We start from the raw sequence: 56,182 nt of genomic DNA, 5'->3' as shown, positions 1-56,182 counted from the left end.
CACGCACAGGGCGATGAGGATCCACAGTGGTGAGACGATGAGGGCGAAGACCTCGCCGTAGGTGCGCACGACGCCGGTGATGCCCACGATGACGTTGATCGGGACGATGAGGAGCGCGAAGGCCCTGGCCCACTGGCGGCCCATGCCGAGGGCGAGCACCGCCCACACGTAAGGGACGGTGTAGACCACGAGGGCGGGGACCACGACGCCGAGCGGGTAGCTCGTGCCGACGTCGATGGCCGCCTCGATGTCGGAGAGGAGCGGCACGCCCTCGGTCTCGCCTTTGAACCAGTTGAAGAGGCGGGGGCCGATGCCGACGCTCACGCTGACGACCATGAAGAACTGGAAGACCATCATGACCTGGGCGAGGTCGACCGAGTGCGGCTTGTCGTAGAGGGCTTCCGGGTCGGTGGGTGTGCTCATCACGGGCTCCAAGGGGTGCCGGGGCCTCGGCCCGCTTCGAGGTGGCGCCGAAGTGCCAACTGTCCGTTGCCCTTCCAATGATAGGGGTTCTGCGGCCCGGGCGATACGGGTGAAAACCGGCCGCTCGGCGGAGCCCGGGGCGGGGGTCCGTTAGGGTCGGTGACCAGTGGACACCTTGCGACCTTCCGATCTCGCCCGCGAGCACGGGCTCTCGACCCAGGCGGTGCGCAACTACGAGCGGGACGGGTTCATCCCGGAGGCGCGGCGGACCGGGAGCGGGTACCGGGTCTACACCGAGGAGCACGCGGCGGCGCTGCGGGCGTTCCTGGCGCTGGTCCGGGCGTACGGACATGCGGCGGCGGGCCGGATCATGAACGCGCTCAATGCGGGTGAGCGGGAGCGGGCGCTGGAGCTGATCGACCGCGGGCACCTGCGGCTGCTGCGCGACCGGGAGACCCTGGCAGCGGTGCGCGGCGCGATCGGGCACCTCACGGCCGAGCCCGCGCCGGCGCGGTTCACCGGTCCGCCGCTCACCGTGGGCGAGCTGGCGCGGCGGCTCGACGTGACGGCGGCGACCATCCGGAACTGGGAGCAGGCCGGGATCCTCACGCCCGAAAGGGAACCGGGCACCGGGTACCGGATGTTCCGGGACGAGGACGTGCGCGACGCCGAGCTCGCGCACCTGCTGCGGCGCGGTGACTACCCGTTGGAACGCATAGCGACGGTCGTGCGGCAGGTGAGGACGGCGGGCGGCACGGAGGAGTTGGCGCTCGCACTCGAGGGCTGGGGCCGCAGGCTCACCGAGCGCGGGATGGCGATGCTCGAGGCGGCGGGGCTGGTGGGCCGGTACCTGCAGGCGAAGGGCTGAGGGTCGCGCTTTCGGCGAGTCTTCGCAAATCGGGCATCGCGAGCCGCCCCCGAATCCATAGCGGCCGAGGGGTGCGACAGCCCTGCGCGAGCGGACGCGAGTCGGCCGCCGGCCGCGCGATGTCGCAGCGCAGCGAGTCGACCGCCGACCGCGCGATCCCGCAGCGCAGCGAGTCGGCCGCGGGCCAAGCGATGCCGCAGCGCCACCGTTGCAGGGCGACACCGGAGCACGACGGCAGGCGGGTCGAGGTCTCGCGGCCGGTCGGGGACCGCCGGCCGCGGCTTCGCGGACCGCCAGACCAGCCGATATGGATCTGGGAATTGACAAGCCTTGATATCGCACTTACCATTGCAGCGTCCATCTCCGAAAGTTTCATGAAAACTCCGAAACTTTCGGGCGATCGTTTCCCCTCCTCCGCAACGGAAGTCGCTGAACCATGGAACACCACCCCCGCGCGCGGCGCAGCCGCCTGCGCGCCATCGCCGCCGGAGCCGGAGCGCTGGTCCTTCCCGCCGCGCTCGCCTTCGGCCAGCCCGCCGCCGCCCAAGACGAGGGCACCGTCGTCTACAGCGCGAACTTCGACGACGGCAGCGTCGGCGACTGGACCCCGCGCGGCCCGGTCACCCTCGCCGTCCAGGACGGCGCGCTCCTGACCACCGGCCGCACCGCCGACTGGAACGGGCCCGCCCTCGACCTCACCGGGATCATCGCCCCCGGCGGCACCTACGAGATCTCGCTCGACGTGCGCCTCGCCGACGGCAGCGCCGGCAACCAGGTCAGCGCCACCGTCCAGCGCGAAGCCGGCGGCACCACCTCCTACGACAGCGTCGTCTACCAGGCCGCCGCGAGCACCGCGTGGACCACGCTCACCGGCCAGTACTCGATCGGCTCGGCCGCCGACGCCCTCACGTTCTACGTGGAGTCGCCGACCCCCGAGGCCTCGTACCTCATCGACGACGTGCAGATCACCGAGCTCACCCCGCCCGGCGTCGACCCGAACATCCCGTCCCTGAAGGACGTCGTCGCCGCCGACTTCCGCTTCGGCGCGGCCGTCGACCCCCGCGACCTCTCCGGCCCCAACGCCGAGCTGCTGAACAAGCACTTCAACCAGATCACCGCCGAGAACCACATGAAGGTCGAGGCGATCCAGCCGACCGAGGGCACCTTCACCTTCAACGCGGCCGACGAACTCCTGGCGTACGCCGAGGCCAACGGCATGGAGACCTACGGCCACACCATCCTCTGGCACAGCCAGACCCCCGACTGGTGGTTCACCTACCCGGCCGGGCACCCCCAGGCCGGCGAGCCGCTGGGCAGCACCGCTGAAGACCAGCAGATCATGCTCGACCGCCTCGAAGCGCACGCCGCCGCCCTCGCCGGGCACTTCGGCGACCGCATCTGGGCCTGGGACGTCGTCAACGAGGTCATCAGCGACAACGCCGCCGAGGTCTACCGCAACAGCCGCTGGTACCAGATCTTCCAAGGCCCCGAGTACATCTCGCACGCCTTCCGCATCGCCCGCGAGCAGTTCGACGCCGTCGGCGCGACCGAGGTGAAGCTCTTCATCAACGACTACGGCACCGACAACCCCGCCAAGCGCGACAACCTCTACAACCTCGTCTCCGGCATGCTCGCGAACGGCGTCCCGGTCGACGGCGTGGGCCACCAGACCCACATCAGCCTCAACACCCCGCTCACCAACATCGAGACGAGCATCGACAAGTTCGCCGGGCTCGGCGTGCTGCAGGCGGTCACCGAACTCGACGTCGCCATCGGCGCCCCCGTCGAAGGCGTGGAGTTCCCCGAACTCCAGGCCCGCATCGTCGAGCAGGGCCACTACTACCGCGACCTGTTCGCCATGCTCCGCACCAAGGATCTCGAGTCCGTCACCGTCTGGGGCCTGCACGACGGCCGCTCCTGGCTGCGCGGCTTCAACGGCACCCGCCCGCTCGAGTCCCCGCTGCCCTTCGACGACAACCTCCAGGCCAAGTGGGCGTACTGGGGCATCGTCGACCCGACCCGCCTCCCCGAGATCCCCGAAGAGCCCGAACCCGAGTACGCCCGCGTCCAGGTGCCGTACGTCAAGGACGCCCCCGTCATCGACGGCGTGAAGGACAAGGCCTGGAAGAAGGCCGCCACGGTCGCCACCGGGGTCACCGTCGCGGGCAGCGCCGAGGGCGCCAAGGCCGACGTCAGACTCGTGTGGGACGAAGACGCGATCTACGCCCTGTTCGAGGTCACCGACCCGACCCTGGACGAGACCAGCGCCAACCCCTGGGAGGAGGACTCCGTCGAGGTGTTCCTCAACCCCGGCAACACCAAGGAGGGCGGCTACGGCGAGGCCGACGGCCAGTACCGCGTCAGCTTCAACAACGTCGTCACCTTGGGCGGCAACGGACCCAGCGCGGGCGCGATCACCAGCGCCGCCAAGGTCACGAGCACCGGCTACACCGTCGAGATCGCGATCGCCCTGGCCGACGGCGAAGGCGCGGTCGGGGCCGAGCACGGCCTCGAACTCCAGGTCAACGACGCCACCGACGGTGTCCGCACCGCCGCGCACACCTGGTACGACCCGACCGGCCAGTCCTGGAGCACCAACAAGTACTGGGGCATCGCCGAGCTGGTCAAGAAGGTCAAGCCCGCCACCGAACCCATGCCCGAACCGGTCTGATCGCCCGGTGAGCGCATAGAGGGCGGGACCGCGTTCGCGGTCCCGCCCTTCTTGCGCATCCGGTGCGGTGTCGTACCGGCGTGCCACCATTGAGGCATGTGTCGCAGTGTGAAAACCCTGTTCAACTTCGATCCGCCCGCCACGAGCGAAGAGGTCCACGCCGCCGCGCTGCAGTACGTGCGCAAGATCAGCGGCTCGACCCATCCGTCCCAGGCCAACCAGGAGGCCTTCGACGCGGCCGTCGCCGCGGTCGCGGCCGCCACCCAGGAGCTCCTGGACAACCTCGTGACGACCGCGCCGCCCAAGGACCGCGAGGTCGAAGCCGCCAAGGCCAAGGCGCGCGCGGCCCAGCGCTTCGGCGCCGAGGCCTGAGACCGTCGGCTCGAAGGCGGCTCAGAGCCGGTCGAGCGCGGCGCGGAGGAAGGCGTCCCGGCGCTCGTTCAATTCCTTGGCGCTCAAGTCGGTTCGCCCCTGGTCGTGGACGGCCGGCACGAACTCCGCCATGTCTCCAGGCAGGTTGAGGGCGGCGACGGCGTCCCAGTAGGCGAGGTCATCGGCCTCGCCGCCGAAGCGCTCCTCCCAGCCCTCGAGCACCGGTCCGGCCGCGTCCGGTCCGAACGTCAGCGCCGCGTCCAGCCGGAGCGAGGACAGGTCGATCCCGTAGTGGCCCACTCCGGCCATGTCCCAGTCGAGCAGGCCCGTCAGGCGGTCGCCGTCCCACATCGTGTTGCCCTGCCAGAGGTCGCCGTGGACCAGGACGGGCGCGCCGTCCGGGGCCGGCAGGCCGGTGACCCGCTCGTCAGCGGCGTCCAGCAACGGCGTCGAGGGCTCCCTGCCCTCGCGGCGGTCGCGGGCGAAATCGCTGGCCGAGATCGGACGGGTCCGCTGCGGCAGCGCAGGTGAGGGCTCGGTCGTGACCGCGTGCAGGGCGGCCGCCGCGGCCCCGAGGCCGCGGAGTCGTTCCGGGGTGGCGACGAGCGGGATGCGGCTGCGGCCGCGCAGCGCGGTCTCCAGGACGGCCCGCGTCCCGGCGGCTTTCCCGTCGGCGTCGACCGCGAGGAGGCGCGGCGCGGGCACGCCTGCCCGGTTGGCCAGGAGCAATGCGGCGACCTCGGTCGCCATCCCCTCACCGCCGTCCGGGGCGGCGGTCTTCAGCACCGCTTCGGTGACCTGGCCGTCGTGCTCGATCCGCAGCAGCCAGGGGTTGCCGCCCTCCCGCAGTCCGGTGGCCGAGACCACCGTCGCGCCGCCGCCCAGCCGGCGTGCGGCCCAGCGAAGCGCATCGGCTTGGGGGCCTTCCTCAGTCGTCACTCCGGCAGCATACGTGCCTCGGCTGGTCCCGACCGGTGGTCCGCGGCGCCTCGGGGACCACGGTTCGGCGACCCGCGCCGGTCAGGCAGGTACTAGGACCGTCCGAGGATTCCCATGCGAAGACGTCGATGAGAAGCTGAGACTTGCACACAGGGGAGGTCGCTCATGCGGTTCAAGGGGTACCGGGTGGCCGTGACCGGCGCCGGTCGCGGTTTCGGGCGGAGCCTGGCCATCGAGCTGGGCCGCGACGGCGCGGAGTTGTTCCTTGCCGCCCGCGATTTCCAGGCGGCCGAAGCCGTCGCCGAGGAGGTGCGGCACCTGGGCGGGCGCGCCCACGCCTTCGAATGCGACCTCGCCGAACCGGAGTCGGTGCGGGAGTTCGCCGAGACCCTGGGCGAGGTCGCCGACCGGCTCGACGTGCTCGTCAACAACGGCGCCCCCTACCTGGACGCGGGCGGGTTCCTCGAGGCCGACGACGCGCAGGTCGCCGCGACCATCGCGGCCGGGGCCACCGGCACCGTGCTCGTCACCAAGGCGCTCCTGCCGCTGCTGCTGCGCAGCGACCGGCCCGACATCGTCACGATGGTCTCCGGCTGCGGCGAGTACGGCAACCACCGGTCCGAGGCGCACGAAGCGTTCTACGCGGCCAAGGCCGCCCAGTCCGGGTTCACCGAGGTGCTGTCGAAACGCTTGCGGCCCAAGGGCGTCCGCGTCATCTCCCTCTACCCGCCCGACTTCGACAACCCCGACCCGCTGGCCCCCGAATGGGACGCCGAACGCGGCCCCGGGGACGCCCTCTCCGCAAGGTCGGTCGTGGACTGCGTCCGCTTCGCGATCGGGCAGCCCCGCGACTGCTTCATCAAGTCGTTCTACTTCGAGCAGGCGTGAGACGGCGGCGGCTCAACCGCGGGGCAGGTGCAGCGCGACCGCGCGGCTGATGTCGCTGGAGGTCACGATGCCGACGAGACGGCCGGTGCTGAACACCAGCGCGCGGCGGTCGGCACTCGCGGCGAGGCGCGGAACCAGGTCGGCGACCGGATCCTCCGGATCGGCGACCGGGATGTCCGCGAGCGAGGCGGCGGCCTCCCGCAGCGTCGTGGTCGCGCGCCGAGCGTGGGGGACGGCGATCAACCGGTTGAAGGTGATGAGCCCTTCGACGCGCCCCTGGGCGTCGACCAGCGGAAACGCCGAATGGCGGCGCGACACGGCGTACTCGCCCAAGAACCCCTCGACGCTCAGGCCACCGGAGGCGGTGTCGGGGTCGGGCGTCATGACCTGCCGCACCCGCACGCCCGCCAAGGCGGCCCCGGTCTGCGCCTGCCGCTCCTCGGCACCGGCCATGACCAGGATGAACAAACCGAGCAGCAGCCACCACAGCCCGAAGCCGAAACCGAACAGGAACTCCAGGCCGCCGAGGAGGATCAGCGCCATGCCGAAGCCGCGTCCCATTCGCGCGGCCCAGACGGCGGCGCTCGCGCGGTCGCCCCGGATCGCCCAGAGCACCGCCCGGAGGACGCGCCCGCCGTCGAGCGGCGCCGCCGGCACGAGGTTGAAGGCCGCGAGCAGGACGTTGATGACCGCCAGGTAGGTGGCGACCGCGACCCAGAGCTGACCGACGCCCACTGCCGCCAGCGCCCAGGCGACGAGGGCGAACACGACGGCGGAGGCGAGGCTGGCCGCGGGCCCGACGATCGCGATGGCGAACTCCGCGCGCGGGCGGGCCGCCTCGCCGCGGATGGTGGAGACGCCGCCGAGCAGCCATAGCGTGATGCCCTCGACTTCGAGCCCCTGCCGTTTGGCGACCACCGAGTGGGCGATCTCGTGCGCGAACAGGGAGGCCAGGAACAGCAGTGCGGCCAGGAGCCCTGCGGCGACCCGGGCGCCGGTCGGCTGCTCGGGGAAGGTGTGGGCGAAGCCGGAAGTGACCACGGCGAACAGGAGCGCCAGGGTGCCGAGTGCGCTCCAGTGCGCACCGATCGCGACGCCGGCGACGGTCCCGAGTCTCAGGGTCGCCCTCATCTTCGGAACATACCTTGGATTCGGGCTGCGCGAACCGCTTCCGGGCGGCGTCTTCGACGGGCGAGCGGAGGAGGGCCGGGCCGGGGCCCGGCCCTCCCGGAGTTCAGCGGACGCGGTCGTAGACCAGGGCGACGGTGCCGTCCTCGTCCGCGTGCTGGCCCACCAGCTGCCACTGCCCTTCGAGCAGTTCGCCGTCGAACAGGCGCGGGCCCTCGCCCAGGAAGACCGGGAAGAGCGTGATCGCGAGGCGGTCGACCAGGTCGGCGGCCAGGAGCGACTTGATGACGCTCGCGCTGGCGAGCACCAGGATGTCGCCGCCGTCTTCGGCCTTGAGGTCCGCGACCGCTTCGGCGGTGGGCTTGTCCACGATCTCGGTCCGTTCCCAGGGGGCCTTCTCGAGCGTGGAGGAGAGGACGGTCTTGTCGGTGTCCACCAGCCATTGCGCGAACGCCTCGTCGCGCGGGTCGACGCCTTCGGCGCCGATCACGGTGGGCCAGAAGCCCAGGAAGCCTTCGGCGTTGACCCGGCCGAGCAGGGCCGTGGTCGCGGTCGAGTGCAGGGCGGCGAGGTGGTCGCGGGCGGTGTCGGAGATCGCGTACGGCATGACCCAGCCCATGTCGAGCGGGTTGGCCTTGGCGTAGCGGCCGTCCAGGGAGAGGGCGGTGTTGGTGACGACGCGGCGGTTTCCGGTGTTCATTGCGTGCTCCTTGGTGGTGTTCAGGGGTTGAGGATGTCGGTGAGTCGGTCGAGGGTCTGGCCGAAGCCGATCTCGATGCCGGCGATGAAGTCGGCGGCGTCCACGGTGCTGTCGGAGAGCCGCCAGCGGACGTCGAGGTCGGTGCCCGCGCCGGTGGGCCGGAGATCGAACTCGACGTGGGAGGTGAAGGCGGGTCCGCTGCCGTCGGGCAGCAGGGGGGAGAGCCGGTAGGCGAGGCGCTCACCGGGAACGGCCGCGGTGACCTCGCCTTCGGCGCGGCCCGCGACGAGGTCTGCGCCCTTGTCGTCGATGTCGCGGTACTCCAGGACGATCCGGCCGCCCGGCCGCGCGTCGAAGACGAGTTCGGAGACGCGGTAGTCGTCGGGGGCCCACCATTCGCCGAGCAGCGCGGGCTCGGTCAGGTGCGGCCAGACCGCGGCCGGGGCCGCCGGGAGCGTCCGCGCGAAGCGGAAGGAGCGGCCGTCGGCCCAGCCCTCGCCGGTCGCCGCGAGCCGTTCGGCTGCGGCGCTGACGCCGTAGCGGTCGAAGCCCTCGTGGCCGTCAGCGGCTTCGGCGAGGCCGTGCAGCGCGGTCGCCAAGTCCCGCAGGGGACCCGAGCGGAGCGCGTAGATGCGGCGCTGGCCGTTGCGCTGGGAGACGACGAGCCCGGCGCGTTCAAGGGCCTGGAGGTGCTTGGTGGTCTGCGGCTGGCGCGCCCCGGCCAGCTCGGCGAGGACGCCGACGGGCCGGGGCCGCTCGGCCAGCAGGTTGACGAGCCGCCACCGGCCCGGGTCCGCGAGAGCGGCAAGGATCGCTTCCATGAGGATAAGTATTCCTCATGGAGAATATTCTTGTCAAGGAATAAATTGGGTCCTGTTTCAGGCGGCCTCGGGGATCACGTCCTTGATGAGGTCGGCGCACCACTGGAGCAGCGCCAGGCCCTCGAGCGGCTTGCCGCCGATCTTCGAGGTCGTGGGGCGCGGGACGCTGATGAGGCCGGCCGGCTGCTTGTAGTGCGCGTCCGGGTAGTGGCGGCTCAGGCGCAGCTGCTTCGAGTCCGGCAGCTCGATCGTGGAGAACCGGAGGTTCTTGCCCTGCAAGGCCACGTCCGTGAGGCCGTGGTTGCGGGCGAGGAGGCGGAAGCGCGCCAGGTGGAACAGGGTCTGCACCTGGTCGGGAGCGGGACCGTACCGGTCCTCCATCTCCTCGCGCACCTCGTCCAGTTCGGCCTCGCTGTGGACCTCGGAGATCTTGCGGTACATCTCCAGGCGCAGCCGCTCGACCTCCACGTAGTCGAACGGGATGTTCGCGTCCAGCGGCAGTTCGACCTTGACCGGCGCGGGCGGCTCCTCGGCGCCGCCCTTGAACGACGCCACCGCCTCGCCGACCATGCGCAGGTACAGGTCGAAGCCCACGTCGGCGATGTGCCCGGACTGCTCGGCGCCGAGCAGGTTGCCCGCGCCGCGGATCTCGAGGTCCTTCATGGCGACGTACATGCCCGCGCCGAGCTCGGAGTGCTGCGCGATCGTCGCGAGCCGCTCGTGCGCGGTCTCCGAGAGCGGCTGCTCCGGCGGGTACAGGAAGTACGCGTAGGCGCGTTCGCGGCTGCGCCCGACCCGGCCGCGGATCTGGTGCAGCTGCGAGAGGCCGAGGAGGTCGGCGCGTTCGACGATGAGGGTGTTCGCGTTCGGGATGTCGATGCCCGACTCGATGATCGTGGTCGAGACGAGCACGTCGTACTCGCCCTCCCAGAAGCCCTGCATGATCTGCTCGAGCTGCGTCTCCGTCATCTTGCCGTGGGCGACGGCGACGCGGGCCTCGGGGATGAGCTCGCGCAGGCGCTGCGCGGCCTTGTCGATCGACTCGACCCGGTTGTGCAGGTAGAACGCCTGCCCGTCGCGCAGCAGCTCGCGGCGGATCGCGGCGGCGACCTGCTTGCCCTCCCACGCGCCCACATAGGTCAGGACGGGGTGGCGCTCCTCGGGCGGGGTCTGGATCTGCGACATCTCGCGGATGCCCGTCACCGCCATCTCGAGCGTGCGCGGGATCGGGGTCGCGGACATGGTGAGCACGTCCACGGCGGTACGCAGCGCCTTCAGCTTCTCCTTGTGCTCCACGCCGAACCGCTGCTCTTCGTCCACGATGATCAGGCCGAGGTCCTTGAAGCGGGTCTCGGCCTGGAGGAGCCGGTGCGTGCCCACGAGGATGTCGACCTCGCCGGCCGCGATGCCCTTCTGGATCTCGGCGGCCTCGCGTGTCGACTGGAACCGCGAGAGCTGCTTGATCTTCACCGGGAACTGGCCCATGCGCTCCACGAACGTGCCGTAGTGCTGGCTCGCCAGCAGCGTGGTCGGTACCAGGACCGCCACCTGCTTGCCGTCCTGCACGGCCTTGAACGCCGCGCGCACCGCGACCTCGGTCTTGCCGTAGCCCACGTCGCCCATGACGAGCCGGTCCATCGGGACGCGCGCCTCCATGTCCGCCTTGGTGTCCATGATGGCCGACATCTGGTCGGGGGTCTCGATGTACGGGAACGCGTCCTCGAGCTCGCGCTGCCACGGCGTGTCCGGGCTGAACGCGTGCCCTTGCGCCGCTTGGCGGGCCGCGTACAGCTGGATCAGCTCGGCGGCGATCTCGCGCACGGCCTTGCGGGCGCGTCGCTTGGTCTTCTGCCAGTCCGCGCCGCCGAGCTTGTGGACGGTGGGCTGCTCGCCGCCGACGTACCGGGTGAGCTGGTCGAGCGAGTCGGTGGGCACGAACAGGCGGTCGCCGGGCTGGCCGCGCTTGGAGGCGGCGTACTCGATCACCAGGTACTCGCGCTCGGCCCCGCCGATCGCGCGGCGCACCAGCTCCACGTACTTGCCGACGCCGTGCGCGTCGTGCACCACGAAGTCCCCGGGCGAGAGCTCGAGCGGGTTGACGACGCCGCGCCGCTTGGCGGCCTTGCCCGTCCGGGGCTTCTGGGCCGCGAGGGCCTTGCCGCCCGCGATGTCGGCGGCCGTGACGACCACGAGACCCGAAGCGGCGTCGGCGAACCCGAGCGCGAGCGTGCCGGTGCAGGCGACGACCTCGCCCGCGCGGAACGCCGCCGGGGCGGGCTCCAGGTGCGCGCCGATCCCTTCGGCCTTCAGCTGCTCGGCGGCGCGCTCGGCACCGCCGAGGGCCGGGTAGACCACGGCGACGGCGCGGCCCTCGCGGGTCCAGGACTGCATGTCGGCCACGAGCTGCGGCGTGTTGCCGTGGTACCGCGGAGTCTCGGTGATGCCGAGGTCCACGGTGACCGCGTCGTCGGGCGAGACCTCTCCATAGTGGAGCGGTTCGCCGGTGATGGCCGCGAGCTCCGCGGCGATCGCGTCCTCGTCGGGGGCGACGGCGAACGGCGAGATCGTCCACCAGCGCTGGCCCCTGGCGAGCGCGGCGGTGCGGGCCTCGGCGAGGTCGTGGAAGGTGCCCGCGCCGAGGTCGACGGGCGCTTCGGCCCCGGCCGCGGCGGCGGCCCAAGAGGCTTCGAGGAACTCGTTCGAGGTGGCGACCAGGTCGAGCGCGCGGGTGCGGATGCGCTCGGGCTCGATCGCGACGACGAGCGCGTTCCGGGGCAGGACCTCCTGGAACAGCTGCAGCTCTTCGGGACCGGCGAGCGCGGGCAGCAGGGACTCCATGCCCTCGACCGGGATGCCCTGGGCGAGTTTGGCGCACATCTCGGCGATCCCGGGGTAGGCGTCGCCGAGGGCGGCGGCGCGGTCGCGGACCTCGTCGGTGAGGAGGAGTTCGCGGCAGGCGACGGCGCGCAGCTCGGGGGCTTCGTCGAGGGAGCGCTGGTCGGCGACGGAGAACTCGCGGATGGAGTCGACCTCGTCGCCGAAGAACTCGAGGCGCAGCGGGTGTTGGGCGGTGGGCGGGAACACGTCGAGGATGCCGCCGCGCACGGCGAACTCGCCGCGCTTCTCGACCAGGTCGACGCGCTCGTAAGCGAGGTCGACCAAGTGGGCGGCGAGGTCGGTGAGGTCGGTCTCGTCGCCGCGCCGCAATTGCACGGGCTCGCGTTCGCCGAGGCCTTTGAGCTGGGGCTGGAGGGCCCCGCGCACAGGGGTGACGATGACGCGCGGCACGTTTCCGGCGTGGATGCGGTGGAGGAGTTCGAGGCGGGCGCCGACGGTGTCGGAGCGCGGGGAGAGTCGCTCGTGGGGCAGGGTCTCCCAGGCGGGGTAGAGCGCGATGTCCTCTGCGGCGATGAAGGAGGCGAGGGATTCGGCCAGCTCCTCGGCTTCGCGGGAGGTCGCGGTGACGGCGAGCACGGGCCCGCCGGCGTGGGCGGCGGCCTGGGCGAGGGCGAGGGGGCGCGCGCCGGGCACGGCGACGACGTCCACCGGGCGGTCGGACGAGGACGCGAGCTCGGCGATGCGGGCCAGCTTCGGTGCTTTGGCGGCGGCCGTGAGCAGGCTCGCGAGTTTCGGAGCGGATCGTTCTGCGGCCATGCGGACTCCTGCGGGGTTCCGGGTTTCACTGTGCTCGAGGCACGACGATTGGCCGGAATCCAGGCCCGTGGGGCCTGGTTCCGGCAACCGGTCGAGTCTACCTCGCGCCAGCCCTCGGGCCGCGCGAGATTATTCGCTGGCGCCCTGGCCGGTGCTCGTGTCGAAGAGCAGGTGCTGCACCTCGGGCACGTTGTAGAGCATGCCGATCACGACGAGGACGGTGAGCACGGGCAGGAGGATGCGGTTCTCCTCCTTGCCGCCCGCGCGGAGGGCGACCTTGTTGGGCAGGCCGATGTCGCGCCAGCGGCGGCCCTGGATCGGGATCGGGAAGAACAGGGGCGAGCCCATCTTCGTGATCATGTCGCCGAGGATGTGGATGAAGCAGCCGATGCCCATCGCGAGCCCCAGCACCCAGTAGTCGCGGCCCTCGGGCAGGAACCGGTACATGCCGTAGGAGGCGACGAGCGCGACGCCGGTGGTGACGAGCCAGCCCTTCTTCTCCACGGTCTCGGCGAGCAGGCCGCGCACCGCCAGGCCGGTGAGCACGAACAGGATCGCGATCACCGCCGGCTTGCCGAACTGGTAGGCCAGGAACCCGGTGCCGGTGCCCACGAGGGCGGCGTGGACGGCGGTGTGGGTGAAGGTGCGGTGGCCGTTCTTCCGCTTCTTGTCCTTCTTCGATTTCGTGAGGAGGTAGAACCAGTAGCAGAGGCGTTCCACGATCTCGGCGACGAACAGGGAGACCACGCCGAACGACCGGGCCACAGTGGACCCGCCCTTGTTCTCGGTGACCTTGCCGGCGCAGTCGATGTCGGGGTAGAGGGCGGCGCCGGAGGCGACGATCGTGCCGACGACGAGCTCGGCGGAGGACTGGTCGATGCCGAACGCGATGTCGGCGATCGCCGAGCCCGCGAGCCACAGGGCGGCGCCGGACATGGCGTGGGTCGGGCCCATGACCATAGTGGGGACTCCTTCAAGGGCGGTGTGGGAGCAGTGGTGTTCGGAAGCAGAGCCTGCTTGCAAGCTGTGGAGACTATCCCACACGCGCACGACAACTCCGGTCCCAGGCGCGGCAGACCTCCAGCCCCGCAACATCATTCCCGTATCGGTACGATCACGACGCCTACCTGCGGCGGCGTCTCGCGCTATGGTCGAGGGGTGTTCGACTCCTCGCAGCTCGCGGCTTATCTCAAGCGCGTCGGGATCACCGCTCCGCGGCGCCCCACGCTCCACGCGCTGCGGCGCATCCACCGCGCGCACGTCGGGGCGATCCCGTACGAGAACCTCGACATCCAGCTCGGCCGGCCCATCCGGCTCGACACCGACTCGCTGTTCGCGAAGCTCGTCGACGGCGGGCGCGGCGGCTACTGCTACGAGCACAACGGCACGCTCGCCCACGCCTTGGAGGCCATGGGCTTCGACGTGCGCCGCGTCCTCGGCGGCGTCGCCCGCGAGACCGAGGGCGAGGGCAACTGGTGGAACCACATGCCGCTCGTGGTGCGCTTCCCGAACGGCGAGGAGTACCTGGCCGACTCAGGGATAGGCACCGGCTTCCGCGACCCGCTCCCGATCCGCAGCGGCAGCTACCGGGTCGGCCCCTTCAACTTCGGGGTCTGGGACCTCGGCGACGACGAGTGGCGCTGCTCGATCGACCCGCGGGTCACCAACCTGACCTTCGACTTCACCCTCGCCGCGCGCGACGTGGCCGAGTTCGAGGCGAAGTGCACCGAGCTCTCGACCTCGCCCGACTCGCCGTTCGTGAAGACCTTGACGGTGCAGAACCCGGGCGAGCACGACATCTGGGTCCTGCGCGCCCGGACCCTCACGGTCTACGACCCGAAGCTCCCTGACGGCAAGTCCGTCAAGGTGATCGAGGACCCGGCCGAGTTCGCCGCGCACCTGCGCGGCCGCTTCAACCTCACCCTCGCCCACGCCGAGATCGAGGCATTGTGGACGAAGGCGGAGGAGCAGCACCGGCGCAAGCTCGCCGAGGACGCGGCGGCGGGCCGGGACCCCTCGCTCTCCGTCTCGTAGCGCCCGGTTCGGCCCTGCCCGGGGCAGGGCCGACGACGCCCCTCTAGTGCTGCACTCCCGCTTGCCAGTCGGTCTCCCATACGCCCAGCGGCGCGCAGTTGCCCGAGTGGCAGTTCCACTCGACGTACTGCCACTTGTGCACGTATTCCATGGGCGAGTAGAAGTAGCCGCGGAAGTAGCCGTTCTCGCAGACGTGGAACCGCTTGGCCTTGGTGACCCCGTTCTTGACGTGGTGGTCGGTCTTGAAATAGGGCGGCTGGTACGTGGTCTTCTTGAACACGAAACCGGAGTTGCGCTGCTCGGGGTCGACGCCGACCTCCCCCGCCTCCGTCCACTGGTTGCCCGCGCAGGGCCCGGACGCGGGCTCCCACCATCCGAGGTAGGCCGTCGCGTTGTCGGCCTGCGCCGCCGCCGGGGCGAGCCCCATCGATCCGCCCACGGCGAGCGCGCCGCTGAGCGCGGCCGCGGCGAGCTTGAGCAGCGCTCGCGGCTTCGACTGCACCCTCATCTGTCCACTCCTTGCTACCGGTACCGCCCCTGACGAGGGCACGAGGAAAGCATTCCGGTTCGACGGCAGGCGCGGGCGGTTCCCGCGAAATCCGAACAGGACGGTCCGGTTTCGGCGGGGGCCCTGTGCGGCCGGCGGGGACCGGCCGCGCCGGAGCGGGACCGGTCAGGAGCGCTGGCGGGCGGCCTCGTAGAGCGCCACCGAGCCGGCGTTCGCCGCGTTCAGCGACGAGGCGGCCTTGGGCGACATGGGGATTCGCGCCGTGGCGTCGGCGAGTTCGAACCAGGACTTCGCCATGCCCGCGGTCTCGTTGCCGATCACGAGCAGGGTCGGGCCGCGGAGGTCGTGTTCGGACAGCGCCCGCTCGCCGGCCTCGTCAGTGCCGATGACGACCGGCGCGTGCTCCTGCTTGCGCGCCCACTCGACCACTTCATGCGCGGAAGCGGCGCTCACGACCGGCATCGCGAAGAGGCTCCCGGTGGAGGCGCGGACCGCCTTGGGGTCGTACGGGTCCGCGGCGTTGCGGCCGGTGACGACCACGGCGTCGGCACCGAACGCGTCGGCCGAGCGGATCAGCGAGCCGACGTTGCCGGGGCTCGTGGGACGGTCGATGACGATGCCGAGCCAGTCGGGCCGGGTCGCGATGTCGGCGAGCTTCTGCTGCGGGATCTTCACCTGGGCGATGAGTTCGGGCGCCTGCTCGTCCTTCTCCCCCAGCTCGGCGAGGAGCTCGCCTGAGACGGCCGCCTGCTCGATGTGCGGGCGCTCGAGCAGGCCCTGCGCCCAGTCGGAGAGGCGGGCGCGGTCGGCGTCGTAGAGCAGGGCCTCGATCGTCCAGCCGTGCTCGACCGCGAGCGAGATCGGCCGCACCCCCTGCACGAGGAACGACCCGGCCCGGTGCCGCTTGGTGCGGTTGCGCAGCAACGTCTCCCACTGCTGGTACTTGGCGTTGCGCACACTGACCCGCAGTGTTCTCGACATGGTCTCCGGCTTTCGGGTGGTCGGGGAAGAACGTGCGGCAAAAGCTACCATCAGCGGCGGTCCTCCTCCGCCGCCAAGCGCTCGAGCGTGTCCGACAGCTCCCGCAGCAGGCGGTGGACGTCGGCGGCGCGGTCGTCCCCCAGCGCCTCGCAGAGTCGGTCCGCGTAAGCGGCCTGCGCGGGCCCGATGCGCCGCACCGCTTCCCGGCCGAGCGCGGTCGCCGTGACGAGCTTGGCGCGCCGGTGGGCGGGATTGGGAAGGTACTCGACCATGCCGCTCTCGGCCAGGATGTCGGCGATGCGCTGCACGGCCTGGCGGGTGATGCCCATCTCGCGCGCGATGCCCGCGACCGTCAGCGGCGTCCGCAGGACCGCCCCGAGCACCTGCCAGTGCGCCGCGGTCAGGCCGGCCGGCCTGGCCAGTCCCTCCGCGACGTGGAGGAACTGGCCGTTCAGCTTGAACACCGCGAGCGCGATGCCCGCCAGCAGCTCGGGCCGTTCGCTCATGCCGCCTCGCCGACCAGCTCGAAGTACCCCGCCGGGTCGCCGAGGCCGTAGAGCTTGTACCAGGAGGCCAGCACCTCGGGCGTGTACAAGTCGAGGACGGCGAGCACTTCGCGGGCGAAGTCCACCGGCTTCGTGCCTGAGGCGGTGGTGAGCCCGCGGTCGGTGACCGCCGGGACGTCGCAGTAGAGGTCGGCGCCCTTGGACCCGCAGGCCTGCACGAACTCGGGAGCGTTGCTGGTGTGCCGTCGGTCGTCGAGCAGGCCTTCGACGGCGAGCCCGCCGGTCGCCCCGCAGATGGCCGCGACCGGGACGCCGGCGTCGAGGAACCGCCGGGCCTGCTTGGCGAAGGCCGCGTTGCCGCCCGTGAGCCAGGTGTCCGCGCCGGGGAGGATCAGCATCGCGCTGTCCTCGACGCGGAGCGCGTCCAGCGCGAGGTCGGGCGTGATCGCCATGCCGCCCTTGGTCCTGACGGGCGCGAGCGTCTCCCCTACGGTGCGGATCTCGTACCGGCCGGGCTCGCGCTGCCAGTCGGCGCTGTTGATGTGGGCCGTCGCGTAGCCCACCTCCCAGTCGGCCAGGGTGTCGTAGACCGCCAGGTGCACGTATCGCGTCATCGTGGTGCTTCCCTTCATTCGATTGACAATAGCTTGTCATATTGACAACGTGTTGTCAAATCGAATGAGCGGGGACGCGGACGAGAAACGGCCGCAGCGGCTTTGCCGCTGCGGCCGTTCCCGAGTCCGGATCAGCCCGTGTTGCGCAGGCCCGCGGCGATGCCGTTGACCGTGATCAGCAGGGCGCGCTTGAGCTGCGGGTCGACGTCGCCGTCGGCGCCGCCCTCGGAGCGGTAGCGCTTGAGCAGCGAGATCTGCAGGTGGTGGAGCGGCGCGAGGTAGCGGTCGCGGACCTCGAGGGTGCGCGACAGCTGCGGGTTCGCGTCGAGCAGCTTCTCGCCGCCGGTGAGGGCCAGGACCTCGGCGACGGTGCGCGCGTGCTCGGCCTTGATCGTGTCGAAGATCGGCTGCAGCTCGGCGGGGACCAGCGTCGAGACGTACTGGCCCGCGATCGACAGGTCGGTCTTCGCCAGGGTCATCTCCACATTGGAGACGAAGTTGCGGAAGAAGTGCCACTTCTCGTACATCTCGGCGATGTCGTCGCCCAGGCCCGCCTCGCGCGCGGCCGCCAGGCCCGAACCCACGCCGTACCAGCCCGGCACGATCTGGCGCGACTGCGTCCAGCCGAACACCCACGGGATCGCGCGCAGGCCGCCGAGGCCCGCGTCCGTGTTCGGGCGCTTCGACGGACGCGAACCGATGTTCAACGCGCCCAACAGCTCCGTGGGGCTCACGGCCCAGAAGTAGTCGGCCAGGCCCGGCTGCCCGGTCAGCTCCCGGTACACCGCCTTCGAGGCCTCCGAGGTCTGGTCCATCACGCCGAACCAGCGGCCCAGCACGTCCGGCCGGTGGCGCGGCTCGGTGTGCAGCAGCGTCGCCTTCAGCGACGCCGCCACCGTGAGCTCGAGGTTCTCGCGGGCCAGCGCCGGCAGCGTGTACTTGTCGGAGAGCACCTCGCCCTGCTCGGTGATCTTGATGGCCCCGTCGAGCGTGCCCGAGGGCTGGGCCAGGATCGCCTCGTGGGTGGGGCCGCCGCCGCGGCCGATGGTGCCGCCGCGGCCGTGGAAGAGGCGCAGGCGCACACCGTGCTTGTGGGCGACGTCGCGCAGCTGCCGCTGGGCGCTCTGGATGTTCCACTGGCTGGCGGTGATGCCGGCGTCCTTGTTGGAGTCGGAGTAGCCGAGCATGACCTCCTGGACGTCCCCGCGGGCCGCGACGATCGCGCGGTAGGCGGGGAGGCTGAGGAGCCGGTCGAGGAGGGTGTCGGCCCCGGCGAGGTCTTCGACCTCCTCCATGAGCGGGACGAAGCCGATGTCGGCGCGGCCGCGGGCGACGTCGATGAGGCCGGCGTCGCGGGCGAGGATCGCGGGGGCGAGGACGTCGGCCGGGTCGTGGGTCATCGAGATGATGTACGACTCGACGATGGCCTGGCCGAACTGGACCTGGGCGTCGCGGATCGCGTGGAAGACGTTGAAGGTCTTGCGGTTGCGCTCGGCGAGCTCCACGTTCGCGGGCGCGAGGGGGCGCTGCCCGGAGAGCTCCTTCTCCAGGAGGGCGTCGCGCTCGGCGGCGGTGAGGTCGGCGTAGGGCTTGTCGAGTTCGCCGGTGGCGTCGAAGAGCTCGCCGAGGACGGCGTGGTGGGCCTCGGAGTGCTCGCGCACGTCCATGGTGGCGAGCTGGAGGCCGAAGGCCCCGACGGTGCGGATGACGCGGTCGAGGACGCCCTTGGCGGGGAGCTGGCCGCGCTGGCGGGCGAGGGAGTCGCGCATGACCTGGAGGTCGGCGAGGAGTTCGCGGCCGTCGGCGTAGTCGAAGCCGGCGCGGTGCGGGAGCCCTTCGGCGTGGCGGGCGCGGGTGTTGCCGAGCTTGGCCTCGATGGCGCGGGCCTTGAGCCGGTAGGGCTCTTCGGCGTAGATGCGCTTGTACCGCTCGGGGATGTTGTCGAGGACCTTGAAGTCGGCGGCGACGGAGTCGAGGAGCTCCTGCGAGGCGGGGCGCACGGTCTGGGAGACGGAGAGCTCGTTGATGAGCCCGGCGACGGCGCCTTCGGCGGCGGCGATGCCGTGCTCGTGCTGCATGAGGAGGACCTGCTTGGTCACCTCGGGGGTGACGAAGGGGTTGCCGTCGCGGTCGCCGCCGATCCAGGTGCCGAACTTCAGGGGCGCGGAGCCGGGGCGGGGGGAGCCGCCGAGGTCGGTGAGGGTGGCGTTGAGGTCGGTGAGGACCCGCGCGGCCGCGTCCCGGTAGAGGTCGGTGAGGTAGTAGATGGCGTTGCGGGCCTCGTCGGTGGGCTCGGGCTTCTCGACGCGGAGTTCGTCGGTCTGCCACAGGAGGTCGATGATCTCGGCGAGGCGGGAGTTGACGGCGTCGACGTCGGCGGAGCCGAGGACGGCGCGCTCGGCGGTCTCGGCGTCGAGGAGGTCGGCGATGCCGCGGAGCTTCATGAGGATGGAGCGGCGCGCGGCCTCGGTGGGGTGGGCGGTGAAGACGGGGCGCACTTCGAGGCGTTCGGCGGCGGCCGCGATCTGGTCGGCCGGGACGTCCTCGGCGGTGATCTCGGCGCGGGCCTGCGCGAGCCAGCCGCCGTTCTCGGCGCGGGAGCGGCGCATGTCGCGGGCGCGGTGGACCTGCTCGGTGATGTTGGCGAGGTGGAAGTAGGTGGCGAACGCGCGGGCGAGGTCGACCTCTTCGTTCACGTCGAGCTTGGCGAGGCGGGAGGCGACGGCTTCGGGCTGGTGGCGCACCAGGCCGCGGACCTCTTCGACGAGCTCGAGGAGCTGGGGGCCCTCCTGGCGGACGAGTGCCTGGCCGAGGAGGTTGCCGAGCCGGCGGATGTCGCGGCGGAGCTGCTTGTCGTCGGTTCCGCTGGAGGAGTCGAAGTAGTCCATGGAGGTCTCCACTGGTGGTCTGGACGGTGCCAAAGGTATGGCTCCGCAAGCTGCGCCATGAGGCCCGAGGGGGCCGCCCGCGCCGACGTCCTTGTCCGCGGTCCTGCACTAGTGCTCCTAGACGCTGCCGGGTCTAGGTAAAGCGCTGTCAGCGTAACTTACCGGTAATGGCCGCGCCACTTTCTCAGTCCGCCATGCGGGACGATCCGGTTCATAAGCGCCTGGCGCGGGTGAGCAGAGTGACGGCCTCGTGGCTTACGCTGGTGCGACCGAATCCGATGCCGCCCCTGCCCGTAGCACTGCGAAGGGATCCCGACCGCCGATGTCTGACTGGGTACTGCCCGATGAGATCCTCGCCGAGGCGCCGAGCCACACCCCCTTGCCGCACGAACTCGCCGACCTTGAACTGCTGCTGTACGGCGCTTATGCGCCGCTGCGCGGGTTCATGGGCGACGCGGAGGCGCGGGCGGTGACGCGGACCGGGATGCTCCCGGACGGGACGGCGTGGCCGGTTCCGGTGACGCTGGACGTGCCGATCGCGACCGCGCAGCTCCTCGACAACCCCGACCCGAAGCGGCGTGTGCTTCGCATCACTGACCCGGAGGGGGCGCCGGTCGCCGCGGTCGAGTGCCACAGCCTGGACGCGCTCGGGCCGGACATGGTGCGCGTGGGCGGGCCGGTGCGGCGCATCGCCGACGCCGCGCACGGGGTGTTCACGGGCCTGCGGGCGACGCCCGAGCAGGCGAGGACGACCTACACGAAGCCGCGGGTGCTCGCGCTCGTCGCGGACCAGCCCCTGCACCGCCCGCAGCTGGCGCAGCTGGCGCGCGCGGCGCACAACCTGGCCGCGCACGTGCTCGTCATGATCCCCACCGGCGACGAGACCAACGGCGGCCGGGAGCTGCGGCTGCCCACGGCGGCGCTGGTGCGCTCGGTGCTGGCCGCGAAGGACCGGCTGCCGACGGCCACGGTGCTGACCGTGCCGCTGTCGAAGCGCGGCGACAAGCTCCGCGACGGCCTGCTGACCGCGAAGGTGGCGGCCGCGTACGGCGCGACCCACATCATGACCGGCCGGGACGGGCTCGGCGGCGGCGACGGCGTGCGGTCGATGGTGCCGCGCGAGCTGGCGTACGACACGCGCGACGGCCAGTGGCGGCCCATCGAGGACATCGAGCCGCCGTTCCGCCGCAACGCCTTGAGCGACGCCGAGATCGCCGACATGCTCGACCGCGGGTTCGGGCTCCCCGAATGGCACACGCCGCCGAGCGTCGCCGCCGAACTGCGCAAGGCGCGGCCGCCGCGCCGCCAGCGCGGCCTGGTCCTGTTCTTCACGGGCCTTTCGGGTTCGGGCAAGTCCACGATCTCGCGCGGCGTCTACGAGGCGCTGCTGGAGGACGGGACGCGCACGGTGTCGCTGTTCGACGGCGACGTGGTGCGCCGGCTGCTGTCGAGCGGGCTCGGGTTCTCGCGCGCGGACCGGTCGGTGAACATCCGGCGCATCGGGTTCGTGGCGGCCGAGGTGGCGCGGCACGGCGGCATCGGGATGGCCGCCCCGATCGCGCCGTACGAGGCGGACCGGGCCGAGGCGCGGCGCATGGCCGAGGCGGCGGGCGCGGACTTCGTGCTCGTCCACGTCGCCACGCCGCTCGAGGTGTGCGAGGCGCGGGACCGCAAGGGGCTGTATGCGAAGGCGCGCTCGGGCCAGATCCCGGAGTTCACGGGGATCTCGGACCCGTACGAGGAGCCGCCGGCCGCGGAACTGACCATCGACACGAGCGAGATCACGATCGGGGAAGGCGTGGAGCAGGTGCTCGAGTACCTCTCCGAGGGCGGCTGGCTGGAGCCGACCGGCCTGCGGCTGGGTTGAGGACGCAAGAAGGCCCCGGGCGGACGCCCGGGGCCTTTCCCATCGCCTAGAACAGGGTCGACCAGTAGTCCCAGAAGCCGGTGCCGACGATCATGATCACGGCCGCGTACAGCAGGGTCAGGCCGATCCAGTGGTAGCGGAGCAGGTCGTCGACCGCGTCGCGCCAGTCCTCCCCGACCGGGATCGCGCCGGTGTGCAGGTTGCGCACCGTGGTGAACCAGAAGATCGGCAGGACCACGGCCCACACCGCCATGCACCAGGGGCAGAGCACCCCGATCCGGTACACCGACTGGTAGATCAGCCACGACACGAACACGAGCCCGCCGAGCGCGCCGACGTTGAATCCCAGCGCGATCCAGCGCGGCAGCGACACCTTCGACAGCCACAGCGCGCCCATGAAGACCACGAAGGGGAACGCGACGAGCCCGATCATCGGGTTCGGAAACCCGAACACCGAGGCCTGCCAGGTGTTCATCACGGTGCCGCACGACAGCACCGGGTTGAAGTCGCAGGAGATGGCGTGCCCGGGGTCGATGAGCGAGGCGATGCGCTCGTAGGTGAGGTCGAACGCGGCGGCCAGGCCGACCAGGCCGCCCAGGAGCAGGACGAGCCCGGTGACGGTGCGCCCCCGGGCCTCGCGGCCGCTCTCGCCGAAAGCCTCGTCCATCCGCGCTTCCTCCGTACCGGCCGTCCGGACCGCCGTTGCCGCAATCGTGTTCACGCAAGGGTAACGACCGCGGCCCGCGCAGGTTGCGGACAACTGGCCGTTATGTGATGGTTTACGCCCGCAGCGACTTGCCGCCGTCGACCACGAGCGTCTGCCCCGTGATGTACGAAGCCGAAGGCGCGCAGAAGAACACGGCCGCAGCCGCGACCTCTTCGGGGGTGCCGGGGCGGCCCATCGGGCCGTCGAGGCCCTTCTGGAGCTCGGGCACGGTCGAGGAGCCGGTGCGGATGAGGCCCGGCGCGATCGCGTTCACCGTGACGCCGTCGGCGACGACCTCGGTCGCGAGCGCCTTGGTGAGACCGGTGACCCCCGCTTTCGCTGCGGCGTAGGCGGCCTCGGCCGGGACGGCGTTCACGACGCCGGTGGTGGCCGCGATGTTCACGATGCGGCCCCAGCCGCGCTCGGCCATCGACTGCACGAACGCGCGCGAGACCAGGAACGCCGTGTCGAGGTTGCGGGTCAGCTCCGTCCGCCAGTCCGCATAGGACAGCTGCGCGACCGGCTTCACCACGGCTGGATCGGTCTTCGAGGTCAGGCCCGCGTTGTTGACGAGGATGTCGACCTCCCCGATCGCCTCGGCGACCGCGTCGGCGAGACCGCCCACCTCCGCCTCGTCGGCGAGGTCGGCGACGAACCCGATCGCGCCGATCTCCTCGGCGCGTTCGTGAATCCGCTTGGTGGTGGAGACGATCGCGACCGCCGCGCCCGCCAGGCGCAGCCGCGTCGCGATGGCGAACCCGATGCCGTCCGCCGCGCCCGCCCCGGTGACCAGCGCGATCTTTCCGGCGAGCGAGTCGAGTTCCTGCAGCCGCCCGCGGGAGGCCTGCGTCACCTGCCCTTCGCCGGTCGACGGGAGGTCGATCACGTCGGCGAGGCCGCCCCGGTCGACCGTGGCGTAGGCGTCGTCGGCGTCGAAGGAGGAATCGAATGCGTCGGCGCTCGTGCGCGGTTCACTCATGCCCGCAGTCTCTCACGGCACCGTTATCAAACAGATGAGCGGCAGGCCGAACCATGCCGAACCGGCATGCTCGCGGAGAATCCTCCATCAGGCCGTCCACAAGCCCCCACCCACCACGAGAGGGGAAGATACAGCCCACCTTCGCACCCGGGTCCGACAGAACACGGCCCCCGCGGCCCCTGTGTCACCCGAACGTGTCAGCGCCGCGGCGCCCCCGTGGCACCATCGAGGAATGGACCCGCACCCCGAGTCCGGCCTCGGCCCGGTGCTGACCGCCCTGGCGCGCAGCGCGGTCGCGACCTCCTTCGCGCACAGGCCACCCGGAACCGCCGCCCTCATCGCCGCCGAACCGGAGGCCCCGGCCCACGCCGCCGCGCTCGCGAAACGCGAGGCGACCTTCGTGACCCTCGAGCGGGACGGCCGCCTGCGCGGTTGCATCGGTACATTGACGGCCTTGCGGCCCTTGGGCATCGATGTCGTGCGCAACGCCCGGCTCGCCGCCCGCGACCCGCGCCTGCCGCCCGTCGGGGAAGCCGAGGTCGCCTCGCTCCAGGTCACCGTCACGGTCCTGTCCCCGTCCGAGCCGATCGCCGTGCGGGCCTTCACCTCCCTGCTCGACCACTTGCGGCCCGGCCGGGACGGCCTGACCCTCAAGGACAAGGGCGGCCGGCGCGCCACGTTCCTGCCGTCGGTGTGGGCGAGCCTGCCCGAACCCGACCGGTTCGTGGCCGCGCTGCTGCGCAAGGGCCGCTGGCCCCGCCACCTGTGGACGACTGAGCTGCGCGCGGCCGCCTGGCCCGAAGGCCTTGCGGCCGAACGCTACGGCGCCCGCGAGTTCTCCGGTTAGGGCAGCGTGACGAGGGTGCCCTCGGCGGTCTTCACCGCCGCGCCCGCGACCGAGACCGACACGGCCGCACCGTTCTCGACCACGACCTCGCCGTGCAGCGTCGACGGGCGGCCGATCTCGGCGCCCTGCGCGATCTCGTAGGCGTGCACGCCGTCGCCGCCGATGAGCCCCTGGTCGACCAAGTGGACGCCGAGCGCCACGGCCGCCGAGCCGGTCGCCGGGTCCTCGCCGACGCCGCGGTGGAACAGCCGCGCGTGCACCGCGTTCGAGTCCTCGTCGAAGCTGAACAGGTAGACCTTCTCCAGGTGCCCGGGCACATCGGCGGCGGCGGGCACGTCCTCGTCGGCGAGGCGCACGAAGTTGTGGTCGAGGCCGGCGCTGGCGTTCTTGGGGGTGCCGATGATCTTGGCGGGGTCGAGGCCGATCGCGGCGGCGGCCGTCGCGGGGTCGAGTTCGGGGCCGACGCTGATCGCGGTGGAGGTGAGCTTCGCGGTGCCGCCGTCGACGGCGACGGTCATGAGGCCCGCGCCGCATTCCTGGACCACGGTGCCGCCGTTGGGCTCCACGCGACCGGAGGCGACGGCGGCGATGGCCGCGCCGATGGTGGGGTGCCCGGCGAACGGCAGTTCCTCCGCAGGGGTGAAGATCCGCGCGAGATAGTCCGCGCCGGGGGCGGCGGCCGGGAGCACGAACACGGTCTCGGAGAAGTTGAACTCGAGGGCGATCGCCTGCATCTGCGCGGTGGTGAGGGCCTGGCCGTCGAAGACGACGGCGAGCTGGTTGCCCGCGTAGGCGCGGTCGGAGAACACGTCGTAGATCGCGAAAGGAAGCATGGGCCAGTTATAGCGCGGCTCGCCGCCGGGCGCGGCCGGTGCGACGGCAGGCTCCGGGCGGTAAGGCGACGCTCACATTGCCGCAGCGAATCGCGTCGTTACGATTGAGTCATGTCTGACAACGCTGCCGTCGTCGAGGCCGTGCACGAAGCGCTCTCGCACGTCAACGACCCCGAGATCCGCCGCCCGATCACCGAGCTGGGCATGGTCGACACCGTCGAGGTCGACGGCGGTCGCCTGTCCCTCAAGATCCTCCTCACCGTCGCGGGCTGCCCGATGCGCGACACGCTCCAGCGCGACATCGCCGGCGCCGTCGACGGCGTCGAAGGCGTCACCGAACTCGAGCTCGAGTTCGGCGTCATGAGCGAGCAGCAACGCGCCGACCTGCAGACGAAGCTGCGCGGCGGCCGCGCGGGCGCCGAACCGGTGATCCCGTTCAACCTGCCCGAGTCGCGCACGCGCGTGTTCGCGATCGCCTCCGGCAAGGGCGGCGTCGGCAAGTCGTCGATGACGGTGAACCTCGCCGCGGCCCTGGCGCAGAAGGGCCTCTCGGTCGGCATCGCCGACGCGGACATCTACGGGCACTCGATCCCGCGGATGCTCGGCGTCGAGGGCGCGCCCACGCAGGTCGAGGACATGATCATGCCGCCGCAGGCGCACGGGATGAAGGTCATCTCCATCGGGATGTTCACCCCCGGCAACACGGCGGTGGTGTGGCGCGGGCCGATGCTGCACCGCGCGCTCCAGCAGTTCCTCGCCGACGTGTACTGGGGCGAGCTCGACGTGCTCCTGCTCGACCTGCCGCCCGGGACCGGCGACATCGCGATCTCGGTCGCGCAGCTGCTCCCGACCGCGGAGCTCGTGGTCGTGACCACGCCGCAGCAGGCGGCGGCCGAGGTCGCCGAGCGCGCGGGCGCGATCGTCACGCAGACCCACCAGAAGCTCGCCGGAGTGGTGGAGAACATGTCGTGGATGGAGCTGCCCGACGGGTCGCACATCGAGCCGTTCGGCTCGGGTGGCGGCAAGACCGTCGCGGAGGCGCTGACCCGGGACGTGGGCGCGGACGTGCCGCTGCTCGGCCAGATCCCGCTCGACCCGAAGCTGCGCGAAGGCGGCGACGCCGGTGTGCCGCTGGTGATCTCCGACCCCGACTGCGAGGCGTCGCGGGCGATCCGCGCGATCGCCGACCAGCTGGCGGTGCGGAAGGTGTCGCTGGCGGGCAAGCAGCTGGGGCTGAGCCCGGTCTAGGCGCTGGGTCCCGGACTCGGGAACCAGGACTTTTCTGGCTCTAGCCTTCAAAACGGGCATTCGCAGCGCCCCCGGCAACAACCCTGGCACAGGGGTATGACACGAATCTTTTGAGCGGCGGCCCTCGGGTGTTGAGGGCCGCCGCTCTTATTTCCCCAGTTTCCGGATCAAAGCTTGCGGACGGTGACGGCGGTGCCGTAGGCGCACACCTCGGTGCCCATGTCGCGGGCGTCGGAGACGTCGAAGCGCATCATCACGACCCCGTTGGCGCCCAAGGACTTCGCCTGGTCGACCATGCGGGTGAGGGCTTCCTCGCGGGAGGTGGCGAGGGCCTTGGTGAGGCCCTTCAGCTCGCCGCCGAGGAGCGACTTGAAGCCCGAGCCGACGTCGGAGAAGAAGTTGCGGGACCGCACGGTGAGGCCGAACACCTCGCCGTGGGTGTCGAGCACTTCGTAGCCCGGCACGTTCTCGGTCGTCACGACCACGAACCCCGAAGCGGTGGGATTGGCGCCGCCGAACTCTCCAACTCTGTCCATGCGGACCAGGCTATGCGCGGATCCGGCCGCTCACCTCGCTCTTCGGGATGAACCTGCGGAAGGCGCGTAGCACTCGGGTACTACACCCCGGGAACACCAGAGGCCCCGGCCGGAGCCGGGGCCTTCGCGCTGACGGGTCTACTGGGCGCTGTGCAGGGCGGCGTTCAGCTCGCCCCAGGTGCCGGTGCGCGGGCGCACCTCGAGCCTGCCGGTCTGCGTGTTCGTCCAGAACTGCAGGTTGTCCTTGCCCGAGAGGGTCGCGGCCTTGACGATCTCGCCGTCGGGGGTGGTGACCTTCGAGCCGGCGGTCACGTAGCAGCCGGCGGCCACGACGCAGTTGTCGCCCAAGGAGATCCCGATGCCGGCATTCGCGCCGAGGAGGCAGCGCTCGCCGATCGAGATGACCTCCTTGCCGCCGCCCGAGAGCGTCCCCATGATCGAGGAGCCGCCGCCGATGTCCGAGCCGTCGCCCACGAGCACGCCCGCGGAGATGCGGCCCTCGACCATCGAGTTGCCGAGCGTCCCGGCGTTGAAGTTCACGAAGCCCTCGTGCATGACCGTGGTGCCCTCGGCGAGGTGCGCGCCCAGTCGCACGCGGGAGGCGTCGGCGATGCGCACGCCCGACGGGGTCACGTAGTCGGCCATCGGCGGGAACTTGTCGAGGGACTTGACCTCGAGCTGCTGGCCCTGGCCGCGCAGTTCGAGGCGGGCCGCGTTGACCGCGTCGGCCGGGACGGGGCCGAAGTTCGTCCAGGCGTTGTTCGGCAGCAGGCCGAAGATGCCCTCGAGGTTGATCGAGTGCGGGATGACGAACCGGTGCGAGAGCAGGTGCAGCCGCAGGTACACGTCGGCGGTGTCCTCCGGGGCCTCCGCGAGGGACTTGACGGTGATCGACACGCCCTTCGAGGTCGTGCCGGTCGGGTTGGCCCGCTCGAGGTCCGGCGTCTCGACCCCCGCGGGGGCCTCGCCGAGGCCGAGGCGGGTGAACCACACGTCGAGGACCGTGCCGTCGGAGGCGACCGTGGCCACGCCGACGCCCCATGCACCTTCAGTCAGGAAATCACTCATGCGAAAAGCCTATCGACGCGGCGGGTATCGTCTGCGGATGTGACAGTTTTGAGTGAGGCAGTCCTCGCCGACCCGGTCGCGCTGACCAGGGCCCTGTGCGACATCCCGTCCGTGTCCTGGAACGAGGCGGCGATCTGCGACCAGGTCGAGGCGGCCCTCAAGCCCTTGCAGCACTTGACGGTCGAGCGGATCGGGAACACGCTCGTGGCCCGCACCGAACTCGGCCGGGGGCGCCGCGTCATGCTCGCGGGGCACCTCGACACGGTCCCGGTCAACGACAACTTCCCCACCCGCCTCGACGGCGACGTGCTGTGGGGCCTGGGCACCTCCGACATGAAGTCGGGCACGGCGCTCGCCCTGTGGATCGCGGCCACCGTGCCGAACCCGAAGTTCGACCTGAGCTTCGCGTTCTACGACCGCGAAGAGGTCGAAGCCGAGCACAACGGCCTCAACCGGCTCTCCCGGACCCGCCCCGAACTGCTCGCCGCCGACTTCGCGATCCTCCTCGAGCCCACCTACGGGCTCGTCGAGGCCGGCTGCCAGGGCACCATGCGGGTGCGGGTGAAGACCAGCGGGAAGCGGGCGCACTCGGCGCGGTCCTGGAAGGGCGAGAACGCGATCCACAAGATCGCGCCCGTCCTGGAGCGGCTGAACGCGTACGAGGCGCGCGAGGTCGAGGTCGACGGCTGCACCTACCGGGAGGGCCTGAACGCGGTCTTCATCGGCGGCGGCGTCGCCGGGAACGTGATCCCCGACGAGGCCTGGGTCGACGTGAACTTCCGGTTCGCGCCCGACCGCGACGAGGCCGCCGCCGAGGCGCACGTCCGCGAGGTCTTCGCCGGATTCAACGTGCTCGTCTCCGACACCGCCCCTTCCTGCCGCCCCGGGCTCGACAGGCCCGAGGCCGCCGAGTTCGTCGCCGCCGCCGGAGGCGAGTTCCGTGCGAAACTCGGCTGGACCGACGTGGCCCGCTTCGCGACCTTGGGCATTCCCGCCGTGAACTACGGGCCGGGCGATCCGAACCTCGCCCACAAGCAGGACGAACGCGTCGAGATCCCGCGCATCCGCGCCTGCGCGGAAGCGCTGCGAGCCTATGTGGAGGAATCATGAGCCGTCCGAAGCGCCATGTCACCGCCGATGAGAAGGTGCTGGACGCCGCGCACCGCGAGGAGTGGAAGCAGCGCGCCGCCTGGCGGGTCATGAAGTTCCAGGCCGAGTTCGTCGAGGGCTTCGAGGCGATGGAGGCCGCCGACCTCGGCGACGCGATCTGCGTCTACGGCTCAGCGCGCACCCCGGTCGACTCCGAGGAGTACAAGCTCGGCGTCGACCTGGGGCGCAAGCTGGGGGAGGCGGGTTTCTCCGTCATCACCGGCGGCGGCCCCGGCGCGATGGAGGCCGCGAACCGCGGCGCCGTCGAGGCGGGCGTCAAATCGGTCGGGCTCGGCATCGAGCTGCCGTTCGAGCAGGGCATCAACGAGTTCGTGCACATCGAGCTCGACTTCAAGTACTTCTTCGTCCGCAAGGTCATGTTCCTGAAGTACTCGTGCGGGTTCTGCGCGCTGCCGGGCGGCTTCGGCACCATGGACGAGCTGTTCGAGGCGTTGACCCTGGTGCAGACCGGGAAGGTCGGCAAGTTCCCGATCGCGCTCGTCGGCTCGAGCTACTGGGGCGGGCTCTACGAGTGGCTGCGGCAGTCGATGCTCATCGAGGGCAAGATCAGCCCGCAGGACGTCGACCTGCTCATGATGACCGACGACGTCGACGAAGCCGTCGAGCACATGCGGCTCGCTCGCTGAGGGCGTCCGCGGCCTAGAGGCTGCGGTGCGGGGCCTTCGGCGGCTTGTCGCCCTTGATCGCGGCGACCATGTCGAGGACCTCCCGCGTCGCGGCCACATCGTGCGCGCGGAAGACGCGCGCGCCGTTCCACGCCGAGATCGCCGTCGCCGCGAGGGTCCCGTTCAGCCGCCGGTCCACCGGCAGGTCCAGCGTCTCGCCGACGAAGTCCTTGCGGGACAAGGCCACCAGCACCGGCCAGCCGGTCGCCGCGAGCTCGTCGAGGCGGCGGGTGAGGTCGAGCGAGTGGTAGGTGGTCTTGCCGAAGTCGTGCGTGGGGTCGATGAGGATGCCGTCCGCGCGCACCCCGGCCGCCACCGCCGCCTCCGCGCGAGCCACCAGCTCGGCGCGGACCTCGGCGACCACGTCCCCGTAGACGGCCTTCGCTGCCACCGTGCGCGGCTCCAGGCCGCCGGTGTGCGAGACGACGAAGCCCGCGCCCGTGTCGGCGGCGACCTCGATCACGCTCGGGTCCCAGCCCGCCCACGTGTCGTTGATGAGCTCCGCCCCGGCCGCGACCGCCTCCCGGGCCACCTCGCCGCGCCATGTGTCCACGGAGATGACCAGGTCGGGGTGGCGGTCGTGGACCGCCGCGATGAACGGCACCACGCGCTCGATCTCCTCGGCCGCCGACACCTCGGGCCCGTCGCCGGCCTTCACGCCGCCGATGTCGACGATGTCCGCCCCGTTGGCCACCGCGTTGTCCACCGCGGCCACCGCCGCCTCGAACGCGAAGGTCGCCCCCGAGTCGTAGAAGGAGTCGGGCGTGCGGTTGACGATCGCCATCACCGCGTAGTCGCCCTCATCGAACACCCGTCGGCCCAGTTTCAACGCTCGCATCCGTCTATGCTGACAGCCGCCACGGCCACCCGCCACCAGAAGGAGCCACCCGATGCCCCGCTTCGACCGGTCGCACACCGACGACCTCGCCGCGTACATCAAAGCCAGCCCCACCCCGTACCACGCGTGCGCCGAAGCGGGCCGCAGGCTCGAGGCTGCCGGGTTCGAACGACTGGACGAGACCCGGGACTGGGACGACTACGACTCCGAGGCCACAGGCCAGTACGTCGTGCGCGACGGCTCGATCATCGCCTGGCGCGAGCCGGAGTACGTGCCGGAGTCGGTCCGCATCTTCGGCGCGCACACCGACACGCCCGCGTTCAAAGTGAAGCCGAACCCCGACACCGGCTCCGCGGGATGGAAACAGGTCGCCGTGGAGGTCTACGGCGGCGTGCCGCACCAGACCTGGCTCGACCGCGACCTCGGCGTCGCCGGCCGACTCGTGATGCGCGACGGCGCCGAAGTGCTCGTCAATGTGGACCGGCCGCTCCTGCGGATTCCCCGCCTCGCCATCCACCTCGACCGGGGCGTGAACGAGGGCCAGAAACTCAACGCCCAGTCGCAGCTCACCCCGATCTGGGGCCTCGGACAGCCCCGCGACGGCGAGTTCCTCGAGTTCATCGCCGCCGAAGCCGGGGTGGACGCGGACGACATATTCGGCCACGACCTCTTCACCGTCGCCCTCGACGAGCCCGCCTACCTCGGCAAGGACGAGGAGCTGTTCGCGGCCTGGCGGCTGGACAACCTGACCAGCACCCACGCCGGCATCGCCGCGCTGATCGCCGCCGACGACACGGGGGCCAAGGTCCCCATGCTCGCCTCGTTCAACTACGAGGAGATCGGGTCGATGACCTACTCGGGCGCGCAAAGCCCGTTTCTGGAATCGGTGCTCCGCCGGTGCCTGCGCGACGACTACGACACCGTCATCGCCGCCAGCGCCATGATGTCCTCCGACACCGGGAACGCGATCCACCCGAACTACCCGGAGAAGCACGAGCCGGGGCACCGGCCGATCCCCGGCGGCGGCCCGATGATCAAGGTGAGCGCGAACCAGCGGTATGCGAGCGGCGCGGAGGAGCAGGCGCTGTTCCGGCGCTCGGCCGAGAAGGCCGGGATTCCGTGGCAGACGTACGTGAACCGCAACGACATCCCGGGCGGGACGACGATCGGCCCGATCTCGGGCACGCAGCTGGGCATCCTGACCGTGGATGTGGGCCTGCCGATCCTGTCGATGCACTCGGCGCGGGAGCTGTGCGGGGCCGAGGACCCGGGTCTCCTCGCGGATCTGGCGCTGGGACTGTTCACCCACTAGGCCGTTCACCCACAAGAACGTGCCTCCCCGGTATGGTGAGACCGTTGCGGGACACGGCCTCGGCGAAGCTCGCGAGCCGTGCATGGGCAAGGAGGCGCTTTGACTTGGCGGACCGAACTGGAGCGGGCGGCCGCTCGTCTGCGCGACGCCGCCGGCGCCGCCGACCAGGCCGAGGATCTGCTTCGGCAGGATGCTTCGCGTTTGGCCGCAACGGGAGTCGAGGCGCGGCGCGCTGAGCTCGCCGAGCGGCTGCGCGGGGTCGCCGCGACCGCGGCGACGGGCTGGCTCGGGGACGAGCTGGCCGCGATCGCGCCGGGCGCGCCGTTGTGGACGGACGCGCCGTCCACTGAGGCGGTGCGGATCGGCACGGCCGAGATCGAAGACGCGCCGGCGTTCCCCGCGCTCGCCGGGCTGCTCGGCAAGGGCCACTTGGTGTGCGACGGGGACGCCGCCGACCCGCGCGTGGCCGGGATGCTGCAGTCGCTGCTGCTGCGGATCGTCGCCGCGCACCCGAACCTCGAACTGAGCCTGGTGGACGGCGTGACCCTCGGGCAGGTGTTCGCGCCCGCCACGGCGCTCGTGGACGCCGGGATCGCCGGTCCGGTGGCCACGGACCACCTCGCGCTCGCGCGGGTCCTCACGGCCGCGGAGAAGCGACTCACGGAGCTGCGCGACATCGCCGCGCGGGGCCAGTCGATCGCGGACCGGCCGTTCCATCTGATCGTGATCGCGGGGCTGCCGCCCGAGGTGGGCAGTTCGGTGAGGGAGCGGCTGGCGGCGCTGGCGCACGCGGGGCCTTCGGCGCGTTGCCATCTGGTGCTGTGCGGGTGGCGGCAGCTGCCGCATCGGGAGGCGCTGCCCGCGATCGAGCACGCGACGTACTTGTCCTGCAACGCGAGCGGCGTGCGGTTGGGGAGTCTGCCGCTGCCGGTGCGGTTGGACGCGGCGCCGTCGCCGGCCCTTGCGCGCGCGGTGTACGGGTCGCGGGCGCAGCAGCGCAAGGAGGCCGGGGAGCTCAGTGTGGGCGATCTGGTGCCGGAGGTGCTGTGGTCGGCTTCGAGCCGGGACGGCCTGTCGACGGTGATCGGCCGGGACCAGGCGGGGTCGTCGACGGGCGGGGATGTGGAGGTCGCGTTCGACGACGCGACGCCGCACTGGCTCATCGGCGGTCGCACCGGCGGCGGCAAGACGGTGTTCCTGCTCGATGTGCTGTACGGGCTCGCGACGCGGTACTCCCCCGCCGAGCTGGAGCTGTACCTGCTGGACTTCAAGGAGGGCGTCTCGTTCACCGAGTTCACGCCCTCGCATCTGGACCCGTCGTGGATTCCGCATGTGCGGGCGGTCGGGGTGGAGTCGGACCGCGAGTACGGGGTGGCGGTGCTGGGGGCGCTGCGGGCGGAGTTGTCGCGGCGCGCGGGCCTGATGAAGCGCGCGGGGGCGACGCGGCTGGCGCGGTTGCGGGAGCTGCGGCCGGATCTGCCGCTGCCGCGGATCGTGGCGGTGGTGGACGAGTTCCACGTGCTGTTCGCCGGGAACGACCGGCTCGCCGGTGAAGCGGTGGCGCATTTGGAGGAACTGGCGCGCAAGGGCCGCTCGTACGGGGTGCATCTGGTGCTGGCGTCGCAGACGATCTCGGGGATCGAGGCGCTGTACTCGAAGAAGGACTCGATCTTCGGGCAGTTCCCGCTGCGGGTGGCGCTGCCGGGCGCGAAGCACCTGCTGGACGAGGGCAATGACGCGGCGGACGGGATCAGCGTCGGCCAGGCGGTGATCAACGACGCCGGAGGCATCAAGGGCCGCAACCGGACCTGCCGGTTCCCGGACGCGTCGAGCGCGGAGGAGCTGCTGACGGGGTTGCGTCGGCAGCTGTGGGAGCGGCGGGACTCGGACGTGGAGCCGGTGGTGTTCCGCGGCTTCGACGAGCAGCATCTGGAGGACGATCCGCGGTTCGCGGAGCTGGCGCCGACGCATGCGCCGGTGGCGCTGCTGGGCCGGGCGGTGGACGTGCACATGTCGTCGGTGGGCTACCAGTTCGACCGCAGCCCGGGGCGGCACCTGGCGGTGCTGGGCACGTCTGCGGTGGCCGCGGACCTGGTCGCGGCGGCCGCGATTTCGCTGGGGCGCCAGCATGAGCCGGGGAGCGTCGCGTTCGAGGTCGTGGCGACGGCCGTGGGCGTCGAGGACACGGCGCGGCAGGTCCTGGCCGAGCTCGAGGCGGGGGGCCACGAGTGCCGGCAGCTCGCGCCGGGTTCGATCCTGAGCGGGAAGCGCGGCATGCCGACGTACCTGGTGTGGTTCGGCGCGGACGGCGCCGACGGGCAGCCCGCGGCGCTGCGGGACCTGCTGCTGCACGGCCCGGCCGAGGGCGTGCACGTGATCGGCTGGTGGCGGGGCGCGCGGCGGTTCCTTGACGACATCGGCGGCTCGGCCGGGCGCGAGCACTGCGCCGGGGTGGTGGCGCTCAACATCGCGGGGAACGACCTGGCGGCGATCACGGGCGGGTACGAGCGCACCTGGGAGGCGCGCACGAACCGGTGCCTGGTGATCGACCGCCACGCGGGCACCGAGACGCTCGCGGTGCCGTACGTGCGGCCCGGCCGGCTCGACGGCCTGCCGGTCCAGGACCTCCCCGGGAAGGTGGAGTCGCGATGAGCCTCAGCGCATACGAGGACCTGGTGCACGAGCTGGCGCGGCTCGACGCGGACACGGCCGCGAGCACCGCGCAGGCGACGCGGGCGCTGGAGCGCCGCCGCGAGACCCTGCGCGAGGTGCGGTCGGGGATCGACGAGGAGATGGTCGACCTCGCGCAGCTGTGCGCGCGGTTGCGGCACAGTACGCCGGACTTCACGGCTCGGCAAGTCGACGACGGTGCGGGCGAGTTGCCTGGGCGGCAAGGCGAGCCCGATGCGGACCTCGTGCTGGAGCGGGCGAAGACGGCGCTGCGGGAGGCCGAGGCGGCCCGGACGGCGACGACGCGGGCCGCGCAGCGGCCGACGCTGCTGCCCAAGTCGCACCATGTGGTGCGGGAGCTGCTGGTGTACGGCTCGTGCATGGTCGCGTGCCTGGCGGTGCAGTTCGTCTACCTGGCCGCGTCGGGCGGCGGGGGCGAGTCCGCGCTGTGGGTCGCGTTCCTGCTGCCGGTGGTCGCGACGCTCGTCGGATATGTGCTGGTGGGGATGGCCAACCGGCCGCGCCTGCCCATGCTGGACCGGACCGGCAAGCCCATCAAGGCGGTCGTCCCCCACAACCCGCGTCTGGGAGTGACCCTCGCGGTCTGCACAATGGCGCTGTTCGCCTATTTCGCGTTCTTCGCTTAGAACCGCTTGGAGGAGCCCCGTGGGTAGCTTGCTTATGGAGTTCGCGCTGCCGCTGGTCGTCGCCGCCATCGGCGTGTGGATCGCCTTCGCGATCGTCGTGTGGGCCACCGGCCGCGACTCGCTTCTGGACACTGCCCCGGCGGTGCCCCCGCTCGGCCTCGGGGAGGGCGAGCCGGTCACCGAGACGGCCGTCGCCTCCGTCAGATTCGACACCGGCATGCGCGGCTACCGCACCGACCAGGTGGACGCGGCGCTGGACCGGCTCGCGTGGGAGATCGGCCGCCGCGACGAGCTGCTCGCCGAGATGCAGTCGCGGCTCGACGGGACCGCGGACACCGAGGAGCTGCGCTCGCCCGAGGAGGACGACGCGCTCCGGATCGCCAACGAGGGCGCGACGGGCGACCCCGGCACGGACGAGGCCGCCCTCGACGGCGCCGTCCCCGAGGGTGCCGCCTCCGACAGTGAGGCAGGGCGCGAGGGGCCCGGGGAGACGGCGCCGCGCAGTGAGGCGTGATGGGATATGCCCATGCGTTATTGGCTGCTGGCGTTGAACGAAGACGAGTACACCGAGCAACAGGCCTACGAGGTCGAAGCGGTCGAGCCCCCGGCGCGCGCCGAGGGCGTCGCGGACGGCGACGAGGTGGCCCTGGCCGGGCCGGAGGGCGTGTTCGCGCTCGGCGAGGTGAAGGGCGCGGCGATCGTGTACCGACGCCGCCTCGAGGCGCCCGCCAGGACCGTCGAGACCGAGCAGGTCTACGGCTCCGCCGAGGCCGAGGGCGCAGAGGGCTGGATCGAGCTCAACCCGGAGGCGTGGGAGAACCTGGTCCGGGCGCTGCCGACCCCCGAGCGCCGCAGCGACTGGCTGGTGACCCTCTCGATGCCCATCGAGGCGATCGACAAGGCCGAGGCCGTGCGCCAGTTCTGGTCGTACATCCGCTCGCTCGGTCCGAAGGAGCTGCCGACCTTCGTTTCGCCCTACGGAAGGGAACTTGAGGGCACTTCGTTCCTTTTGGGCGTCGAGCACGAGCAGGACCCTGAGGAATAAGTGACTCAGGTCACGCTCCGTTAAGAAAAATCACGCAAGTCGCAAAAGGCACTTTTCAGCTGATTTCTACGCAACTTTGTCACATACTCGGAGGGGCGAGTTGGCCGTCGGCCTGCTCATCAGGGAAACTTGATCTAGCAACGTCGAGTCGCAACCTGCGGCCTTGGATCGAGGGGAGACCAAAATGGCGGCCATGAAGCCGCGGACCGGTGACGGACCGCTTGAAGTCGCACAAGAGGGCCGGGGCATCATCCTGCGGATGCCACTCGAAGGCGGCGGTCGGCTGGTCGTGGAGATGAGCCCCGAGGAAGCCCAAACCCTGCAGAAGGAGCTCGAAGGAGCCCTCGAGTAATCGAGGCTCCCTACCACCCCCGGCGACCGACCCCACCGCCAAACGGTCTGCGAGCCCGCCTCGAACGCTCTCGGGGCGGGCTCTTCCCGTGCGCTCCGCACGGCACCGCGCGGCATCCGGACGGACCATCCGTCATCGGGCGGAATGCCGGGGCAGGTGAACGAGCGGCATATCCGGCATAGACTTTCAGTCATGACTTCCGGCACCCAGCCGCCCCAGGCAGATCCGGGCAATCCGCAACACCCCGAGGCGAACGCGAGCGCGCCGCACGAGACCGCGCCGCGACCCGACATGCAGCCCCCGGCGCCCGCGGCACCGGCCGCGCAGGACCCGGCCGCTCCGCAAACCGCGTACCCGGCCGCACAAGATCCGACGGCCTCGCCGGCCGCCTACCCGCAGGACCCCGCGTCCGCGTACGGGGCGCCCGAGATGCAGCCGCCCGCGCCGAACCCGGAGCACCGCCCCGCGGAGTCGACGCTGCCGCCGACCGGGTACCCGGCCGCCCAGGCGCCCGCGATGCCGCCGTCCGCCTACCAGACCGACCCGGCCGCGCCTTCCGGCGCGCCGGCCATGGCCGCGCCCGTCCAGCAGCCGTACGCCGCCCCGCAGGCGGACCAGTCCGCGTGGTGGCACCCCGCCGCCGCGTCCGACCCCTGGCGCGACCCCGGCAGCCGCGCCGTCATCGAGACCCGCCCGGCCCCCCACGCGCCCGCACCCGAGCCGCTCCCGGCCCGCGTGCCGCGCTCCAGGCCCGCGCTGGGCATCGTCATCGCCGTCTCCGCCGTCACCGCACTCATCGCCGGGGTCCTCGGCGCGGCCATCGGCATCTGGGCCACCCGCTCCGACTCCGGCAACGGCAGCTTCCTCGGCGCCGAGCCGCAGGTCGAACGCGACGTCGACTCCGTCGCCGGCGTCGTCGAGCAGATCATGCCCTCCGTCGTCACCGTGCTCACCGCCGACGGCGGCAACGGCTCGGGCTTCATCGTCTCCGACGACGGCTACGTCCTCACCAACCACCACGTGGTCGTCGGCGGCGGCACCGAGGCCGCCGAAACCCTCCAGGTGCTCTTCAGCGACGGCAACGTCACCACCGCCGAAGTCATCGGCTCCGACCCCGACTCCGACGTCGCCGTGCTCCGCATCGAAGGCGACGAGCACCCCGCGATGGTCCTCGCCGACTCCGACCAGGTCGCCGTCGGCGACCCCGTCCTCGCCGTCGGCGCGCCGCTCGGGCTCTCCTCCACCGTCACCGAGGGCATCGTCTCGGCGATCGACCGGCCGGTCCTCACCGAGAACAACAACGGCGAGGTCGAGTCCGTGATGGCCGCGATCCAGACCGACGCCGCCATCAACCCCGGCAACTCCGGCGGACCGCTCACCGACATCGCCGGCCAGGTCATCGGCATCAACACCGCCATCGCCTCCACCGCCGCCGAAGGCGAGGCCGGCAACATCGGCATCGGCTTCGCCATCCCGATCAACCAGGCCAAGCGCATCGCCGACGAGATCATCGCGACCGGCACCGCCAGCCACACCGTGCTCGGCGCCGAGCTCGGAGAATCCGAATTGGGGATCGGGGTGACCCTCAGCAAGGTCCTCGACGGCTCCCCCGCCGCCGACGCCGGACTCCAGGACGGCGACGTCGTGACCAGCTTCAACGGGAACATGGTGGCCGAGAACACCGAGCTGATCGCGCTCATCCGCAAGCTCGCGCCGGGCACCGTTGTGACCGTCGTCTACGAGCGCGATGGCGAGGAGCACAGCGCGCAGGTCACGCTGGAAGCGGCCACCGACTGACGTGGGAGTACTCTAGGCGGAGGTTTCTCAGGTATCAGCAGGTACAACAGTCGGGCAGTAGGAGGATCAGCGTGTTCGGAGGCTTTGGCGGAACCGAGTTCCTGGTCATCATCCTCATCGCCATCTTCCTGTGGGGTCCCGACAAGCTGCCCAAGGCGCTGGCGAACCTCCGCCGGTTCATCTCGAAGGCCCGCAACATGGCGTCGAACGCCGCCGCGGACCTCAGCCGCGAGATCGGCACCGACATCCGGCCCGAGGACCTGAACCCCAAGACCTTCGTCCGCAAGCACATCCTGACCGAAGAGGACCAGGAGATGCTGACGAGCCCCCTCAAGTCCACGATGCGCGACCTCCAGGAGGGCACCAAGCCGCTCCAGGAGGGCCTGACGGACACCACGCGCGAAATCGAGAGCACCCGCCGCGACGTCAACCGCGGCAGCATCACCCGCAAGACCCACGGCACCAACGGTTCCGGGGCCAACGGGTCCGACGCCGCGGCCGAGCCGGCCGCCGAGCGCACGCGCGACCGGGCCGCCAGCTTCGACGACGTGACCTGAGCCGGTAGCGCCTGTCGGCCCCCCGTGCGACACTGCGGGGATGATCGGCACATGGCACGGCCTCATCATCGACTGTCCCGACCCGCACGCGCTCTCGGCGTTCTACCGACAGGTCCTGGGCATGGTCCAAGTGCAGGACGACGGCGACTGGGTGGTCATCGGCACCGGCCCGGACCAACCCGGGATCGCCTTCCAGCAGGCCGAGGTGTACATGCCCTCGACCTGGCCCGACCCTTCGATCCCGCAGCAGATGCACCTCGACATCAAGGTCGGCTCGCTCGACGAGGGCGAGCGGCAGGTGCTCGAGCTCGGGGCGCGGCGGCTGGAGGGCGGCGGCGAGACCTTCCGGGTCTTCGCCGACCCGGCCGGACACCCGTTCTGCCTCGTCACGGAGTGACCTGGCGAATCTGAACCTGAGAACGACGCAGCGGCGCGGGCCGGAGCCCGCGCCGCTGCGATTGCGTACGTCTAGTAGCTCGTGGCCGCGCCGGTACCGAACGTGGCGAGGATCGAGCCGACCGCGATGAGGATGACGACCGCGATCGCGCAGACGACGATGCCCAGCACGAGGCCGGTGATCGCCTGGCCCTTGCCGGCCGCCAGACCCGCGTTGATCTTCTTGAGCGAGACGCCGCCGAGGATCGCGGCGATGATGCCGCAGACGATGGAGGCGAAGCTGCCGACGTAGGGGATGCACAGGCCCGCGACGGCGATGATGCCGAGCACCATCGAAGCGATCGCCTGGCCCTTGGGCAGCTGCGGGCCGTAGCCCGGCGCGCCGTACGCCGGCGGGTAGCCCGGGGCCTGCGGCGGCAGCTGCGGCGCGGGGCCGTAGCCGGGCTGCTGGGGCGGGTAGCCGGGCTGCTGGGGCTGCGAGGGGTTCTGGGGCTGGGAACCGGGCTGGCTGCCGTACGGGTCGTACTGGAAGCCGCCCTGACCGGACTGGTCCGGAGGAGGCGGAGGATAGGTCATCGCTGTAGCTCTCTACTCGGGCGGAAACGGCGCGGGGACGTTCACGATAGCCGACAGTCGCCACCCGCGGGGACACGGCCGGATCGGGAAAGCCGCAAAAGCCGCAGGTCAGGCGTTTTACTTGGGGGCCTTGAGGAGTCGGCCGCGCAGGACGATGGCCGCGGGCTCGCGGGCGGCGGCGATGTCGGCCCGCGGGTCGCGTTCAAAGACGACGAGGTCGCCCAGATCCGTTGGGACGCCGAGCCATTCGCGGGCGCGCCAAGAGGAGGCGGCGACGACCTCCGCGGCCGGGATCCCGGCCTTCTCGTGCAGCAGGCGCATCTCCTCGGCGGCGAGGCCGTGGTCGATGCCGCCGCCGGCGTCGGTGCCGAGGTAGACGGGAACGCCCGCCTCCCAGGCGGCGCGCACGACCTCGGGGAAGCCCTGTTTGAGGCGGCGCATGTGGTCGGCGTAGCGGGGGAACTTGACGTCGGCCCCGGCGGCGATGTCGTCGAACGTCTCGATGTTGATCATGGTGGGCACCAAGGCGATCCCGCGCTCGGCCATGCGGTCGAGGAGGTCGGGCGCGAGCCCCGTGCCGTGCTCGACGGAGTCGACGCCCGCTTCGACGACGCAGGCGACGGCCTCCTCGGAGAAGGTGTGCACGGCGACCTTGGCGCCCTCGGCTTGGGCGGCATGGATTGCGGCCGTGAGGATCTCGGGCTCGAACGAGGGGGCGAGGTCGCCCTTGCCGCGGTCGATCCAGTCGCCGACGAGCTTGACCCAGCCGTCGCCGAGCTTGGCTTGGCGGGCGAGGGCGGCGACGGCCTCGTGCGGCTCGCATTCGAGGCCGATGCCGCGCAGGTAGCGGCGGGAGGCGGCGATGTGGTGCCCGGCCCGGATGAGTCGCGGCAGGTCGTCCTCGCCCACGAGTTCCGGGTACGGGTAGGGCGACCCGGCGTCGCGGATGGCGAGCACCCCGGTGTCGCGGTCGGTGCGAGCCAGTGCGCGGGCCTCGTCGAGGCTCTCGATCGGGATCGGGCCGCGGCGGATCCCGATGTGGCAGTGGGCGTCCACGAGCCCGGGCAGCGCGAACCCGGCGGTGGCGACGGTGCGGGCGCCGGGCACGGGCTCGAACCCGAGCCGGTCGCCGTCGACGTACACGTCGCGCACGGTGTCGTCGGGCAGCCAGACGACTCGGAAATGCAGCGGCTCGAGCGGCGCGGGCGAAAGCGGTGCGAGTGCGTTCATCGCATCGCAGTATCGCCCGTACGGCTCCGGAGGTTCAACGGGGGCGCGCGGACCGGCGAAGTCCTCGAGACGGGGGCATGTTGGACGGGCGAGCCGCCGGCGCCGGTGACGGCTGCGCGGCGCTGGTGGCCGTCACCGGTCGAGCGGTACCTGGCGATGACGGCCGAGGCAGGGGCGGGGCGCGGGCGCGGGTGAGCCGACCGCGCCCCGCGCAGGTTTGGTGAGTCTCCCCCACCACTTTCGCGGCCAGGGCAGGCGGGCGGCGCGACGCGACGGGGGCCGACCGCCGCTACCCGCCCAGGGTGGGTAGATCCTCCCGCCACTCTCGCGGCCGGGTCCGACAAGATCGCGCTTGCCCTGGCTCGCCGTGTCCGAGCACACGCGAGGCCGGGCTGCGCTTCGCGCGGCCCGGCCTCAGCGGAGGTTCGCCGGTGGTCGCCTCACCGGAGCTGCAGGAGCGAGTGCTCCCGGAGCAGCAGAGCGGCTGCTACTTGTCCTTCTTCTGTTCCTTGAGGAACTTCTCGAAGTCGATGTTCGGCAGGTCGCCGGGGTTGAGCTGCGAGAGGTCGGGCATGCCCGGGGGCAGCTGCATGCCGGCGGGGAGCTGCGGCATCGCGTTCTGCGCGGGGCGGCCGCCGCGGGCGACGGGCTTCTTCTTGCCCTTCTTGCCCTTGCGCTTGTTGTACGGCGACTTGGTGGCCTTCGTGCCGCCGCCGAGGCCCATCGCGCCGGTCATGCCGCGCATCATCTTCTGCGCTTCCTTGAACCGCGTCAGAAGCTGGTTGACCTCGGAAACGGTCACACCCGAACCGTTCGCGATGCGCAGGCGGCGCGAGCCGTTGATGAGCGACGAGTCGCGGCGCTCGGCCGGGGTCATCGAGCGGATGATCGCCGAGGTGCGGTCGATCTGCTTGTCGTCGATGGAGTCGATCTGCTGGCGCATCTGGCCCATGCCCGGCATCATCTTGAGCACGTTGCCGATCGGACCCATCTTGCGGATGGCCTGCATCTGCTCCAGGAAGTCCTCGAGCGTGAAGTCCTCGCCCTTGAGGAGCTTCTGGGTCATCTCCTCCTTCTGGTCCTCCTCGAACACGGCCTCGGCCTGCTCGATGAGGGTCAGCATGTCGCCCATGCCGAGGATGCGGGAGGCCATCCGGTCCGGGTGGAAGACGTCGAAGTCCTCGAGCTTCTCGCCGGTGGAGGCGAACATGATCGGCTGCCCGGTCACGTGCCGCACCGAGAGCGCGGCGCCGCCGCGGGCGTCGCCGTCGAGCTTCGAGAGGACCACGCCGGTGATGCCGACGCCGTCGCGGAAGGCCTCGGCGGTGTTGACCGCGTCCTGGCCGATCATGGCGTCGATGACGAACAGGACTTCGTCGGGGTCGACGGCGGCCCGGATGTCGCGGGCCTGCTGCATCATCTCCTCGTCGATGCCGAGGCGGCCGGCGGTGTCGACGATGACCACGTCGTGGCCCTTGCGGCGGGCCTCCTCGATCGAGTCGGTCGCGACCTTGACCGGGTCGCCCACGCCGGAGCCCGGCTCGGGCGCGTAGACGGCCACGCCGGCGCGCTCGGCGAGCACCTGGAGCTGCCCGACCGCGTTGGGGCGCTGGAGGTCGGCGGCGACGAGGAGCGGCGAGTGGTCGTCGCCCTTGAGCCACTTGGCGAGCTTCCCGGCGAGCGTGGTCTTGCCCGCGCCCTGGAGGCCCGCGAGCATGATGACCGTGGGGGCCTGCTTGGCGTAGTTCAGGCGCCGCGTCTCGCCGCCGAGGATGGCGATGAGCTCCTCGTTGACGATCTTGATGATCTGCTGGGCCGGGTTGAGGGCCTTGGAGACCTCGGCGCCCTTGCACCGCTCCTTGATCTCGTTGATGAAGGTCTTGACCACCGGGAGGGCGACGTCGGCTTCGAGCAGGGCGAGGCGGATCTCGCGGGCGGTGGCGTCGATGTCGGCATCGGTCAGGCGGCCTTTGCCGCGGATCGACTCGAAGATCCCGGACAGTCGATCTGACAGAGCGTCGAACACGGGCGAACCTCTCGATGGTGCAGTACGGATTTGCAGCTGGCCCTGTAGGGCGCGGCTCCAGCGGGCGCCGGGCGCGCTGGACTCCTACGAGCTTAACGGGGATGGCGGCGGGCCTGCCGCCCGGTGATGCCCGGATCGGGCGTGACCTGAACCCGGGAACGCGGAACGGCCGCCCCGGGGGGAGGCGGCCGTTCCCAATTGATTCATGGCTCGCACGCATCGCCACGAGGGCGGTGACGTGAAGTCGGTTGTTACGCGGTGACCTTCTCGACGGCCTCGGCGTTGGTCTCGGGCAGACCCGTGCCGGTGTTGCCGTTGAGGGGCAGGTCGTAGCCGGCCTCGCCGTGCTGGGCGGCGTCGATGCCCGCCAGCTCCTCTTCCTCGCTGATCCGCACCCCGATGGTGAACTTGAGGATCAGGCCGATGACGAAGGCGACGAGGGCCGAGTAGACCAGGACGGCGCCAGTGGCAGCGGCCTGCTTGCCCAGCAGGGTGGCGTCGCCGCCGTAGAAGAGGCCGTTGACGCCCGCGGCGCCTTCGAAGGCGAAGAAGCCGAGGGAGACCGAGCCCCAGAAGCCGGCGACCATGTGGAGGCCGACCACGTCGAGGGCGTCGTCGTAGCCGAACTTGTGCTTCAGGCCGATGGCGAACGGGCAGATGATGCCGGCGACGGCGCCGATTGCGATCGCGCCGAGCGGGGTCACGAGGCCCGCGGCCGGGGTGATGGCGACCAGGCCGGCGACGACGCCGGAGCAGCCGCCGATGATCGAGGGCTTGATGCCTCGGATCCGGTCGACCAGGAGCCAGGCGAGGATAGCGGCGGCGGTCGCGACCTGGGTGTTCAGGAAGGCGAGGCCCGCGAAGCCGTCAGCGGCGAAGGCGGAGCCGGCGTTGAAGCCGAACCAGCCGAACCACAGAAGGCCGGCGCCGAGCAGGACCAGCGGCAGGTTGTGCGGCGCGAAGTTGCCGTCCTTCCAGCCGATGCGGCGACCGACCACGATCGCCAGGCCGAGGGCCGCGGCGCCCGCGTTCACGTGGACCGCGGTACCGCCTGCGAAGTCGAGGACGCCCCACTGCTTGATCCAGCCTCCGGCGTTCCACACCCAGTAGGCGACGGGGCAGTAGACCAGGATGACCCAGGCGGTGGCGAAGATGATCCAAGCGCTGAACTTCATGCGGTCGGCGACGGCGCCGGCGATGAGTGCGACCGTGATGATCGCGAACATCATGCCGAAGGCGGTCCAGACCGCGGAGGGAACGCCGTTCAGCCCGGCGGCGGCGGTCAGCTCGGTGGCGGCGCGGGAGCCGAACAGCGAGGAGAAGTCGCCGAAGAACTTGGTCGAGCCTTCGCCGACGGCGATGGACTCGCCGACCAGCACCCAGGCGATCGACACGATGCCGATGGCGACCAGGCACTTCATCATCATGTTGATGACGCTCGTGGCGCGGGTCAGGCCACCGTAGAACAGGGCGAGCGCCGGAGTCATGAGCAGGACAAGGGCGGCAGAGGTCAGGATCCAGGCAGTGTTGCCTGTGTCGAGCTCGGGCATGGCCGCCTCCTCTCTCCAGAGATAGGTAGTACGTACTGCGGGCTTCAGGGCTTTCCGGCGTGAGGGGAGCGACGGTGCTCGGCGTAGGCGTGTGTCACGCGCCGACCGAGCGCTCAGCTCACTTGCGACTCGCAAGCTCGCCGAGATCGGCCGGCGCGTGATGCTCCTACCTACCGGAGTGAAGCCAGCTTCACCAAGACGTGTTACGCGACCCGGGCCTGCGTGTTAAGAAGTTGTCGCCAAAGATTTCGAATGTGTGAACTCGGCCTCACAAGGCCGCCGGAGGCCGCTACCGGAGGAACTGAAGCGGCGGTTGTGCCGTTTGGGGCGTTTGCGGGGGCCTTTGAAACCGTGACCTCGACATGACCACTCCGTTACAGAACTGTGTTGTACTGTTCTTGACGCATAACTCGAGTGATCGCTAACATCACGCGGCGTATCGTCGTATGGGACAGCGGCCACACTGGTACCGGGACGCCCCGGACCCCTGGGACGGCCTGCGACGGACAAGAAAGAGAACCTGCAGCGATGGCGCAACCGAAGAAGGCAGCCAGTATCTGGGACGTGGCGCGGCTGGCCGGGGTCTCCCACCAGACCGTCTCCCGCGTCGTGAACGGCTCCCCGCGGGTCGCGGCGGCCACTCGGGACAAGGTCCTGGACGCCATCGCCGAACTGGGCTACCGGCCCAACCGGCTGGCCCGCAGCCTCGCGGGCGGCGCGGTCGAGTCGGTCACCGTCCTCGCAGCGGACACCTCCCTCTACGGCCCCGAGGCCGCCCTGCGAGGCATCGAGAAGGCGGCCAGGTCGCTCGACTGGAGCGTCCAGATCTCCGTGCTCGACCCCGCCGACACCCACTCGGACGCCGACATCATCGCGCGCCTGCCGCGCGCGGGCGAGCCGACGATCATCATGGCCCACGACGAGCCGGGCATGAGGGCCAAGCAGGTCCTGCTCGACACGCAGCCGCAGGCGATGGTCGCGATCGGCCCCTACACGGCCGAAGAGCTGGCCGCTTCGCCGTGGCTGGTGGGCATGGACGACGGCAAGGCGGCCGCCGAAGCCACCAAGTACCTTCTCGACCTGGGGCACGAGACGGTGCACCACCTGGCGATCCCGACTTCGACGGGCACGTTCGGCGGCGGCAAGGCGCACCGCGCCGAGGGCTGGTCTCGGACCCTGCGCGAGGCCGGACGCGAGGTGCCGGACCCGGTGCCCTCCGGCTGGACGTTCGCCGAGGCGTTCAAGGCGGTCCAGCCGCTCGTCGCCGACCCGTCGGTGACGGCGATCCTCTGCGGCAACGACCACCTCGCGCTCGCGACGCTGCGCGCCGCGCACCTCGCCGGGCGCAGCGTCCCCGGCGACCTCTCGATCGTCGGCTTCGACAACACGCCGTTCACCGCCTACACGACCCCGGCGCTGACCACCGTGAACCAGGACTTCGAGAGCGTGGGCCGCGGCGCGTTCGAGCTGCTGCGCCACCGCATCGACGGCTCGAACCCGCGGCCGAAGCCGAGCTGGCCCGAACCGGAGCTCATCGTCCGCGAGACCTCGGGCCCGCCCCGCCCCCGATCCTGACGCGAAAGGCCCGGCCATGGCCCTCACCCCCCTCCCCCAGGGGGCGGCCCGCCTCACCGCGGACTTCGCCGCCCCGACCGGTCCGGTGCTGCACGGCGCGGCCGGGTCGCTGTACGGCGTCTCGGAGGACGGCGTGCCCGGCGACGAGCTGCTGGACGCGCTCGACATCACCACGCTCGGGGTGAAGCCCGACGGCGGCGCGCAGCATCCCGGCGGCGACGCGTCGAGCGTCGTGAGCGCCTTGCGCCGCAACGGGGACGGCCTCGCGTTCGTATACCTGCAGGACCTGTTCGCGAAATGGCCGTACGAGGACGCAGGGATAGACGTCTACCACGAGCGGCTGTGCGCGGTCGTCCCGCCGATGCTCACGCCCGAGAACGCCGGGCGGCTGGTGTGGGTGCCGTTCAACGAGCCCGACTGGATCTGGTACTCGCTCAAGGAGAACGCGCCCGCGAAGTACGACCGGTTCCTCGCCGACTGGATCACCACCGTGCAGCTGCTGCGCGGGCTCGCGCCGGGCGTGCCGATCGCCGGCCCGAACGAGGCGTACTACCACCCCGAGTTCCTGCCGCATTTCCTCAGACGCGCCAGGGACACCGGGACGCTCCCGGAGTGGATGACCTGGCACGAGCTGTCGCCGCGCTCCCTCGCCGAGTTCCGCGGGCACTACGCCGCCTATCGCGGCCTGGAGCGCTCGCTCGGGATCGCGCCGCGGCGCGTCAACATCGACGAGTACGGCAACAACCGCGACCTCTCGGTGCCCGGCCAGCTCGTGCAGTGGGCGGCGATGTTCGAGGAGGCGAAGGTCCACGCCGACATGGCGTACTGGACCGCCGCCGGCGGCTACTCGGGCGCGGCCCCGCAGCCGAACCTGCCCAACGGCGCGTGGTGGTTCCTCAAGGCGTACTCGGGGATGACCGGCCAGACCGTGCGCGTCGTCCCGCCCCATCCGAACACTGTGGACACACTGCAGGGGCTCGCGAGCCTCGACGCCGAGCGCGGCACCGCGCAGATCCTCGTCGGCGGCACCGTCGAGGACTTCACCGTCGCCGTCACCGGCCTCGACCCGGAGCTGTGGGGCGACCGCGTCACCGCCACCGTGCACCGCATCGACTGGACCGGCTACGAAGGCGCCTCGGGCCCGCCGCAGCCCATCGCGCAGGTCGTCGCCGACCCCGCGGACCTCGAGATCCCCGTCTACGGCCCCGACCGCATGGCCGCCTACTGGATCACCCTCACCCCCGGCGAGGCCGCCGTGATCGGCCCGCCGCCGTGGAAAGGGCAATGGGACGCCGAAGCCGCCGACATCACCTCCGGCGAGATCACCCGGCACGGCCACGCCGACGACGGCAACGCCTTCGCCGCCTCCGGCGAGCACGACGTGTGCGGCCTCAACAAGACCGACTCCGCCGTGGTCTTCCAGGTCGTCGTCCCCGAAGCCGGCGAATACGACCTCGCCGTCTTCTACTCCCACATGTACGGGCGCGGCGCCGAGGCCACCGAACCCCAACCGGCGCAGCAGGTCCTCACCGTCAACGGCGCCGAACGCCTCCTCGACTACCCCAGCACCATGAACTGGGGCCACCGTTCCATCGCCCGCGTCCCCCTCACCCTGCGGGCCGGCTCCAACACCGTCGAACTGTCCAAATCGGGCGCCATCGGCACCGCCAACGGCGAAGTCGCCCTCGACAAGCTCGAACTCACCGAACGCCGCGGCGGCCGCGTCTGCTACGACGCCGCCTTCGCCCGGCAGCACGGCGACGGCCTCGTATTCGACGTCTACGCGGCCGAAGCCGGCTACCACCGCATCGAAGGCGCCGACACCGCGATCCTCGCCGGACCACAGAACCAGGACGTCCTCGTCGACCTCGCCCGGCCCGTGTTCCTCCACGCCGGCATCAACCGGCTCCGCACCGAGGCGATCGACGGCTCCCTCCTCGTCGCCCCCGCGCCCGGGCCCGCGCCGATCGAGGTCGACGCCGCCGAAGTCACCCGCGCCGGCGGCTCCTGCCTCGTCGTCAACGACTTCGCCCACCGCGGCCACGTCATCGGCTGGAACGGCCGCGGCGCCACCGCCGCCATCGAGGTCGACACCGCCGAAGGCCCCCACGCGCTCCTCATCAGCTACGCCAACGACGAACGCACCGACGGCCACGAGTACAACGTCGACATCGTCACCCGCCACTGCGCCGTCACCGTCAACGGCAAGGAGGCCGGCCGCTACCCCATGCGCGGCACCTGGACCTGGAACGACTTCTGGACCTACCCGGTCATCGTCGACCTGCGCGAAGGGCGCAACACCATCGTCTTCGCCAACCCCGACGGCCCCACCGCCGAATTCGAGCGGTTCCGCATCGCGCCGCTCAACCCCTAAGGGACGCAGCAGGGTCCGCGCCGAAGCGCGGACCCTGCCGCATCGGTCACGCCGAGGCGAGCGCGTTCAAGGCCTCGAACTGGGCGTCCGTGAGCTCGAGCTCGCGCGCCCCCACGTTCTCCTCCAAGTGCGCGATCGAGCTCGTGCCCGGAATCGGCACGATGTTGTCCGAGCGGCGCAGCAGCCACGCCAGCGCGGTCTGCGCCGGGGTCGCGCCGATCTCGGCGGCGATCTTGCCGACCGGCCCGTCGGGGCCGGCGTGCTCGCCCGCGGCGATCGGGAACCACGGGATGAACGCGATGCCCTGCTCGGCGGTGTAGTCGAGCACGGCCTCGCTCTGGCGGTTGATGAGGTTGTAGAGGTTCTGGACGCTCGCGATCGGGGCGACGGCCTGGGCCTCCTTGAGCTGGTCCACGGTGACCTCGGAGAGGCCGATGTGGCGGATCTTGCCCTGGCGCTGGAGTTCGGCGACCGTCTCGATCTGGTCGGCGATCGGCAGGTCCAGGTCGAGGCGGTGGATCTGGTAGAGGTCGATCGTCTCGACGCCGAGGCGGCGGAGGCTGAGTTCGACCTGCTGGCGGATGTAGGCGGGGTTGCCGACCGCGACCCACTCCTCGGGCGAGGGGCGGGTGTTGCCGCCCTTGGTGGCGATGACGACGCCGTCCGCGTACGGGCGCAGGGCCTCGGCGATCAGCTTCTCGTTGTCGCCCAGGGCGTAGGCGTCGGCGGTGTCGATGAAGTTCACGCCGAGTTCGACGGCGCGGCGCAGGACGGCGGCGGCGGCCGCGCGGTCCTTCGGCGGGGTGAAGATGCCGGGGTCGCCGGTCAGGCGCATGGCGCCGTAGCCGAGCCGGTTCACCTGGAGGTCGCCGCCGATCACGATGTCGCTCATGGGAGTGCCTTTCAAGCCGTGCTTCAGGGTGGGGCGGCCGGGGAGTCGAGCCCGGCCCACGTTTCGGTGCAACCGCTTGATCGGCCGCATTGTTCCCGTTCGAGTGATGTCGCGTGCGCCACGTCGACACAGGCATTCTCGGCGGCGGTCCGGGTCGGGGCGGATGCGAGACTCTTCGCATGATCAAAGGTTTCAAGGATTTTCTGATGCGCGGCAACGTGGTGGAGCTCGCCGTCGCGGTGGTCATGGGTGCGGCGATGACGGCGCTGGTGACCTCGTTCGGTGACGCGTTCCTCAACCCGCTCATCACGCTGTTCACCGGCGGCGCCGAGGTCGGCGGCGAGTTCGCGGTCAACGGCGTGGTGTTCCCGTACGGGGTGTTCCTGAACGGCCTGCTGGTGTTCTTCCTGACGGCGGTGGCGGTGTACTTCGTGGTCGTGCTGCCGATGAACAAGCTTCGCGAGCGGTTCGCGCCCGTGGCCGAGGAGGTCGAGGAGGTGCACGCGGAGGCGGAGATCGAAGTGCTGCGGGAGATCCGGGATCTGCTGCGGCAGCAGCAGAACAGCAACCGGGTCTAGGTCGCCGTTCGGCCCGCCGGTGCGCCGCGCCGGCGGGCCGTGGCGTTTCCGGGGCCGGGAGGGCGGGTAACCGGCGGGTCCGGCCGCACTCGGGTCTTGCCGGCGTCGTACCCCCGTGGGACGGTGGGTGCAGCCGATCCGACTGTGGAGACCGAGCCGTAAAGGAACCCGCATGCCTACGAAGATTCCGCTCGGGGCCCCGATCTGGGCCGACGCGAACACGCCCGATCTGGTTCGGGACCTGGATTTCTATACGCGCCTGTTCCGGTGGTCGAGTTTCGGCACCGGGGAGGAGTTCGGGCACTACACGGAGTTGTGCCTGGGTTCGACGGTGTCGGTGGCGAGGGCGGTGGGCGGCCTGGCGCCGAACCCGCCTGGCGATCCTGACGCGGTGTCGGCGTGGGGGGTCGCGTTCCATGTGGCCGACTGCTTCCGGGCGGCGGCTGACGCGGAGAAGCTGGGCGCCACCGTGGTGAGCCATCCGGTGCGGGTGGGCGACGACCTGGTGTACGCGGCGTTCAAGGACCCGGACGGCGGTGCGTTCGGCCTGTTCGAGCCGATGAGCGACCATGTCGGGTTCACGGCGTACGGGGAGCCGGGCGCGGCGGTGTGGTTCGAGTACGTGTACGACGGGGCGCCGGTGGAGGCGATGCAGTTCTATTCGGAGCTGCTGAACTGGTCGGTGCGGGTGCCGGGCGAGGACGAGCCCTCGCACGACGCGCCGTACGTGGGGCTGTGGACGCACGGGCATCTGACGGAGCGTTCGGTGGAGTTCGGCGGGGCGCGGATGGCGCTGGGGCCGGAGTTGCGGATGAAGCCGCACTGGCTGGTGTGCTTCGGCACGGACTCGGTGGACTTGACGGCCGCGAAGGCGGTCGACCTGGGCGGGCGGGTCGCGGTGGCGCCGGTTGACGACCCGGGCGGCCGCATGGCGGTGCTGGTGTCGCCCACGGGCGCGCACTTCACGATCATGTCGAGCAAGCAGATGGACTGAGCGGGCGCTACTCCCAGGGGCGCGGGGACATGATGCCCGCGATGGTGCCGCTGGGGGCGGCGATCCCGGCGATGCGCAGGCCGGGCACGTCTATCGGCTGGCCCGCTATGGAGCCGCCGAGTTCGACGGCGCGTTCGCACACGTCGTCGGCGTCCTCGACGCCGAGCATGACGGTCCACTGCGCGGGGAGCCCGAGTTCGAAGCCTTCGGAGGCGTGGCAGCCGCCGAACTCGCGCTCGTCGCCGACGGCGCTCAGCGCGGCGTAGGGCTTGTCGTTGGCCTCGTCCTCCCAAGGGGGCGTGGCGATCTTCCAGCCGAGGAGGTCGGCGTAGAACCGCATGGCCTCGGCGGGCGCGCCGTCGACGCGGTACTCGATCCAGCCGACGCTGTTGGGCTCGCCCCACACGCCGAAGCCCACGCTGGCCTCGCGGATCTCGGCCAGGCCGAACTCGGCGCCGTGCGGGTCCTTGAGCATGGCGAACCGCAGCATGCGGCCCCAGTCCTCGGGTTCCATCATGACCTCCGCGCCGAGCGCGCGGGCGCGGGCGGTGACCGCGTCGCAGTCCTCGACGCTGAAGTGGACGTTCCACACTCGGCTCGGCTGCGCGTCCGGAGGGCACGGCATGATGCCCATGACCGCGCGGCCGCCTTCGGTCCCGTCGGGGATGGCGAAGGTCGTGTAGTGCCCGAACTCCTCCCCCGCGTCGACGGCCTTCCAGCCGAACAGGGACTCGTAGAAGGCGACGTCGGCGGCGAGGTCGGCGGTCAGGGAGTCGGACCAGACGGGCGCACCCACCGGAATCGAGGTCATGGCGCTGCTCCTTCGCATGCGGTTTCGAACCCCCTCACGTTCGCACGCCTCACCGACATCGCGCAGAGGTTTCGCGGCGGCGCGGCATCGAGACGGCGGCCATCACGGCGAGGGTGAGGGCGGCCATCGCAGCGGCCGGGGCGAGGGCGGCGAGGGGCGCGCGTTCGAGGTACGGGAGGGAGCGGGCGAGGCTCGCGCCCCATTCGGGGCTGTCGGGGGCGGCGCCGAGGCCGAGGAAGCCGAGTGACGCGATGCCGAGGGCCATGCCGGGCAGGCGCAGACCGGCATGCGCCGCAAGGGGTCCGGCGACCAGGGGCAGCGTGTGCCTGCGCAGGATCCACCATCGGCCCGCGCCGAGGGCGAGGCGCGCTTCGAGGTGGCCGGCGCCTCGGGCCTGGGCGACGAGTTCGGCGGCGTGCGCGGCGAGCGGCGGCCAGGAGACGGCCGCGACGGCGAGGAGCGCTCCGAACTGGCCGCGGCCGAGGACCACGACGACGATCATCCCGGCGATCGCGATGGGGAACGAGTTGCACGCCTCGGCGAGCGGATGCGCCAGGCGGGGCGCGAACCCGAGGGCGAGCGCGAACACGAAGGCGAGGCCGCACGCGAGGAGCGCGGCCCCGGCGGTCCAGAGCGCGCCTTGCCCGAGGCGGGCGAGCACGTCCCGCCCGAGCTCGTCGGTGCCGAGCCAAGCGGCGGCGGACGGCGCGTCGAGACGCGAACCGGTGGCGATCTCGCCCGAACGCAAGGCGCCGTATGCGACTGCGACGAGGACCGGCAGCGCGGCAGCGGCGATCCACGCGTAATGGCGGCCGCGTCCGCCGGAGACGGGCGGGCCGGCCGGGGCCGCCGCTTCGGCGGCCGGCCCGTCGAGCGCGCGGACGGCGAGACGGGCGATCAGCCCGGCCGCGAAACCGAAGGCGATGAGCAGGGCGATGCAGGCCTGCAGCACCGGGAGGTCCTGCGCGTCGGCGGCGGCGAGGGCGGCGCGGCCGAGGCCCGGGACGGCGAAGATCGTCTCGACGGCGACGGCCGCGCCGGTGATCGAGACGGCGATGATCGCGAACTGCGGCAGCACGGGCGGCAGCGCCCGGCGCAGGAGGCCGCGCGCGATGCGCCGCCGCGGGTACCCGGCGGCGCGCCACTGGCGGACCCAGTCTTCGGCGGCGACGCGGCCGATGGCGTCGCGCCCGAGCCGGGCGAGGACCCCGCCTCCGGGCAGGCCCATCGCCAGAGCCGGAAGCACCAGATGTGCCGGGCCGCTGAATCCGTACGCCGGGAGGACGCCGGCCCAGGTCGCGAAGACCGCCACGCCCACTGTCGCGATGAGGAAGTCGGGCAGCGCGGCGAACGAGGCTAGCGCGACGCCGCTCGCTCCGACCGGCCGCCCTTGAACCGCCCGCCGCAGCGCGGGCGCACAGGCGAGGGCCGCAACAGCGAACGTGACGACGAAGGCGGCGGCCATCACCGTCAACGAGGTCCCCAGCGCGGGAAGCACCGTGTCGGCGACGGCCTCCCCACTGGTCCAAGAGGTCCCGAGGTCACCGCGCGCCAGTCCCGAGATCCAGTCCCGCAGGATCGCGACGGGCCCGGCGTCGAGTCCGAGTTCGGCGCGGATCGCGTCGAGCGCGCCGTCAGTGGCCTCGCGGCCCGGGTAGCGGGCACGCAGGACGGTGAGGGCGGGATCGCGGTCGGCGAGCCACGGCAGCAGGCCGATGGCGGCGAGCACGGCGGTGAGGACCGCGGCCCGGGTCAGGGTTCCCCGCAGGAGCGCCACCGGCTACTCCATAGTGGTTGCGGCCGTGATGATCTCGCGTTCGCGCGGGTCGCTGGTGACGTTCGCCGCGCCGCCCGCGACGCCGGTGACCAGGCGTTCGTGGGCGATGGGGATGACGGCGACGGTGGCGAGCACGACGGCCTCGGCGTCGAGGACGGCGCTCTGGCGCGCTGCGGCGGCGTCTTCGGGGGCCATGCCGGGCTCGGCGGCCGCGGCGATCAAGGCGACCGCCACGTCCACGGCGGGGTCGGCGAGGAGGGAGGCGTTGAAGCCGCCGTCGCTGGTGAAGTCGGAGTCGAGGTAGGTGTAGGCGTCGCCGGAGTCCTGGACGACCGAGCGGGACATGAGGAACGCGTCGAAGTCCCCGGCGAGCATGTCGGGCTCGATGTCGTTGTATTCGCGCACTTCGGTTTCGACCGTGAATCCGGCGGCCTCGAGTTGGGCGGCGAGGACGGTGAGCGCTTCGGGGAGCTCGGCGCGGTTGGAGTAGGTGGCGAGGGTCAGGGTCTCGCCGTTCGGGGCGCCGGCCGCGGGGAGGGTGTAGTCGCGGTGGTCGGCGGCCCAGGCGAGGGCGGGGCCGAAGAGGCCTTGGGGTGCGTCGGCGCGGCCCTCGTAGATGTCGTCGACGATCGGCGCGGGGTCGATCGCGGCGGCGACGGCGGCCCGCAGCGCGGGGTCGGCGAGGGGCCCGTTCGCGGTGTTGAGGTAGAGGCTGACGGTGCGGCCGGTCGGGGCGTCCTGGAGCTGCGAGGCGTCGAGGTTCGCGATCTGCGCGTAGGGGACCGCTTCGATGACATGGGCTTCGCCGGAGCGCAGGGCGGCGACCCGGGTGGCGGCGTCGGGCACGTAGTCGGCGCGGAAGCCGGACATCTCGGCGGGCTCACCCCAGTAGTCGTCGTTGCGTTCGAGCACGACTCCTGTGGAGGTGGACTCGGTGATGGCGAACGGCCCGGTGGCGTGCCCGACCGGGTCGACGGGGTCGCTCGCGTAGGCGCCCATGGAGAGGATCGCGAGGTACGGGCTCGAGAGTCGTTGCGGCAGCACCGGGTCGGGCAGATCGGTCTTGAGGCGGAGGGTGTATTCGCCGGTGTCGTCGACGGTGAGGCCGATGCCGTCGATGACGCGGGGGACGCTCGCGGACTGCGCGGCCGAGTTGAGGGCCACGGCGACGGTGAAGGCGTCGAGCGGCGAACCGTCGTGGAAGACGACGCCTTCCCTGAGCGTCAGGTCCCAGGCGGTGGGCTCGGTCTGGACCCAGTCGAGGGCCAGTTTGGGGACCGGGAGGCCGTCGTCGTCGAGGCCGAGCAGGGTTTCGGCGACGGCCCAGCGGGCGAGGAGGAACGCGTCCTCGGAATGCGGCGAGAGCCCGGCCGCGGAAGTGAGTGCGGTGGCGAAGACGAGGGTGCCTGATTCGCTTGCGCCAGAGGAGAAGCAGCCTGCGGTGGCGAGCGCGCCGCCGACGCTGAGGGGTGCGGCTGCGGTGATGAGGGAGCGCCGGGAGAGCGGCATGGAGTGAGCCTCGTCTCTTATCGCTAGGGGTTTCCTATTGCAAATTAGATGCAATAATGGCACACATGTCAGATATCGCTGTGACGCGTGGAGCCCGAGGTGTAGACGGTTACGTTCTCCGACAGGCCGAACCCGGGGACCTCCCCGGCGCGCGATCGGTGATGCTCGACACCGTCTACCGGGATTTCGGGACCGGGTACCTGCCGCAATGGCACTCCGACATCATCGACATCGACTCGTACTACCTTGCACCCGAGGACAACACGCTCTTCGTCGCAGTCCAGGACGGCGTCGTGGCCGCCACCGCGGGCGTGCGCGGCCAGACCCCGGTCTCACCGCCGCACCCGCTCGAGGTGACCAACCGCTTCGAGGAGGGCCACACCGCGACCCTCTACCGCGTCTACGTCCGCCCCGAGCACCGCCGCCGCGGCCTGGCCGCCGCCCTCGTCGACACCTGCCTGGACTTCATCGCGAGCCGCGACCGCTACACCGCCGTCTACCTCCACACCGACGCCCGCACCCCCGGAGCCGTCGAATTCTGGTCCAAGCGCGGCACCATCCTCTTCGACGAACGCATCGCCATCAACGAAATGCGCCCCGAAATCTCCGAGGCACCCTTCCAAACAGTCCACTTCGAACTGGAGATCCCCCGCTAACCGCCTGCGCCCTGCGCCCTGCGCCCTGCGCCCTGCGCCCTGCGCCCTGCGCCCTGCGCCCTGCGCCCTGCGCCCTGCGCCCTGCGCCCTGCGCCCTGCGCCCTGC

The 56,182-nt window shown here is 71.3% G+C and carries 50 protein-coding genes (1 of these 50 running past the window's edge); 24 read left to right on the top strand and 26 right to left on the bottom strand.

Annotated elements, in window-relative coordinates; all coding sequences use genetic code 11:
- Window positions 1–423 carry the 5' portion of a hypothetical protein gene (locus AB0K52_RS00740; RefSeq protein ID WP_363524193.1) on the bottom strand. 177 nt of this gene lie to the left of the window's left edge, so only the first 423 of its 600 coding nucleotides appear in the window; its start codon is at window positions 421–423; its stop codon lies beyond the left edge, outside the window.
- A 166-nt stretch (window positions 424–589) separates the two neighbouring features.
- Here AB0K52_RS00740 and AB0K52_RS00735 point away from each other — a divergent pair, with 166 nt between their 5' ends.
- The 3 genes from AB0K52_RS00735 (at window position 590) to AB0K52_RS00725 (ending at window position 4,334) form a co-directional block, all read left to right on the top strand.
- Entirely contained in the window at window positions 590–1,291 is a 702-nt protein-coding gene (locus AB0K52_RS00735) for a TioE family transcriptional regulator (protein WP_363524190.1), read from the top strand.
- Between the two features lie 436 nt (window positions 1,292–1,727).
- Window positions 1,728–3,962 carry an endo-1,4-beta-xylanase gene (locus AB0K52_RS00730; protein ID WP_363524188.1) on the top strand — a complete coding sequence of 745 codons (2,235 nt, stop codon included), beginning with the start codon at window positions 1,728–1,730 and terminating at the stop codon, window positions 3,960–3,962.
- A gap of 96 nt (window positions 3,963–4,058) precedes the next feature.
- Entirely contained in the window at window positions 4,059–4,334 is a 276-nt protein-coding gene (locus tag AB0K52_RS00725) for a DUF2277 domain-containing protein (protein WP_363524185.1), read from the top strand.
- 21 nt (window positions 4,335–4,355) lie between these two features.
- Here AB0K52_RS00725 and AB0K52_RS00720 read toward each other — a convergent pair whose 3' ends face one another.
- Window positions 4,356–5,273, bottom strand: a complete 918-nt coding sequence (locus AB0K52_RS00720; protein WP_363524183.1) for an aminoglycoside phosphotransferase family protein — start codon at window positions 5,271–5,273, stop codon at window positions 4,356–4,358.
- Between the two features lie 165 nt (window positions 5,274–5,438).
- Between AB0K52_RS00720 and AB0K52_RS00715 the strand changes: the two genes are divergently transcribed.
- Window positions 5,439–6,161 carry an SDR family oxidoreductase gene (locus AB0K52_RS00715; protein WP_363524180.1) on the top strand — a complete coding sequence of 241 codons (723 nt, stop codon included), beginning with the start codon at window positions 5,439–5,441 and terminating at the stop codon, window positions 6,159–6,161.
- Between the two features lie 12 nt (window positions 6,162–6,173).
- Here the strand turns inward: AB0K52_RS00715 and AB0K52_RS00710 are convergent, their stop codons facing one another.
- The 5 genes from AB0K52_RS00710 to AB0K52_RS00690 form a co-directional block, all read right to left on the bottom strand.
- A complete protein-coding gene (locus AB0K52_RS00710; RefSeq protein WP_363524177.1) occupies window positions 6,174–7,292 on the bottom strand; it encodes a site-2 protease family protein in 1,119 nt (372 codons plus the stop codon).
- Window positions 7,293–7,395: 103 nt separating this feature from the next.
- Window positions 7,396–7,989, bottom strand: a complete 594-nt coding sequence (locus AB0K52_RS00705) for a dihydrofolate reductase family protein (protein WP_363524174.1) — start codon at window positions 7,987–7,989, stop codon at window positions 7,396–7,398.
- Between the two features lie 20 nt (window positions 7,990–8,009).
- Complete coding sequence (locus AB0K52_RS00700; protein ID WP_363524171.1) at window positions 8,010–8,810, bottom strand: metalloregulator ArsR/SmtB family transcription factor; 801 nt, start codon at window positions 8,808–8,810, stop codon at window positions 8,010–8,012.
- 57 nt (window positions 8,811–8,867) lie between these two features.
- Window positions 8,868–12,464, bottom strand: coding sequence for a transcription-repair coupling factor (gene mfd / locus AB0K52_RS00695; RefSeq protein ID WP_363524168.1), 3,597 nt, complete (start codon window positions 12,462–12,464; stop codon window positions 8,868–8,870).
- A 129-nt stretch (window positions 12,465–12,593) separates the two neighbouring features.
- A complete protein-coding gene (locus tag AB0K52_RS00690) occupies window positions 12,594–13,424 on the bottom strand; it encodes a metal-dependent hydrolase (RefSeq protein ID WP_363524165.1) in 831 nt (276 codons plus the stop codon).
- 198 nt (window positions 13,425–13,622) lie between these two features.
- On the opposite strand from AB0K52_RS00690, the gene AB0K52_RS00685 reads away from it, so the two are divergent.
- Complete coding sequence (locus AB0K52_RS00685) at window positions 13,623–14,498, top strand: arylamine N-acetyltransferase (protein ID WP_363524162.1); 876 nt, start codon at window positions 13,623–13,625, stop codon at window positions 14,496–14,498.
- Between the two features lie 43 nt (window positions 14,499–14,541).
- Here the strand turns inward: AB0K52_RS00685 and AB0K52_RS00680 are convergent, their stop codons facing one another.
- The 5 genes from AB0K52_RS00680 to ppc form a co-directional block, all read right to left on the bottom strand.
- Entirely contained in the window at window positions 14,542–15,006 is a 465-nt protein-coding gene (locus tag AB0K52_RS00680; protein WP_363524160.1) for a hypothetical protein, read from the bottom strand.
- Between the two features lie 165 nt (window positions 15,007–15,171).
- Window positions 15,172–15,987, bottom strand: coding sequence for a TrmH family RNA methyltransferase (locus AB0K52_RS00675; RefSeq protein ID WP_363524157.1), 816 nt, complete (start codon window positions 15,985–15,987; stop codon window positions 15,172–15,174).
- Between the two features lie 50 nt (window positions 15,988–16,037).
- A complete protein-coding gene (locus AB0K52_RS00670) occupies window positions 16,038–16,493 on the bottom strand; it encodes a MarR family transcriptional regulator (protein ID WP_363524154.1) in 456 nt (151 codons plus the stop codon).
- A complete protein-coding gene (locus tag AB0K52_RS00665) occupies window positions 16,490–17,107 on the bottom strand; it encodes a DJ-1/PfpI family protein (RefSeq protein ID WP_363525008.1) in 618 nt (205 codons plus the stop codon). Before AB0K52_RS00665 ends, AB0K52_RS00670 begins: the two co-directional genes overlap by 4 nt.
- A gap of 131 nt (window positions 17,108–17,238) precedes the next feature.
- On the bottom strand, window positions 17,239–19,995 hold the full coding sequence (gene ppc, locus AB0K52_RS00660; protein ID WP_363524151.1) for a phosphoenolpyruvate carboxylase: 2,757 nt from the start codon (window positions 19,993–19,995) through the stop codon (window positions 17,239–17,241).
- A gap of 322 nt (window positions 19,996–20,317) precedes the next feature.
- Here ppc and cysC point away from each other — a divergent pair, with 322 nt between their 5' ends.
- Window positions 20,318–21,862 carry an adenylyl-sulfate kinase gene (gene cysC, locus AB0K52_RS00655; RefSeq protein ID WP_363524148.1) on the top strand — a complete coding sequence of 515 codons (1,545 nt, stop codon included), beginning with the start codon at window positions 20,318–20,320 and terminating at the stop codon, window positions 21,860–21,862.
- 46 nt (window positions 21,863–21,908) lie between these two features.
- Here the strand turns inward: cysC and AB0K52_RS00650 are convergent, their stop codons facing one another.
- Window positions 21,909–22,529 (bottom strand): vitamin K epoxide reductase family protein, encoded by a 621-nt coding sequence (locus AB0K52_RS00650; protein WP_363524145.1) that lies wholly within the window; start codon window positions 22,527–22,529, stop codon window positions 21,909–21,911.
- Window positions 22,530–22,641: 112 nt separating this feature from the next.
- Window positions 22,642–23,547, bottom strand: coding sequence for an SDR family oxidoreductase (locus tag AB0K52_RS00645; protein ID WP_363524143.1), 906 nt, complete (start codon window positions 23,545–23,547; stop codon window positions 22,642–22,644).
- A gap of 232 nt (window positions 23,548–23,779) precedes the next feature.
- Here AB0K52_RS00645 and amrA point away from each other — a divergent pair, with 232 nt between their 5' ends.
- Window positions 23,780–24,394 carry an AmmeMemoRadiSam system protein A gene (gene amrA, locus AB0K52_RS00640; RefSeq protein WP_363524140.1) on the top strand — a complete coding sequence of 205 codons (615 nt, stop codon included), beginning with the start codon at window positions 23,780–23,782 and terminating at the stop codon, window positions 24,392–24,394.
- Here amrA and AB0K52_RS00635 read toward each other — a convergent pair.
- Window positions 24,391–25,227 carry a PhzF family phenazine biosynthesis protein gene (locus AB0K52_RS00635; protein ID WP_363524137.1) on the bottom strand — a complete coding sequence of 279 codons (837 nt, stop codon included), beginning with the start codon at window positions 25,225–25,227 and terminating at the stop codon, window positions 24,391–24,393. The two genes, amrA and AB0K52_RS00635, sit on opposite strands and share 4 nt — an antisense overlap.
- Window positions 25,228–25,338: 111 nt before the next feature.
- On the opposite strand from AB0K52_RS00635, the gene AB0K52_RS00630 reads away from it, so the two are divergent.
- On the top strand, window positions 25,339–26,475 hold the full coding sequence (locus AB0K52_RS00630) for an Mrp/NBP35 family ATP-binding protein (protein WP_363524134.1): 1,137 nt from the start codon (window positions 25,339–25,341) through the stop codon (window positions 26,473–26,475).
- A 167-nt stretch (window positions 26,476–26,642) separates the two neighbouring features.
- On the opposite strand, the gene AB0K52_RS00625 is transcribed toward AB0K52_RS00630, so the two are convergent.
- Both AB0K52_RS00625 and dapD read right to left on the bottom strand, forming a co-directional pair.
- Window positions 26,643–27,011, bottom strand: coding sequence for a YbjQ family protein (locus AB0K52_RS00625; protein ID WP_363524131.1), 369 nt, complete (start codon window positions 27,009–27,011; stop codon window positions 26,643–26,645).
- Window positions 27,012–27,149: 138 nt separating this feature from the next.
- Complete coding sequence (gene dapD, locus AB0K52_RS00620; protein WP_363524128.1) at window positions 27,150–28,079, bottom strand: 2,3,4,5-tetrahydropyridine-2,6-dicarboxylate N-succinyltransferase; 930 nt, start codon at window positions 28,077–28,079, stop codon at window positions 27,150–27,152.
- A 39-nt stretch (window positions 28,080–28,118) separates the two neighbouring features.
- On the opposite strand from dapD, the gene dapE reads away from it, so the two are divergent.
- Window positions 28,119–29,189 carry a succinyl-diaminopimelate desuccinylase gene (gene dapE / locus AB0K52_RS00615; RefSeq protein ID WP_363524126.1) on the top strand — a complete coding sequence of 357 codons (1,071 nt, stop codon included), beginning with the start codon at window positions 28,119–28,121 and terminating at the stop codon, window positions 29,187–29,189.
- The gene (locus AB0K52_RS00610; RefSeq protein WP_363524123.1) at window positions 29,186–29,875 is read left to right on the top strand and encodes a TIGR00730 family Rossman fold protein; all 690 of its coding nucleotides are present in this window, start codon (window positions 29,186–29,188) and stop codon (window positions 29,873–29,875) included. Before dapE ends, AB0K52_RS00610 begins: the two co-directional genes overlap by 4 nt.
- 13 nt (window positions 29,876–29,888) lie before the next feature.
- Here AB0K52_RS00610 and folP read toward each other — a convergent pair whose 3' ends face one another.
- Complete coding sequence (folP, locus tag AB0K52_RS00605) at window positions 29,889–30,752, bottom strand: dihydropteroate synthase (RefSeq protein WP_363524120.1); 864 nt, start codon at window positions 30,750–30,752, stop codon at window positions 29,889–29,891.
- Window positions 30,753–30,804: 52 nt separating this feature from the next.
- Between folP and AB0K52_RS00600 the strand changes: the two genes are divergently transcribed.
- The 9 genes from AB0K52_RS00600 to AB0K52_RS00560 all read left to right on the top strand — a co-directional run bounded on the left by AB0K52_RS00600 (window position 30,805) and on the right by AB0K52_RS00560 (window position 39,529).
- Window positions 30,805–32,064, top strand: a complete 1,260-nt coding sequence (locus tag AB0K52_RS00600; protein ID WP_363524118.1) for a M18 family aminopeptidase — start codon at window positions 30,805–30,807, stop codon at window positions 32,062–32,064.
- Window positions 32,065–32,163: 99 nt separating this feature from the next.
- Window positions 32,164–34,716 (top strand): FtsK/SpoIIIE domain-containing protein, encoded by a 2,553-nt coding sequence (locus AB0K52_RS00595; RefSeq protein WP_363524115.1) that lies wholly within the window; start codon window positions 32,164–32,166, stop codon window positions 34,714–34,716.
- Window positions 34,713–35,381: a hypothetical protein gene (locus tag AB0K52_RS00590; RefSeq protein WP_363524112.1), complete on the top strand. Its 669-nt coding sequence runs from the start codon at window positions 34,713–34,715 to the stop codon at window positions 35,379–35,381. Before AB0K52_RS00595 ends, AB0K52_RS00590 begins: the two co-directional genes overlap by 4 nt.
- Window positions 35,382–35,400: 19 nt before the next feature.
- On the top strand, window positions 35,401–35,895 hold the full coding sequence (locus AB0K52_RS00585; RefSeq protein ID WP_363524110.1) for a DivIVA domain-containing protein: 495 nt from the start codon (window positions 35,401–35,403) through the stop codon (window positions 35,893–35,895).
- A 12-nt stretch (window positions 35,896–35,907) separates the two neighbouring features.
- A complete protein-coding gene (locus AB0K52_RS00580) occupies window positions 35,908–36,426 on the top strand; it encodes a hypothetical protein (RefSeq protein ID WP_363524107.1) in 519 nt (172 codons plus the stop codon).
- A 184-nt stretch (window positions 36,427–36,610) separates the two neighbouring features.
- Window positions 36,611–36,778 (top strand): DUF3117 domain-containing protein, encoded by a 168-nt coding sequence (locus tag AB0K52_RS00575; protein ID WP_208495467.1) that lies wholly within the window; start codon window positions 36,611–36,613, stop codon window positions 36,776–36,778.
- 192 nt (window positions 36,779–36,970) lie between these two features.
- Window positions 36,971–38,575 (top strand): trypsin-like peptidase domain-containing protein, encoded by a 1,605-nt coding sequence (locus AB0K52_RS00570; protein WP_363524104.1) that lies wholly within the window; start codon window positions 36,971–36,973, stop codon window positions 38,573–38,575.
- Window positions 38,576–38,646: 71 nt separating this feature from the next.
- On the top strand, window positions 38,647–39,132 hold the full coding sequence (locus tag AB0K52_RS00565; protein ID WP_363524101.1) for a hypothetical protein: 486 nt from the start codon (window positions 38,647–38,649) through the stop codon (window positions 39,130–39,132).
- 40 nt (window positions 39,133–39,172) lie between these two features.
- The gene (locus AB0K52_RS00560; protein WP_363524098.1) at window positions 39,173–39,529 is read left to right on the top strand and encodes a VOC family protein; all 357 of its coding nucleotides are present in this window, start codon (window positions 39,173–39,175) and stop codon (window positions 39,527–39,529) included.
- 71 nt (window positions 39,530–39,600) lie between these two features.
- Here the strand turns inward: AB0K52_RS00560 and AB0K52_RS00555 are convergent, their stop codons facing one another.
- From AB0K52_RS00555 to AB0K52_RS00540, 4 genes are all read right to left on the bottom strand, one after another.
- A complete protein-coding gene (locus AB0K52_RS00555) occupies window positions 39,601–40,104 on the bottom strand; it encodes a DUF4190 domain-containing protein (RefSeq protein WP_363524095.1) in 504 nt (167 codons plus the stop codon).
- 117 nt (window positions 40,105–40,221) lie between these two features.
- On the bottom strand, window positions 40,222–41,334 hold the full coding sequence (locus AB0K52_RS00550; protein ID WP_363524093.1) for an amidohydrolase family protein: 1,113 nt from the start codon (window positions 41,332–41,334) through the stop codon (window positions 40,222–40,224).
- Window positions 41,335–41,821: 487 nt separating this feature from the next.
- Complete coding sequence (gene ffh / locus AB0K52_RS00545; protein ID WP_363524090.1) at window positions 41,822–43,360, bottom strand: signal recognition particle protein; 1,539 nt, start codon at window positions 43,358–43,360, stop codon at window positions 41,822–41,824.
- Window positions 43,361–43,611: 251 nt separating this feature from the next.
- Entirely contained in the window at window positions 43,612–44,910 is a 1,299-nt protein-coding gene (locus AB0K52_RS00540) for an ammonium transporter (RefSeq protein ID WP_363524088.1), read from the bottom strand.
- A gap of 528 nt (window positions 44,911–45,438) precedes the next feature.
- On the opposite strand from AB0K52_RS00540, the gene AB0K52_RS00535 reads away from it, so the two are divergent.
- Entirely contained in the window at window positions 45,439–46,485 is a 1,047-nt protein-coding gene (locus tag AB0K52_RS00535; protein WP_208495475.1) for a LacI family DNA-binding transcriptional regulator, read from the top strand.
- Window positions 46,486–46,501: 16 nt separating this feature from the next.
- The gene (locus AB0K52_RS00530; protein WP_363524085.1) at window positions 46,502–48,859 is read left to right on the top strand and encodes a cellulosome protein; all 2,358 of its coding nucleotides are present in this window, start codon (window positions 46,502–46,504) and stop codon (window positions 48,857–48,859) included.
- A gap of 46 nt (window positions 48,860–48,905) precedes the next feature.
- Here the strand turns inward: AB0K52_RS00530 and AB0K52_RS00525 are convergent, their stop codons facing one another.
- Complete coding sequence (locus AB0K52_RS00525; RefSeq protein WP_363524082.1) at window positions 48,906–49,751, bottom strand: aldo/keto reductase; 846 nt, start codon at window positions 49,749–49,751, stop codon at window positions 48,906–48,908.
- 179 nt (window positions 49,752–49,930) lie between these two features.
- Between AB0K52_RS00525 and mscL the strand changes: the two genes are divergently transcribed.
- On the top strand, window positions 49,931–50,329 hold the full coding sequence (mscL, locus tag AB0K52_RS00520) for a large conductance mechanosensitive channel protein MscL (RefSeq protein ID WP_363524079.1): 399 nt from the start codon (window positions 49,931–49,933) through the stop codon (window positions 50,327–50,329).
- 172 nt (window positions 50,330–50,501) lie between these two features.
- Window positions 50,502–51,323: a VOC family protein gene (locus AB0K52_RS00515; protein WP_363524076.1), complete on the top strand. Its 822-nt coding sequence runs from the start codon at window positions 50,502–50,504 to the stop codon at window positions 51,321–51,323.
- 7 nt (window positions 51,324–51,330) lie between these two features.
- Here the strand turns inward: AB0K52_RS00515 and AB0K52_RS00510 are convergent, their stop codons facing one another.
- Genes AB0K52_RS00510 through AB0K52_RS00500 form a run of 3 tightly spaced genes read right to left on the bottom strand, consistent with a single transcriptional unit; the run spans window position 51,331 to window position 55,420 of the window.
- Window positions 51,331–52,134, bottom strand: coding sequence for a VOC family protein (locus tag AB0K52_RS00510; protein WP_363524073.1), 804 nt, complete (start codon window positions 52,132–52,134; stop codon window positions 51,331–51,333).
- A gap of 49 nt (window positions 52,135–52,183) precedes the next feature.
- Complete coding sequence (locus tag AB0K52_RS00505; protein ID WP_363524071.1) at window positions 52,184–53,911, bottom strand: ABC transporter permease subunit; 1,728 nt, start codon at window positions 53,909–53,911, stop codon at window positions 52,184–52,186.
- Window positions 53,912–53,914: 3 nt separating this feature from the next.
- The gene (locus AB0K52_RS00500) at window positions 53,915–55,420 is read right to left on the bottom strand and encodes an ABC transporter substrate-binding protein (protein ID WP_363524068.1); all 1,506 of its coding nucleotides are present in this window, start codon (window positions 55,418–55,420) and stop codon (window positions 53,915–53,917) included.
- A 65-nt stretch (window positions 55,421–55,485) separates the two neighbouring features.
- On the opposite strand from AB0K52_RS00500, the gene AB0K52_RS00495 reads away from it, so the two are divergent.
- Window positions 55,486–56,076 carry a GNAT family N-acetyltransferase gene (locus AB0K52_RS00495; RefSeq protein WP_363524065.1) on the top strand — a complete coding sequence of 197 codons (591 nt, stop codon included), beginning with the start codon at window positions 55,486–55,488 and terminating at the stop codon, window positions 56,074–56,076.
- The last annotated feature ends 106 nt before the right edge of the window (window positions 56,077–56,182 follow it).

Origin of the sequence: Glycomyces sp. NPDC049804, from assembly GCF_040674615.1 — a bacterium.
Taxonomy (GTDB): Bacteria; Actinomycetota; Actinomycetes; order Mycobacteriales; family Micromonosporaceae; genus Glycomyces; species Glycomyces niveus.
The sequence above is the reverse complement of the archived record's forward strand: the minus strand, read 5'-3'. Positions and strand labels throughout refer to the sequence as shown.

Excerpts from the sequence above, each read along its gene's own strand:
- AB0K52_RS00730 (WP_363524188.1), top strand. The coding sequence starts at position 1,728 with ATGGAACACCACCCCCGCGCGCGGCGCAGCCGCCTGCGCGCCATCGCC.
- AB0K52_RS00725 (WP_363524185.1), top strand. The coding sequence starts at position 4,059 with ATGTGTCGCAGTGTGAAAACCCTGTTCAACTTCGATCCGCCCGCCACG.
- AB0K52_RS00715 (WP_363524180.1), top strand. The coding sequence starts at position 5,439 with ATGCGGTTCAAGGGGTACCGGGTGGCCGTGACCGGCGCCGGTCGCGGT.
- AB0K52_RS00710 (WP_363524177.1), bottom strand. The coding sequence starts at position 7,292 with ATGAGGGCGACCCTGAGACTCGGGACCGTCGCCGGCGTCGCGATCGGT.
- AB0K52_RS00705 (WP_363524174.1), bottom strand. The coding sequence starts at position 7,989 with ATGAACACCGGAAACCGCCGCGTCGTCACCAACACCGCCCTCTCCCTG.
- AB0K52_RS00700 (WP_363524171.1), bottom strand. The coding sequence starts at position 8,810 with ATGGAAGCGATCCTTGCCGCTCTCGCGGACCCGGGCCGGTGGCGGCTC.
- mfd (WP_363524168.1), bottom strand. The coding sequence starts at position 12,464 with ATGGCCGCAGAACGATCCGCTCCGAAACTCGCGAGCCTGCTCACGGCC.
- AB0K52_RS00690 (WP_363524165.1), bottom strand. The coding sequence starts at position 13,424 with ATGGTCATGGGCCCGACCCACGCCATGTCCGGCGCCGCCCTGTGGCTC.
- AB0K52_RS00680 (WP_363524160.1), bottom strand. The coding sequence starts at position 15,006 with ATGAGGGTGCAGTCGAAGCCGCGAGCGCTGCTCAAGCTCGCCGCGGCC.
- AB0K52_RS00675 (WP_363524157.1), bottom strand. The coding sequence starts at position 15,987 with ATGTCGAGAACACTGCGGGTCAGTGTGCGCAACGCCAAGTACCAGCAG.
- AB0K52_RS00670 (WP_363524154.1), bottom strand. The coding sequence starts at position 16,493 with ATGAGCGAACGGCCCGAGCTGCTGGCGGGCATCGCGCTCGCGGTGTTC.
- AB0K52_RS00665 (WP_363525008.1), bottom strand. The coding sequence starts at position 17,107 with ATGACGCGATACGTGCACCTGGCGGTCTACGACACCCTGGCCGACTGG.
- ppc (WP_363524151.1), bottom strand. The coding sequence starts at position 19,995 with ATGGACTACTTCGACTCCTCCAGCGGAACCGACGACAAGCAGCTCCGC.
- cysC (WP_363524148.1), top strand. The coding sequence starts at position 20,318 with ATGTCTGACTGGGTACTGCCCGATGAGATCCTCGCCGAGGCGCCGAGC.
- AB0K52_RS00650 (WP_363524145.1), bottom strand. The coding sequence starts at position 22,529 with ATGGACGAGGCTTTCGGCGAGAGCGGCCGCGAGGCCCGGGGGCGCACC.
- AB0K52_RS00645 (WP_363524143.1), bottom strand. The coding sequence starts at position 23,547 with ATGAGTGAACCGCGCACGAGCGCCGACGCATTCGATTCCTCCTTCGAC.
- amrA (WP_363524140.1), top strand. The coding sequence starts at position 23,780 with ATGGACCCGCACCCCGAGTCCGGCCTCGGCCCGGTGCTGACCGCCCTG.
- AB0K52_RS00635 (WP_363524137.1), bottom strand. The coding sequence starts at position 25,227 with ATGCTTCCTTTCGCGATCTACGACGTGTTCTCCGACCGCGCCTACGCG.
- AB0K52_RS00630 (WP_363524134.1), top strand. The coding sequence starts at position 25,339 with ATGTCTGACAACGCTGCCGTCGTCGAGGCCGTGCACGAAGCGCTCTCG.
- AB0K52_RS00625 (WP_363524131.1), bottom strand. The coding sequence starts at position 27,011 with ATGGACAGAGTTGGAGAGTTCGGCGGCGCCAATCCCACCGCTTCGGGG.
- dapD (WP_363524128.1), bottom strand. The coding sequence starts at position 28,079 with ATGAGTGATTTCCTGACTGAAGGTGCATGGGGCGTCGGCGTGGCCACG.
- AB0K52_RS00610 (WP_363524123.1), top strand. The coding sequence starts at position 29,186 with ATGAGCCGTCCGAAGCGCCATGTCACCGCCGATGAGAAGGTGCTGGAC.
- folP (WP_363524120.1), bottom strand. The coding sequence starts at position 30,752 with ATGCGAGCGTTGAAACTGGGCCGACGGGTGTTCGATGAGGGCGACTAC.
- AB0K52_RS00600 (WP_363524118.1), top strand. The coding sequence starts at position 30,805 with ATGCCCCGCTTCGACCGGTCGCACACCGACGACCTCGCCGCGTACATC.
- AB0K52_RS00590 (WP_363524112.1), top strand. The coding sequence starts at position 34,713 with ATGAGCCTCAGCGCATACGAGGACCTGGTGCACGAGCTGGCGCGGCTC.
- AB0K52_RS00580 (WP_363524107.1), top strand. The coding sequence starts at position 35,908 with ATGCGTTATTGGCTGCTGGCGTTGAACGAAGACGAGTACACCGAGCAA.
- AB0K52_RS00575 (WP_208495467.1), top strand. The coding sequence starts at position 36,611 with ATGGCGGCCATGAAGCCGCGGACCGGTGACGGACCGCTTGAAGTCGCA.
- AB0K52_RS00570 (WP_363524104.1), top strand. The coding sequence starts at position 36,971 with ATGACTTCCGGCACCCAGCCGCCCCAGGCAGATCCGGGCAATCCGCAA.
- AB0K52_RS00560 (WP_363524098.1), top strand. The coding sequence starts at position 39,173 with ATGATCGGCACATGGCACGGCCTCATCATCGACTGTCCCGACCCGCAC.
- AB0K52_RS00555 (WP_363524095.1), bottom strand. The coding sequence starts at position 40,104 with ATGACCTATCCTCCGCCTCCTCCGGACCAGTCCGGTCAGGGCGGCTTC.
- AB0K52_RS00550 (WP_363524093.1), bottom strand. The coding sequence starts at position 41,334 with ATGAACGCACTCGCACCGCTTTCGCCCGCGCCGCTCGAGCCGCTGCAT.
- AB0K52_RS00540 (WP_363524088.1), bottom strand. The coding sequence starts at position 44,910 with ATGCCCGAGCTCGACACAGGCAACACTGCCTGGATCCTGACCTCTGCC.
- AB0K52_RS00535 (WP_208495475.1), top strand. The coding sequence starts at position 45,439 with ATGGCGCAACCGAAGAAGGCAGCCAGTATCTGGGACGTGGCGCGGCTG.
- AB0K52_RS00530 (WP_363524085.1), top strand. The coding sequence starts at position 46,502 with ATGGCCCTCACCCCCCTCCCCCAGGGGGCGGCCCGCCTCACCGCGGAC.
- AB0K52_RS00525 (WP_363524082.1), bottom strand. The coding sequence starts at position 49,751 with ATGAGCGACATCGTGATCGGCGGCGACCTCCAGGTGAACCGGCTCGGC.
- mscL (WP_363524079.1), top strand. The coding sequence starts at position 49,931 with ATGATCAAAGGTTTCAAGGATTTTCTGATGCGCGGCAACGTGGTGGAG.
- AB0K52_RS00515 (WP_363524076.1), top strand. The coding sequence starts at position 50,502 with ATGCCTACGAAGATTCCGCTCGGGGCCCCGATCTGGGCCGACGCGAAC.
- AB0K52_RS00510 (WP_363524073.1), bottom strand. The coding sequence starts at position 52,134 with ATGACCTCGATTCCGGTGGGTGCGCCCGTCTGGTCCGACTCCCTGACC.
- AB0K52_RS00500 (WP_363524068.1), bottom strand. The coding sequence starts at position 55,420 with ATGCCGCTCTCCCGGCGCTCCCTCATCACCGCAGCCGCACCCCTCAGC.
- AB0K52_RS00495 (WP_363524065.1), top strand. The coding sequence starts at position 55,486 with ATGTCAGATATCGCTGTGACGCGTGGAGCCCGAGGTGTAGACGGTTAC.